The following is a 57,671-nucleotide window of genomic DNA, read 5'->3' as shown; positions in this document are numbered from 1 at the left end:
ATGGGTATAGTTGTCAATACTAATCTGAGTGGATCTGTCGTTTGTAATCCAATTATTTATCTGTCCTGAAAAGCTTTGCAGGTATAAACGATTATTGTTTTTGTTAGAAAGCTTTAACTGACCAAAAGAATCACTGAGGTGTATGTATCTCTGGTCATTATTGTCTGCGAACCCTATGATTTTTTTGCTATCGGAAAGCTCAGGAAAACCAGCAGTTTGATTAACTCTCAATGTTCTTAATTCGCCAGCCTCAGCAAAATGCCATATGTCATCTTCTTGTCCTATAGCTAATGTATAAAAGGCGTTGGCGCGTTTTGCATAGTCGCTTAAGTACATGGCATTAATCGGCTGGCTAAGTACGTATTGGTAAACATCGTGCAGTGCCAGCAAACCTTCATTTTTCTCGCCTGAATAAAAGTGATAATAAATACTGAGCGGTTTTAATCGTTTTGGCTTACTTAAGGCTTCAAATGTATTGATGACATTTCTGTATCCGAAATAGGGACCATTCCATAAATTGGTATAGACGTTCTCATTCATGACAGGAGCATAAATTTGGTAGCCTGTTTTTAATGGCAGTCCGACTGGCCATACACGACTCATCGAAAAGTCATGTTGAAATATTTTTAAGTTGGCGCCATTAACATTTTGAAGACCTAATTGTTGAGTCAATTCAACAGCATCATCAGTTGCAATAGCATCGCCCGACCATAAAAAGACTTTAACCTGTTTATCTTTTGGTGCTAACTGAGTGTTTATAAAGTTTACTGAACCGTTTATTTCACGTTTTAGAGAGGGTGTTGAGTAGCCGGGAACGGGCAAGGTTTGGCCGTAACCTTTGTCTTTATTGGCATTCGGGTTATCAAATATTTCCCAAAAGTAAGGATGACTAAATGAGTGTGAGGCAATTTCAACATTCGGTTGCTGAAAAATTTTACGAGCAGTTGCCATGGCCTGTTTTGAATCCTTTGGGTAAACACCATCTGGACTAATTTCGGCTTCAATAATTGAAACAGTGGTTGGCAATGGGTATTGTTTGATGATTTTGTCGAGAATGATCTGCCCGGCAATCTGTTGGTTACGGAGTGGATTTCTGGAAACGAATCCATCGCCATCTATATGGGCTGTAGCGATTTGCAATCCATTTTCTGTGGTAGTGTCGGGTGCTGGTATAGCTTTCAGTTGTAAACTTTGTGTTAAAAATTCCAGAGGATCAACCAGCCAATAATCTTTATTGCCAAAACCTTTTATCAGTGCATATCCTTTTTGAGCTACACCGCCCCAGTCGCCAATTAATACTGGAGTAAATGATTGTAAAGTTTTATCGGTTAACGTCAGCCAGCTTTGGTTGTTGGGAGACTGTGAGATCAGTAGTTTTGCAGGTCGAGGTTTTAATCTTAACGGTAATTCGTTACCAATATGTTTGTTTTGTTGCGTTATTTTAAGTGTCGCAGGATCAATATCCATTGAACTAACCGATAAATGGCTCAAACATTGAGGATGTTCTGGCAGGTGCTCAAAAACGGCTACTCGAATATTGGCATTGGTATAGGCCTTGTTAATCCAGTGGCAAACACTTTGACTGGCGGGTAAATTTGTACGATCAAACCAGCTGACGATGCCAGCAATGCGATTTCTAAGCGGATAGTCTGGCAAAGAATCTGTCGCCAGATTAATGTATTCGATGTAGTAACCAAGATACTCTGCACTGGAAGCTAGTTTTTGATGTAACGCACTTGGATAGATACCATTGTCCGGATCATAAAAAAGACCGATTAACTTTCGAGGAACTGGTTTTAATGTACTTTGACCAAGTAAGGTTAAGTGACCATTGGTGATCCAGGGGGTGAACCCCAGTTTATCAATTCGCCTGGCCAGTTGGTCGGCCTGTCTAAAACTGGACGCTGGTAAATAATCGATTACCGTAATGGGGAGTCCGTATTGATTTTTAACCTGTTGTAACTGATTAATTAACCATTGTTGATCAGAAGCACTGGTTGACTGGTAGCTGTTTTTGCCTGCCTCATAAGCCGAGAAAAGCGATTCAGCGACAACTTCATTGATGTGTTTTGCGATGACCGGCATTAACTCAAAACCCCGGTTCGCAATAATATAGATATCCGGGTACTGCTGACGAATTGACAGAATAAGTGATTCCAAGCTCTTTCGATAATGTTTTAGTGCTTCTGTATCTTGAGACAGCAGGGTATAACTGTCGAGTGTATCGAAAAACAACCCCTCATAACCTTGTTTCATTAATCTGGGAATATGTTTATTGAGTAAATACTGGTGCCAGACGGGTTGGCTTATATCAATAACGTGGCTTTGCCATTGTTCATTATATTGCTGGAATAATGATTTTGGTATTTGATCGGCGTATTGGGCATTTGAGGCGACTTCACCTAAACTAAGGTATGCGATTGGTCGGGCTTTAATATCAAAAAGCCGGCGCTCCTGATGTGTGTTGATGTGTTCTGGCAGAACAACAATATTGTCGTAAATCGACAACTCTGTTACCGGAACTTGCGATCCATAAAAGAAAGCGGTATCTCCTCGAGTAAACGAGCAGAATAAAATCAGGATAAGGGCGATAATGCTAGTGGGTCGCATAGAGTCAGCTGTACGTTAAAAAACCATAAAAAAGATTGTTTTTATTACTTTCTATTTTACGCTAATGTAGTGCTAATAGAGTAAGTTACGGTGGTTTTTTTGGGATGGTGGGACGTTATCATTGAACAGCATCTCGAATGATTAGGTTTAAAATAAAAACAGTACCAATAGGTAATGCTGTTGATAAAACATCAGTTTTTCGAATTGTATAGAATATCGGCTAATTCACGAGAAATATCCGACAAAAGTGTTTAATTTCCAAATCAGCGGTCTGACCAGTTGTAAAAGTATAGTCCAAATATTTTATTTTTGACGTAATGGGGTAAATTAATTTTATGATATTGCTGTTCACCTATTTGTTTCTGGCTATTGGGGTGTCGTTTATTTGCTCCATTCTGGAAGCGGTGTTGTTGTCCATTAATGACTCCTATATTGCTATGTTAGAGAGTGAAGGACGCCCCCACGGAGCACGCTTAAGGGCGATGAAAGACGATATTGATCGACCTTTGGCCACCATTCTTAGTCTGAATACCATTGCCCATACTGTCGGCGCCGCAGGTGTTGGTGCTCAGGCGCAATTGGTGTTTGGTAACGCTTATGTTGGCCTTACCTCTGCGATATTGACATTCTTGATACTGATTCTGTCTGAAATTATTCCAAAAACCCTGGGGGCCCGATTCTGGCGCTCTCTTGCCAAACCTTGTGTAAGAATTCTGGATATTTTGATGGTGGCATTATTTCCCTTGGTCTGGTTTTGTCAAAAGGTAACCGGTTTGTTGGGGTCCGATTCGCATAATCTTAGTTTTACCCGCGATGAATTCGCCGCCATGGCCGATAGAGGCGCTGAACAGGGGTTATTTGAGGAAGATGAAGTTAAAGCATTTAAAAATATGGTTTATTTTAAGTCGTTAAATGCCAAGGATGTTATGACGCCACGCCCGGTAGTGGTGGTGTTTGAGCAACAAAAAACCGTGTTAGACACATTGGAAGAAATACAGTCGTTAAACTTTTCCAGATTCCCAATATATGGCTCACATAAAGAGGACATCAATGGGTATATCCTAAAGCAGGATGTGTTACTAGAGGCGGCTAAGGGCAATGGCAGCAAACCACTGGCTGAGCTAAAACGTGATCTGCTGGTAATGATTGATACAACACCATTAAAAGCTTTGTTTGAAGAGCTGGTTCAAAGGCATGAGCATATGGCGGCATTGGTGGATGAGTATGGAGGTTTAAGTGGTATCGTTACCATGGAAGATGTGGTTGAAACGCTATTAGGGCTCGAAATTATGGATGAAGTGGACACCATCAAAGATATGCAGGTGTTGGCCCGCCGACAGTGGAAAAAGCGCGCCAAAAGAGTCGGACTGGCAATGCCAGATGATAATTTGACCAATGTCAGGGAGATTGATTAAAAGTTCGCGCTTTTTAGACTTTTACCTATACTGATCAGTATGTTGTATAGCCAATTGTTCATTGCGAGTAATGGCTAATTACATTAATATCTCATTTAGAGTTTGTTGAGTGATGACGCCTTTGATTCATCGTTAATATCATCCGTTATAACGGTGTCATCACTGATACATCGTCCTAAGTCTTAACGAAAGGGCTAGACGTTTGTAAAGTGAGTTAGTGCCTCGATAGTCATGAAGGCAAATGGAATAAGATTAGGTGCCGTATAAAAACATCATTTTTAAAAAAATCATCATCCATTAAACCTAAAGTACTGACAATAGTAGGGCTGCTGTCATTTGTTGGTCTATTACTGGTTGCCGTAGGGTATTTTCAGGCAGAAACCTTAAATGCACTCCGAGCTTATGTACGCGGCGAAAGCAACTGGGCTAAATCTCAAAAAGACGCAGTATTTTATTTACAGCAGTACGCGTTTACAGGCGATCATACGACTTGGCAACGTTATCTAAAAGCGTTGGAAAACCCTAAAGCCAATAACCGAATTCGTCGAATTCTGCAATCCGAAGATCCCGATCTTTCAGAAGCTCGTCAATGGTTTCTGGCTGCCAATAATCATCCTGACGATATCGATGGCATGATTCGATTCTTTTTGCGCTTTGAAAAGTTTCCCTATATGAAGCAGGCCATTAAGAAGTGGGAACAGGGCGATGGGTTGATTTTAAAACTTGAAAAGCTGGGCGAACAATTAAGGCATGCAAAGCAAACTGAAAATTCCGCTCGGTTAATCACTTTGTTGAGCCAGTTAGCAGAATTAAATGCCCAGTTAACACAGGTTGAAAATGAGTTTTCTCATGCTTTAACGGAAGGCGCTTTATGGGTGAAAAAAGTTCTGACCTGGTCTGAAATATTATTATTAATGATTACCCTGATCCCTGCATTCTTTATTGCTTATCGAATTATTATTCAAATATCGACCATTGAAAAGGCGTTGCAAACCAGTGATCAAAGATTTAGGGGCCTGTCTCAATCGAGCATGATGGGTATAATTGGTTGGCGATTCGATGGAACAATATTGGATGCCAATGATGCTTTTTTAGATATGATTGGTTACTCACAACAGGATCTAAAAGAAGGTCGGATAAACTGGCGTAAAACTACCCCTAAGGAGTTTTGGGACGCCGATGATAACGCGCTTGATGAAATTAACAAAGACGGCGTTTGCAAACCCTTTGAAAAAGAATTTATGCATAAAGAAGGTCACCGAGTTCCTGTTCTTATAGGCGCGGTGTCGCTAGATGATAATAATGAATCGGGTATCTGCTTTTTTATTGATTTAACGGATAAAAAGCTAGCAGAAGAACAAATGAGATTATCGGCTACCGTATTTAATGCAACAAATAATGGCATTCTGGTTTGTGATACCAAGAAAAAAATTGTTGCAGTAAACAGTGCGTTTTGCAACATGAGTGGATTTAAAGAAAAGCAAATACTGGGAATGAAAGCTGAAGAGTTTATTGCTGATAAATTATCCTCAAGTCAGAAAACATCAATGGATCAATCGTTAAAGAAAATAGGGCGTTGGAGTATCGATAATAAGTTGATTACAAACAGTGGAGCACATGTTGATATTCAGTTAAGTGTTAATGCGGTTATGAGTGACACGGAAACAATTACCCACTATGCTTTGATTTTTATTGATATTAGTGAACGTATTGAGTCTGAGAAAAAACTGATAAAAGCAGCCCATTATGATTTTCTAACCGGACTGGCCAATAGAATTTTATTTACCGATCGTCATAAGAAAGCATTGCTACGAGCCAAGCGAAATAATCAAAAAGTTGCTTTGTTATTTTTTGATTTGGATAACTTTAAACCCATTAATGATCAGTATGGTCATAATGTAGGGGATGAGTTACTTATTATAATTGGCAGCAGACTTGAAAAAACCATACGTGAAAGTGACACTATCGCTCGTTTAGGTGGTGATGAATTTGCGATTTTACTGGAAGATGTTGTTGAGCTTGATGCAGTGACTTTTGTTGCCCAAAAAGTCATTGATATCGTTAACCAGCCGGTTGAGATTGACGGCGTTACCATGCAGGTGGGGTGTAGCTTAGGTATCAGTGTTTTCCCTGAAGACAGTGATTCAACGGTGCAAATGATCAGTAATGCCGACAGTGCTATGTATGACGCAAAAAATAATGGCCGAAACCGTTATAGTATTTATAAGAAAAGTGATAGCAAAAATAAGCATTAAAATAAACAGGTTGATTTGTTTTAACTCAGAATGCTTTTGTACTGAAAGCTATACTTTGTGCCGATAACTAGTTTGTCTCGATAACTAATTTATTCCGATAACCACTGTTAAAAATAAACCAGTGGTTTTCAGCTGCAGCAAAAAATAAGCATTATTGATTAGGAAGTGAGTTACTTAATCAATCAGACCGTATTTGTTTTTTAAGATATCAATTATTTCAGCTTTAGGATTCTCAGATAGCATCAAGGTTTTTCCTGTGACTTTTTCCGCAATACCTACATAGGTTTTTGAAACTTCCATAAGAACGTCCGTGGGTAATGCGTTATCTCTGGCCAAAGCTTGGCGCTCATCCATACGATCTTTATTGAGTAGAATGTCTGGATCAGGAAAGTGGTTCAGCAATAACTGGCGGAAACTTTCTTTTGAGTTTTCAACGATTTCACCATTTCTATAGGCTGGGCCATCCCAAATTCTTGATGAGTCGGGAGTGCCGACTTCGTCCATATAAATCAGTTTTTCTTCTCCGGCAGCATCGGTGACATAACCAAACTCAAATTTTGTATCGACAAACACCTGATCCAGTTCAGCCAGTGCATCACTGATGACATCGAAACCTTGTTTAAGCAATGTTTCATAACGCTCAACATCACTGCTGGCTCGAAAATTAAATGCTTTAAAATTCTCAATAATATTTTTTCGGGTGATGTTGACATCATCGGCTTCAGGGACACCGGGAATGCCTTTTAAAATGCCTTTGGTGGAAGGCGTCATTAATAATTCTGGTAGTTTTTGATCTTTCTTTAAACCATCGGGTAATTGAATACCACAAAATTCTCGTTCGCCTTTTGCGTAAGCTCGCCACATAGATCCGGTGATGTATTGGCGACAGATTGCTTCGATCATGACCGGCTTGGCTTTTTGTACAATCCAGACAAATGGGTGGGGGATATCCAGTATATGGCTGTCAGCTAGCCCTTGCTTTTTAAACAGCTGAAACCAATGGTTGGAAATGGCGTTCAGAGCTGCGCCTTTGCCTGGTACACCTCTCATACCGCCTTCACCATGCCAGATGCAGTCAAAAGCAGAGATGCGATCGCTGATCAGCATGATGGCAAGAGGCGCATCCTCTGCTACATCATAGCCTTTTTCTTTAATCAGGCGCTTACTGTCCTGCTCGGTTAACCAGTACACCGAACGAACTTTACCATTATGAACAGGCCGATCAGTCCGAATGGGTAGATCATTGTTTACGGCTAATACTTTATCTGCAAGGTTCATGTAACGGTACTCTTTGCTGCATTGGTTTCGACTAAATGGCAGGGCGTTTTGGTCAAGCATGAGTCAGTGTGAACGGTCATATAATATTCAGCTTGATAGGCGGTTTACAACGGCCTGCAGTGGTTTAAATAAAGCGAGGAATATTAGCAGATATTTATCGACTTGGCACCAATCAGTAATAGCTATTAAAGGCTTTTAATAGCTTAGGAACGGCTGGTTTTTAAGTTTGCATAACAAGAATGGCTACGATGATTTTAGTGGCGTTTTAACATTTACAACTAAGCGCCATCGTGAGCCATTATTATTGAATAAATAGTCTATAAACTAATTAAAGAACCAGTTAAGCACCGGACCAAAGGTTCCGGTAAATTTTAGCGGTTCTGTGGTTACTGCAAAACAGATGCAATCACTTTCGGCAATAGGAGCATGTTCGTCCAGCCTGGAGTTGGAGACATAATCCCCACGTCTGTAAGTGCCTTTATCGTCAGAAAATGCACCGGATAACACCAATGTGTATTCCTTATCACGGTGCGTATGCTGAGGGACTTTCATACCTTTCTTAAAATAAATCAACTTGCCATCAAAGCTGTCGTCATTGGTTGGTAAGGGAATTTCAGCAAACCGCTTGGTCCGCCAATGCCAGTTGAGGCCTTTAGAGGTACCTTTAAGTAAAATTTGCTCAAGAATATGAAGATAATCGTTAGCAACAGGAGCATCTGTATCTGATGTTCTCTTAGTTGGGTCATTCGAGTTATTGATTTCGGCTGCCGTGCCAGCAGACGTACTTAATTGAGGCTCTGATTCGATGCGCGACATCAACTGCTCAAAAGCATTCTCTGCCAGCGGCAGTCCTTCGAGTTTATTAAGATATTGTCCGCCAATTCCTTCAAGTTCGGCCACATGATTGGCACAGGAAGGGCAAACGTCACAATGCAGCTTCAACATAACATTGTGTAGGCCGCCAATCGCGCCGGAAGCGTATTTTAGTAGTGTTTCTGCACCTGGGTGATATTGACAGCTCATAATCCACCTCTCATTAACTTATTCAAGTTATTGACGGCACTTCTAATTCGGCCCTTTACGGTGCCCAGGGTAATATTGAGGGTATCGGCCGCTTTTTGGTGGCTGAGTTGCTCAAAATAGACTTTCTTAATCACTTCGTACTGCTCATCAGGTAGTTGCGGTAGAAAAAAGGTGAGCTCTTCTCCAATGCGTGTGGTGTATTGTTCTCCGGGCTCAACGGCGATATCGTCCGAAATTAGCTCGGTGGTGTTAATTTGTCGGTTGGTTTTGCGAAAATAATCGAGTTTCTTGTTCCGTGCTATGGTGTAGATCCAGGTTGAAACCTGACCTTTATTGGATTCAAAATAATTGGCATAACGCCAGACACTGATAAAGGTTTCCTGAACTAATTCTTCTGCAATTTGGGGTGATAAGTGATGGGCAACGTAAAACGATTTCACTTTTGGGCCAAAATGGTTGAATAAGCTTTGAAAAGCAGACTGATCTTGTGTTTTGGCTACTTTTACCAAACACTCTATCCATTTTTGGTTTTGCACCCGTCTATCTTGGTCAACGGTGGTTTGTTCCAATCGCTTTCTCTTCAATTTGTATTGGTTGATTGCAACTACATTAGCCATCTTTAACCGCTTTGTAAATTAAGTTGTTGATAATTGGCTTAAATTCCAAAAGTGCTTTGGAACTTGGCCTCAGTTAAAGAGATATACGACCAAACTGGTCATTAGGAGCAAATAACGTCTAAAATAATCGCATTTTTTTAATCGAAGCTATCTTCATTATGCGGTTCTCGATAAAAAGCGATGATTTTTCATGTCAATTGCGAATCTATTCCATGTAAAGTGCTTTTTAGTATTGAGAGAGTTCTGACTGTTATTAAAGGTGTAAACATTGACGAGTAATTCAAAAACCGTTCAGTCAAACCAGCAAGGGATCCACGAAAATCTGGAAACTCTGGTGAAGCGCCATCTGCTTTCAAATTACCGAAAGCCGATCCAGCGCCATAATCAACAGGCGTTTGAGCACTTTTTAAGCCAAACAGAAACCATAAAACAGCCCAAAATATTGGACTCCTGTTGTGGTACTGGCCAAAGCACTATTGAACTGGCTAAACGCTACCCTGATCATTGGGTTATAGGTATTGATCAATCAGAACACCGGTTATCAAGAGTGGTGGAGCAGCCGAAAAACCTGTTGTTATTACAGACCAATTGTGAAGATTTTTGGCGGTTATGTGTAGAAGCATCGATTCGTTTTGAACATCACTATATTCTTTATCCCAATCCCTGGCCGAAAAAGATTCATTTGAAGCGGCGCTGGCATGGCCACCCGGTTTTTCCTTATCTGGCAAAGTTGAGTGAGGATTTAACCTTGCGTTCAAACTGGTCGATTTATCTGGAAGAATTTGCTGAAAGCTGGTTTTGGTTGACCGGCAAGCGTTACTCGGTGGAATCTTATGAGCCAGAAAATTTTATGACATTATTCGAAAAAAAGTACGCACTCAGTGGACAGGCTTTGTATCAATTAATCATTAATATGTAATGTTAAATAAATTGATGTAAATAAACAGTGAAGTGTTTAATGAAGTGTTTCAAGAGAGCAAGCTAACGGAGCTATCTTGATTTCTAGTAAGACTAGGATGCCATGCCAAACCATTTAAAACCGAACAATTTGTCGGTCAACAAATCGGTATCCAGCTCTATGGCGGTTGATGGCAAACTCTGTAGCACTTCCAGCGGAGCGCCATGTTCATCGGCGGGACTGTCCGATAAGTCGATAATCTTTGATTGTTCCAGATCAATGCCATAGGTGTTTTTAACCAGTGCGACTTTTGGTCTTAGTCGGGCTTTTTCTTTTTGTTCTAATACTATGCCTATTGAGTGATCCGATAGTTCTACCAGGCTGCCGGTAGGGTAGATACCAATGGCCTGAATAAATGTTTCTATCATTTCGCGTTGAAATAATACGCCACGGTTATGGTAGAGATCGGCCACTGCTTCAACAGGTGTTAACGCTTCAATGCCGGGGCGCGGATTAATCATTTGTTCGTAATAATCCGCCAGGCCAGCAATGCGTGCTAAAAAGGGGATTCGGTTGCCAATTAATCCACGTGGGTAACCGGAGCCATTATTTCGCTCGCAGAAGTTACTGATAATAAATTTAATTTGTCCGTTAACGGCACCCATAAACTCGAGCTCTTCGAGCGTTTTTTCAATATGGGCTTTGTATGCTTCTTGCTCATTTTCTTCGAGCTCACCGATATGAAGCTCACGCGGCAACTTTGACTTACCTATGGCGGATAAAATAAGAGCTGCACCCACATCGTTTAAATCTTTACGGGAAAGGCCAAGGTGCCGGGCAAAAACAAGGCCCCAAACCGATGCTCGAATGGCGCTTTCAAACAAATAGGTGTTTTCTTGTCGTATGCGACACATCCAGATAAGTGCATCCGGATTACGAATAACACTATCCACCATTTTACGAATGCTTTTTTCGACATGGTTTATCTGGATGGGTTCGCCATTTTCAATTTGTGACATGGCGTTAGATATGGTGCTGGTGACATTATTGAAGATTTTCTCAGCGGTTTTTAATTCTTTCTTAATCGATGTGGTCACCTGATAATGTTCGACACGGGCTTTCATGCGTGCCTTTTCATTCATCAGCTTCTGTGTTTTGGGATCAACCTTATTTTTACCTGAAGTGGGTAGTTTAGCGTGCTTAATGGCTGACCCATCCATTTTACTCAGAATGGTGTCGATATAAACATGGTTGCAGTACTGCGATAACAGGTTTATTTCATCTTGTTTGGTGATGTAAAAACCTTGAATGGGAAAAGGTGTTTTAACCCATGGAACATCAAGACGAGAAACATACATCCCAACTTCGAGATTTGAAACGGTTATTTGTTGGGTTTTTAAATGCATTCAGTGTCCCGTTTATTGCACCTTTGAATAAAGGGCATACATAGCAACTTTGGTCGTAAAGTAAGCAAGCAGCTTATCCTTCAATTATGAGTAATATAGCGAAATATTCAAGTGATGTAATGACTTAGTTCACGATTTTAAAGTGTATCGTTACTTATAAACACCATTGAGGTCGTTATAATTTGTCGATCAATCGGCTTTATTTGAGCCCTTGGAAAAGTGCTTTGAATGTATGTATTCGCTCCAGCCACCGGCATAGAAGTGTTGTTGATTGTTATTTGCCAGCAGGGCCGAGAGTATATTAACCAGAGCCGTGACTCCGGAACCACAGTAATGACAAGGGGTATTTGTATTTTGCCATCGGCTTCGGTGCCAGTTTACGGGCTTAAATTGACCATCTTCATCAAAGCAGTCGAGCCAGGGCATATTAATTGCGTTTGATATTGCTCCTGCCACGGGATCAATGGGTTCCTGCTTGCCCTGAAATCGCACAGCTTCTCGGGCGTCTATCAGAACCGTTGGTTCTGACAGGGCTTGAGTCAGAGTGTTCAGCTGGATGGGCGGGGCCACAGCGGACAAAGGCAATGTTGAAGATTTTTCACGGTTATATTCAGAGTCAGTTGAAGGTTGATTGGCATTAGATACCTGATTATTGATGGATTGCCACGCCGGTAAGCCTCCGGATAATAGCCGCACACGATGAAAGCCCATTAAATGAAAGGTGAACCAGGCGCGAGCGGCGAAGGCCAGCTTTCCGTCATCGTAGCAGATAATGGTGGTGTCAGAATCCAGTTGATAACGATCAATGAGTTGATTTTGTTGTGCTTTATTAGGTAAGGGATGGCGGCCACTGATATTCGTTATTTGGCCGGATAAGTCTTGTTCCAGATCCAGGTATTCCGAGCCCGGAATATGGGATTCGTCGTAAAACGCTTTGCCTTTTGCCGGTTTATCGCCAACGGCAAGCGAAAATCGGCAGTCGAATATTTTAAGTGGTTTTGCTGATTTTCTAATACGGGTTGACTCTGAAGCATTCGTTGAGTCAGTAGAATCACTGATAAGTTGATTTAACTGAGTTGCCGTAATAAACAGCTCTTGCCATTGCATTGGAGCACCCCCGGAAGAATTTGCAATCTTTCAATACTCGATGAATTAGAGCATATCAGTCTGTTGGGAATTTTGCAGCGGATTTGAAGTTGAGAGCTCGCTGAGAAATGGGGTGAAGCAGTTGTAATTGAGATGCATGTAGCATTAACGAAGGTTCCTTTCCATATGAGCCAAACGGCTTTGGTTTAGGTTGACTGTTAGCGGGCAACCAGAGCGAACGCTGACCGTAAAGTTCACAGCCGATAATGGGGTGGCCGAGTAAATTGGCATGTACCCGAAGCTGGTGCGAGCGTCCGGTTATAGGGTTAAACTCCACAAGGGTCGAGTGTTTAAATAGTGATATGCGTTTGTAACGAGTGGTTGACGGTTTGCCACTGTCAAAACAGAGTTTCTGATAGGGTTTTTGATACCAGTCACTGATAATCGGCAAGCTGATTTCACCTGAGTTTGACGTTAAATGGCCGTCTAACAGCGCATGGTAGCGTTTATCAATCTGGCGGTTTTGAAAAGCAATGCTGAGCTGCCGTTGTGCGATTTTATTACGTGCAAAAAGTATCAGGCCAGAGGTTAAGATATCCAGCCGATGAACCACGTAAATGGGCGGTAACTGATCCAGTAATAAATGATACAGGTTATGAGGGTAATAGGGATTATTTCCTGGAACGGACGGTAAACCGCCCGGTTTGTTGACGACAATAATATCGTCATCAATGTATTCAACCCATTGGTTAATATTGGGCGTCATTGGTTAACCAATTGTCAAAACTGTCACTAATAGTAGAAGCTTCTGGCGATTTAAATAATATATTAAACATCAGCGACTAAAATGGCCCGTTTTGGTGCAGGGTGCCCTTCAATGGTTTTGTTGATATCGTCAGGATCCAGATAATCTTTTAAGGAATGAAAAGTCATCCATTCGGTGGCTCGTTGTTCATCGAGACTGGTTTGATTGATATCAACGGTTTTAACCTGACGAAAACCACAGCGTACTAACCAATGCTCAAGGGTCTTGGTAGAGGGTAAAAACCATACATTTCGCATTTGCGCATAGCGACTAGGTGGAACAAAGGCAGTGTGTAACTCGCCGTCGACCACCAAGGTTTCTAAAATCAGTTGCCCACCGGGTGCGAGCAAGTTTCTTAAATGTTGCAGATGTTCAATGGGTGATTTGCGATGATAGAGAACACCCATCGAGAAGACGGTATCGAATCCTTGCTTACCCATATTGTCCGGCATGTATTCGATACCAACGGGTAACAGGTGAACAGGGCATTCGCCGATGTAGTGCTTCATTACCTGAAATTGCATGAGAAATTTTTGCGAAGGATCAATGCCGATCACTAATCCCGCTTGTTCGCCGAGCATTCGCCAGCAGTGATAACCATTACCACAACCAACATCTAAAACCAGTCGATTTTTTAATGGTTTAATGTGTGGTAACAATCTGTCCCACTTCCAGTCCGAGCGCCATTCGGTATTGATATTTAAGCCAAATAATTCAAATGGGCCTTTGCGCCAGGGATGCAATGGCATCAGCTTTTGCTGCAAACTATTGCGAGTTGCGTCATCGCAATCGTTGTTTTCACCAATTCGAACGGCATCTTTTAACTCGACACTTGAGGGCGTAAGTTTTGGTAAGCTTTGCAGCAACTCGAGCCATTGGTTCAGTTCGCCATGGGTATAATCCTGAAATCTTTGTTCCAGTCCTTTTTTTAATTCATCGGTCCAAAAGTGCAAACGTGTTTTTTGCAAGTCATTGAACAGGCTATCTAATGAAATCATAAAAAATTATCTTTATAAGGCAGTGTGTTATTTAATGGCTAGAATAGAGCAGAAATTAAATTGTTGGTGCCAAACGTCGCTATGTTTAAAGCCTGCTTGTGTTAGTCGGGATTTATGTTGCGAAATGGTTTCAGGGATCAAAACATTTTCTAATGCGTTGCGTTTTTGACTTATTTCGAGTTCGCTGTAGCCATTAGCGCGCTTAAAGTCGTGGTGTAGATCAATTAACCTTTGATCAATTAAATCGTCTTCGGATTTGATTTTTTCTGACAAGACGAGAAGCCCGCCACTATTTAAACCATTGTATATTTTATCGATAATGGATTGACGCAAAGCCATAGGAATAAACTGAAGCGTAAAATTTAATACCACCATAGAGGCATTATTGATGGTGATTTCAGCGATATCTCCCAGTATCGCTTTAATTGGCGTCGCGTGATGATAGGATTCAACAAATAACCGGCAACGTTCGATCATGGCACTGGAATTATCCACGGCAATCACTTCACAACCCGAAGTTTTAATGCCCTGACTCATGGCCAGGCTTGCCGCACCCAGGCTGCAACCCATATCGTAACAATTCGTGTTGTTTTGAACGTGTTTTGTTGCTAATTGTTGGATGCCATTGATAATCTGTTCGTATCCGGGGACCGAACGCTGGATCATATCGGGAAATACCGCGGCTACTTTTTCATCAAATCGAAAAGGTGAGGGCATCTGGCGATTCTGGTAAATGTTGTCTCGTGGTGGTTGTTTCATGTGACTTATCATTGCGGCATTAAACGCCTCGCATTATAGCAGAAAGCTGTGCTTGAAACCTATTCTCAGTGACTTTCAACAAGTCACTGCTATCAGCAAGTCTCCGCTATCAACAAGTGACTATTAACAAGTAATAGCCTTCAACCTTGTCAGTGCTTGAGTTAATTTTTGCAAGGGTTAAAATACGGGTCCTTTGAATAACCCATTATTTGGTGTTTATGAAATTTTTAATTGTTGATGATTTTTCCACTATGCGGCGCATTATTAAAAACCTGCTGCGGGATATTGGTTACGATAATGTGGTAGAGGCGGAAGACGGCAAGCAGGCATTAAGTATTATTAAGGGCGGTGGTATCGACTTTGTGATCACCGACTGGAATATGCCTAATATGACCGGCATAGAACTGTTACAGGAGATTAGAAAGTTATCTGGGTTTTCTGGGCTTCCGGTACTTATGGTGACGGCCGAGTCCCGAAAAGAACAAATTGTGCAAGCGGCACAAGCGGGTGTAAATGGCTATATTGTTAAACCCTTTAATGCGGCTACTCTTAAAGCCAAACTGGATAAAGTGATGGAGCGTTTCAAATAAAAAACGGGTCGCTGAATATTTACCTGGAGCAACCCGTTTAATTTTCTATCTGTGTAATATGCTAGCTTTTTTAGCTGTTTTATCTGTTATCTATTTAATCGGTTAATAAATGCTTGAGCTGTTCACTGTCGTTGCTCAGTTCAGATTTTCCTTTGGCATCAAACTGATAAACTGTTTTGTCTCCCACCAAAGATGCCTGTTCATTGGTTATTTGCAAACCGCTACCTTCTGGTAAACCTAATACGGTCGCATCGGGGTTTACTGTTAAAAACTCATTTAAGCGTTGCTCACGGGTTTCTCCATTAAACCCTGGAGGGTGCTGGTCAAGGTAGTGGGGATTGATTTGAAAAGACACCAGCTGTAAGGCATGAAACGACGGCGGTTGAATAATCGGCATATCGTTGGTTGTCATTATGCTCGGTGAGGCAATATTCGATCCGGCACTCCAACCTATATAGGGCACGCCATTCATCACTCGTTCGCGGATTAAGCCAATAAGATCAAATTGATACAATTGATGCAGTAGGTGGAATGTATTGCCACCACCGATAATGATGGCCGATGCTTTTTTAATTGCTATGGCCGGGTCATCGGCAGTATGGATGGATGACAGTTGCACATTGATGGAACTGAGCGCCTTTTTGACAGTTTCATAATAATCATCAAAGCCGATGGTAACGCCTGCGAATGGAATAAACAGCGCATTGTCGAACGCATTTGGTGAAACATTGCCTAAAAACTGTTCGATAATGGGTTGTGCGTGCTCGAGATAACCGGAGCTACCTTCTCGTGAGCTGCTGAGTAATAACAAGTTTCTCATGTGTAACGTGCCCTTACAGACCAATTGTTTTCAATGGGTTAATTCTATCGTAACGGCAAAAGATACTCGACAGTGAATGAGTTCTTTTGCTCAATATGTTAAATTGCTCGCGTTTTTATCCATAACATGTAGAAAGGCTATGACTGTATACCAAAACACATTAGAAATGATTGGCAACACACCCATGGTTAAAGTAAATCATCTGGATACTGGGTGTTGTGATCTTTACGTTAAACTGGAGTTACAAAATCCTGGAAACTCGATAAAAGATCGAATTGCCCTGAGCATGATCAATGAAGCCGAAAAACAAGGCGCCATTAAGCCTGGTGATACATTGGTTGAAGCAACCGCAGGTAATACAGGACTTGGCTTGGCGTTAGTGGCCGCACAAAAAGGCTACAAGTTATTGATCGTTATGCCCGATAAAATGAGCATGGAAAAAGAATACAACGTCAGAGCCATGGGCGCTAAAGTGATCCGTACCCGCTCTGATGTCATGAAAGGTCATCCGGAATATTATCAGGAAGTGGCTGCCCGAATTGCAGAAGAAGAGGGTGGCTTTTTCATCAATCAGTTTTCCAATGAAGCCAACTGGAAAGCCCATTACCAGACCACCGGACCAGAAATTTGGCGTGATTTAAACGGCAAGGTGGATGCGTTTGTATGCGGTGTAGGTTCGGGTGGAACCTTAACGGGTGTCGGACGTTATCTGAAAGAGCAACGTCAAAATGTAGAGATGGTATTAGCCGATCCTGATGGCTCAATTTTAACTCATTACCATAAAACCGGTGAAATGATAGAAGCGGGGAGCTGGGTTGTTGAAGGCATTGGTGAAGATTTTATTCCCGATATTTGCGATATGAGTCTGGTGGATAAAGCCTACTCGGTAAGCGATAAGGAAGCGTTAGGCGCCGCACGAGAATTATTATTGAAAGAAGGCATTATGTCGGGGTCATCCAGTGGCACTTTATTAGGTGCGGCACTGAAATATTGCCGCGAACAAACCAGTCCAAAAACAGTCGTTACCTTAGCCTGCGATACTGGTAATCGCTATTTATCAAAAATGTACAATGACGACTGGATGCAACAAAACGACTACTTGTAAGTCTGTGTCATTATCATCGTATATTAATTTTTATTGAGAGACTTTCTAATGCAAGACACCAAAAACTTAAAATTTGATACCCGAGTAATTCATGCCGGCCAGGCACCTGATCCAACTACCGGTGCTGTTATGCCTGCCATATATCAAACATCCACCTATGTGCAATCCAGCCCGGGTGAGCATTCTGGGTTTGAGTATTCGCGCAGTCAAAATCCTACCCGGTTTGCTTATGAGCGTTGTGTGGCTGATTTGGAAGGCGGAACACAGGGTTTTGCTTTTGCTTCGGGTATGGCAGCAACGGCTACTATTCTTGAGTTATTGGACGCAGGCGATCATGTGATTGCGATGGATGATTTATACGGTGGTACCTTTCGCCTGTTTGATAAAGTACGTCAACGCACGGCAAACCTTCAGTTTTCATACGTCGACTTGAGCAATCTTGATAATTTAAAAGCGGCATTAAAACCAAACACCAAAATGATTTGGATAGAAACGCCAACCAATCCAATGCTAAAAGTGGTGGATTTGAAAAAAATTGCCGCCTTCGCGAAAGAGCATAATTTAATTGCAGTAGCTGATAACACCTTTGCCACGCCTTTTAATCAAAAGCCGTTAGAGCTAGGGTTTGATTTAGTGATGCACTCGGCCACCAAATACATCAATGGTCATTCCGATATGGTTGGCGGATTAGCAATTGTTGGTGATAATCAGGACGTTCGTGAGCAAATGGCTTTTTTGCAAAACTCAGCAGGCGCTATTGCTGGTCCTTTCGACAGTTATCTGGCACTGCGGGGTGTTAAAACATTAGCACTGCGCATGCAGCGGCATAATGAAAGCGGATTGAAAATTGCTCAATGGTTAGAGTTACACCCAATGATTGAGCGTGTTTATTATCCGGGTCTTGTGTCTCATCCTCAACATGAGCTGGCTACCGAACAAATGAGTGGCTTCGGCGGAATGATTTCTATTGTGGTTAAGGGTGGGTTGGAGAAAACCAAACGATTTATGGAAAACTTAAATGTTTTCACATTGGCAGAAAGCTTGGGTGGTGTTGAAAGTCTGGTGAACCATCCTGCCATTATGACCCATGCTTCTGTACCCGAAGATATTCGAGCTGAACTGGGTATCACTGATAGTCTGGTTCGATTGTCAGTGGGGATCGAAGATGCCGATGATTTGATGCAAGATATTGATCAGGCCTTGCAAGATTAATATTTTTGATTGGTTAATATCAGAAAAAAAGCCGGTTATCCGGCTTTTTTTATATCGCTTTGTTCAGTCATTTTTAAGTAGATTCACCGGTGCGTACTGATCAGTAAGAATCTCACTGTTTTCGTCCCAGTCTTTTTCCGGTGTAAAACGATGATAGATCCAGTCACTGTCGACACCAAATACGTCAAACGCTGTTTGCCATTTTTCGGCATTTTGTTTGATAACCGGTAACGGTTTAAGGCTTTTATTATTGGTAGCCAAAACAATACGATTGCCGGTATTTCGACGTTTTACATTATAAAAGTCACCAAACACCGATTGATAGGTAGCTGACTCATAGGCGTAAAGCTTACTTTCGCTGAAGGTATTGGCGGTAACAATACCATCATCGGTTAACACCTGTTTTACTTCCTGCAGAAACTCCTGTGTCATTAAATGTTCAGGAATATAGTCGCCATTAAAGGCATCCAATATAATCCAGTCATACTGTTTATTGTTTAACGCGGCGCGCTTTATAAACAATCGGCCATCCTGAGTAACCGTGTCAATTCGATCATCTTCCTGATAGTCAAAGTACTGCCGGGCAATTTTAGTCACTGAAGGATCAATTTCAACGGAAGTGATTTTTGCCTCGGGCAATAACTCTTTTAAGGTCATGGGCAAAGTGCCGCCGCCCAGTCCAATCACCAGTATATGATCCGCTTCGGGCTTATACAGCAATCCTGATAACACCAGTTTGGTGTAGGAAAACACCAGGCGTTTTTTGTCAGTTTCATCAACGCAGGTTTGATAGGGAGGATTATCTTTTCGTGTTTCAAACACCAGGCAAAGCAGAGAATCTTCTTTAACCACACTGATGTTTCGATACAAAGATTTTTCGGTGTGAATAATGTCTTTAGCTTGTAAGGTAGAGCAAACACCGAGCAGCAAACAAATTCGAATCATTAAATTAAACATGTTTCGGATCCAGATAAAGATGTCTCAATATGGCAGATGAACCACAAGCGATAAAGGTTGCAAAGATTACCCATAAAATAACATTGATTTCAAACCAGAGTACCAGATAGAAGGACGTTAAAATGGTTCCCAATGCGCTACCTATGGTTGATACAAAATACAGGAACCCCGCAGTTTGGCCGCTGTGCTCTGCTGAAATGACCAGCAGTCTGACAGAGTATGGAGCAATCATCCCCATGACCAATGTGGGTAATAAAAATAACCCACTGGCACCGAGTAATGAGCCGTATCTTGGATCCTCGAATCGCTCAAAAATCCATTGCATGATGTTTTCACCAAACAGGATCATCGGTAGAAGTAACAGGCCGGAAATAATAAACAGGCTGCCGTATTTAAGGTTGTTTGGTGACTTAATTGACCAGCGCCCGCCCATTAGATAACCAAATGATAACGCCAGCATAAAGATAGTAATGATGCTTCCCCAGACATAGATACTACCGCCAAAGTAGGGCGCCATGATGCGTCCGCCCAATAGTTCAACGGTCATAATTGAAAAGCCGGAGCAAAACGCGAGAAAAAGAATGTGCAGTCGATACATAGTATTTTTATATAAATTAGCGATGGTGCAATCTAGCCTTTCACGCCAACAATCGCAACAACTCACGCCGTGTTTTATTAAGTAGACGGATAAAATGTCTACTCTGTGTTTATTATTTGTTCGATTTGCTGACGATACACAGCTCGTAAATCGGACCAGTAATAGTTTTTTAATAATAAATTATTTTGCTTATAGCCATTCAGATAGATGTTTTTAATAAAATTGGTCAGGTTCTCGGCTTCGAGTTGTTGATTATCGGCAACGCCAGTGTATTGCAAAGACATTGGTATATATTCTGGGTAGGCCACTCTGTCAGGGCAAATTGGAATACAGCCTTCTCGAATGGCTTCTTGAACAGCAAGGCCTTGAAAGTCGTGCAGTGAAGTTGAAATCACAAGATCGCATTCACGAAGAGACGCCCTGTACTGCTCTGGTGGCTGAAAGCCCCAACGGTTAATTTCCCGTTTAAACTCCTGTTGAGCCGATGCAAAAATTCCTGGCGACTGCCGGAACGATTGGCCAATGATGTTTAAATGAAAAGGCACGGCCTGTTGTTTTAATAAACGCAGCGCCAAAAAGAATACATCCGGGTTTTTATCGTATTCCCAGCGGTGATTCCATAGAATCGTTAAAGGTGAATGAGCGATGATGGTTTTACTGGGATTGGCTTTGCCTGTTAAAGGTACCGGTACAACAGCAGAGTTTTGCTCTATCTGCTCGATAAGTTTATCGGGTTTGTGATCCGGCAGTTTTTTTAGCAGCTGCCTGGCGCCTTTTATAAAGGTGGTTAAATTATATTGCGAGTTAAACAGTATTTTGTCGGCACAGGCTGCGTTGTACAGGGATAATAATTTGATGTGAACATCTTCTGATTGATGTTCCGAGATTGGATAGTCGAACTGGTTTTCATGGAAATAAACAATCAAAGGGGTAGTTGCGAGGTTGGCCCTAAATCCTCTAAGAGCGGTAATGTCCACCATAGAGGTTGCTATTATCAGATCATAGTGATCATTCAGCTCCGGATAATCTCCTTTGCCCCAGGTTAAACTATTACCTCTGATCCGCCAGGCGAAATATCTGGGCGGTAAGCTGCACAGTGTCCAGTTATAGTCGGGCAATTGTTGTATCAGGCCATTGGCCCAATAGTCATGACTGGGTGTATTGTAGGCGGATAAAAGTAATATTTTTTTCAAAAGTTTCTCATGCAAAATAGTGGCAAACCAGCTGATGGTACTCGTTGCTCAGGATAAAACAAAGGTGCTATTTATCATCAAACCTATGGAACGTAAGTATATGTCTTATTAGCGTGTAAGAGATCTCTTACACTGTCGTGCGATATTCTAACTAATCGCTATCAGCAATGCGGATGCTGGTTAATTTGTAATGCTGTAACTTCATGATATTTATAGTAAAATAATCCTCGTGTGAAGTGGTTCAAGTTTTATTCGGTAATAATTACACGTTACAGGCGTTGTTTATAATTCTGGTTCCAGTAACATTTCGGGTGTGGACAGGGAATGGATTAAGCCATGAGGCAGTTCCGTTTATGCGGAATGACAAGTTCACAAGGATACTGTCAGGAGACAGTTTTAGGGAATCAGGGCATGGACGATTCAGCGCTTGATGATCAGGAAATGTTAGGGATAGCCATAGGAACTCGACGGATTTGAGTAATGGATTAAAAATGGACGAGATTAACGTCTCATAAAAGGCAGCTTCGGCTGCCTTTTTTAATGCCCGAAATTTATCGTTCAATTAAGATTGCCAATATCTGTAGGGTTTTGCTTTTCTATTTCAAATCTTTCTCTGTTTAAATATCCATTCTGTTTCGATCGATTTAATTTCAATACCTATTGCAAAGCATTAATAAACAGCTTCCATGACATGAATTAACACAGTTCGGCTCACACTGACACATTTATTTGTGGAAAGATTAAGGTGAAACATTCTTAAGATAAAGAGGTGCAGTATGAGTAATTTAAAAAAACTTTTATTGGTTGGTCTTTTTGCCACGTCAGCTGTTTATGCCGAAAATCGCTACGTAATTAACGGACTTTATCAAATACCAGTGCAAACTGCTCTGGCCCTTCAACAAATTAAATACGATTTATTTGAAGGTAGAGACTGGAATGCTGAAGCAATTTTAACCATGAAGAATACGTTGGCAGATATTGAGAAAGGTCAGGTTGCTGCTGAAATTGACGTGGCTGGTACATCGGGTCAATTAATGAATAGCTTTGAGGTTACAATTAAGTCTCAATCGGAATGAGTGAGTGCTGTAGATAACTGTTTAACTTTTGCTAATCGTGCGGATGGATGCTTTTTGAGTTCCTTTATCAGAAAACGAGCCGGATGAACCGCTTGTACCAGCCGATTGGTTAGTGAAAACTCGGCACCACTTAAATACTCCGTGATTAGCGAAGCAGAAAGAAAGCTACTGGTAATGCCCCGTGCACCATGAGCAATATTGATGTACAAGCCAGGCCAATATTCAGAAGTCGAAAACCTGTGCTCAGGCGCACCTTTCCATAATTGCCGATAATTGTTTAGATATTCAAAGGCATTGGGTACCGGCCCAACCATAGGAAGTCTGTCTACTGAGCAATAACGAAAACCCACTCGACCATTTAATGCTTTATCCGATTTGGTTTTGATGCCACTTAGCGCTTCAAACTGGCTTAATAAATTTTGTTGGCTCTTCTGTAATAACTTTTCCTCTGCGCTGTCCTGTTCAAAAGTTGCGCCTAAATATAAACGTTTTTTATTTTTCGAGTGTTTTTTTTGCGTGTTTTTATTATGAAAATATTCGTTTTCTAAAAACATATAAATATGATCGCAGATGACAGAGTCATTTAATTCGACTAATTCTCGAAAACTAGTTTTATCCTCGTTTTCAATATCACTTTCACTTAAGTAGCTTGTTTGCCCACGGACCTTAATTGCGGGTAAAAAACTATCCGGTAACAGTGCGTCTGCATCGAAACTATTACAAAGAATAATAGCATCGAATGATAATTGCTTTTCTGTTGTGACTTCAGAAGAATAGTCGTTGACAGCACATTGCCATTGCTCTCTTAACCGCTTTAATTGAATAACTTTATGGTTTAATTTTAAAGTGATATTTTTATGGTTCAGCAGTTGTGTGCAAATGGATTGTGGCGATAAATAGCCCGACTTAGGAAATAATACGCCCCAACGCTCAGTATTTTTTTCGCTACTTTTAAACGTTGCTTTTTCGATAGTAAACCAACGGTTTGCATCTTGAGTAGTCGACGTTGGCATATCGTTAGATGATGCAACATCCGTTAATGGTGGTTTTTCCGAATAAGCATTTATCAAGTCTTCCGCCTGATGTTTACTTTCACACAGCTTTAACACACCCACTGAATGGCTATATTGATTTAAATCATAGTAGCCAAGATCATGAAGCAGACGATGATAGGCGTTTAAGAAAAATTGTGTGGTTAAGTTAATGTCTTTCGATAAAAAGGGGTAATAAATACCCGAGCTATTGCCTGAAGCGCCATTTGCAATGGTACTGGCTTGATCAAAAACAGTAACAGTAAACCCCGCTTCAGCCAATTTTTGTGCAGTGGTTGCTCCTGCGATGCCTGAACCAATCACGGCGATACTGTTAATGGTTTTTTTTAGTGTTGGCGGTTGATACCAGGCGGGAATTTTTTTATTAAGTGTTGGCTTTTGTTGTGATGTGTTTCGCCGATCTTCACTGGCGTTATCGGGAGTAGCTATTTTTCCAATCAGCATTTCTCGTTTCTGACCAAAACCTTTTCGTTTTTCAATATTAAACCCAGCTTCCATTAAACCTCGACGAACGAATCCGGCTGCGGTAAATGTTGCCAAAGTTGCTTCTGGGTATGAGCTCATTGACAAGGTATTAAAAGCCGCTTGTTGCCATATATCTTTATTTTTTGCTGGTGCAAAACCATCTAGATACCAGGCATCAGCTTTGATGTTGTTGGAGTGAATATGATGGAGGGCGTCTTGAACATCCATCCACATTAAATGCAGTTCAGCACCGAGTTCCGGAAAAGCTATCTTCCAGATCCCTTGTAGCGGTAGTGGATAATGTTCAATTAACGGCGGGGCTAAAGTATTAAACATGGGCCATAATTGTATGGCTTTTGTTAAATCCTGATGAGTTAAAGGAAACTTTTCAATACTTCGATATATCAGTTTTGTATTGTCTGGCCGAAATTGTTGCCAATGCCATAAGGTTGATAAAAAATTAAGGCCCGTACCAAAACCAAGCTCTATGACCGAGAAACAGGATTTATTGTAGTTTTTCCATCGTTCTATACATTGATTACCATCAATGAAGGTATAGCGTGTTTCTTCGAAGCCGTCCTGGCGAGAAAAGTAAATATCGTCAAAATCAACTGAATAGGGAACGTCGTTGCGCCATTCAATATTTGCAGGTGTTAGGCGAGCTTGCATCATTTTTGAGTGATGCAAGCTTGAATCATACAAGCCTGAGTCATGATACTTTTAATAATGATCATGAGCACACGTCAGCGTTAACTTCTTACCAGGTTTAAAAACTCGGTGCGTGTTGCTTGAGATTTTCTAAACTGACCCAGCATAACAGAGGTGGTCATTACCGAGTTTTGTTTTTCAACGCCGCGCATCATCATACACATGTGTTTGGCATCAATAATAACCGCCACGCCAGCAGCCTGAGTAACTTCCATTACGGCATCGGCAATTTGTTTGGTCAAGTTTTCCTGAATTTGTAAGCGCCGGGCAAACATATCAACAATTCGAGCAATTTTGGATAAACCAATGACTTTACCGGTAGGAATGTAGGCCACCTGACATTTACCAATAAAGGGCAGCAGGTGATGCTCGCATAATGAATAAAGCTCAATGTCCTTAACAATGACCATTTCATCATTGTCACTTTCGAAGATGGCATTGTTGACCACTTCATCAAGACTTTGTGTGTAACCGCGTGTTAAAAACTTCATGGCCTTGGCTGCGCGCATGGGGGTGTCTTTCAGCCCATCGCGAGTAAGATCTTCACCCAGTCCGGTTAATATTTCTTTATAATGTTCTGCTAATTGCTCGGTCATAATTAAGTTTTTCGTCAGTTTTAAGCGGTTAATTTCAAATTTTGCGCTATTTTATCGAATATAGAGCCTGCTTGAACAGGTAAATTGTTCTTTTTTAACCAGAATACAAAGAGAGTTAATGAGTTCTTGCTATAAAATTACCGTGGATAAAGCCATTCCATTTGCTGAACAGTTGTTTGGAGAGCTGGGTGAGGTGACATTAGTCCCGGCTGACTCCATCTGCAATGCAGGCCTTAAACAGACCGATGCACTGATTATCCGATCGGTCACACAGGTTGATGAAAGTTTATTGAAAAACACGCCCGTGTCATTTGTTGGGTCGGCCACCATAGGTACCGAGCACTTGGACAAAGACTGGCTTGAGTCGCAGTCCATCCATTGGTGTGCATCACCGGGCTGCAATGCTGTCGCTGTTGTACAGTATGTAATGAGTGCTATCAGTTATTGGCTAAACGCTCGTCAGCTTACATTGGATGATATTTGTGTCGGTATTGTTGGCTATGGGGCAATTGGCTCTCGATTGGCGAAACTCTTGTCATATTTAGGGATAGAAAGTTTACTCTGTGATCCACCCAAACAAGCAACTGGCGAGTTGGTGAATAGTCATTCGTTAGAACAGTTAACCGAGCAGTGTAACGTTATCAGTTTCCATACGCCTTTAACCAAATCCGGACCCCATGCAACTTATCAGTTTATTAATCATGAATTTTTCAACCGGGTTGATTGCCAAATCCCTAAACTGATTATCAATGCTGCCAGAGGCAACATTCTTGATAATGAAGCAGCCATAAAATGGTGTGATAAGGGAGGGGATTTAATGTTGGATGTATGGCCTAATGAACCGGCGATCGATGACTCTTTGCTATCAAAGGTGATGTTAGGTACTTCACACATTGCTGGTTACAGTCTAGAAGGAAAGTTTAATGCCAGTTATCAAATTTATCGACAACTGGCACAAGTTCTTGGTAAGACAAATATTGTTAGTCTAGAAAAGCTGGAGAGGGAATTGTTACCTGAACCTTCATTAGTAACATTGGGTTCTGGAACATCATTAACATCACTTTTTTTGTCCAGCTACGACATTATTAGCGATTACCAAATATTAAAAGAAGTTTATCAGCAGAAGGGAGCATCGGGCTTTAAGTTTGCCAGGGAGTTTTATAACTTTGGGCGGGAATTCAAAGGTCAACAATGGAGTGGTAAAAGCGCATTTACTGAATTAAAATCTTTTTTGGATAATCTTTAATCACTGTAATTAAGTGGGTGATTTTGATACCACTGGTTAAGGCATTGAATTCTTTCAAACTTTCTTGATTCTGAACGGCTTAATTCAGCAATATTTACAATTTAATGGCTGATTCTGTGAGAACTTATTCATATTTTTTTCTCTAACATACTATAATGTATATGACGTTTGAGACATTGTGCGTTTATCAAAAATGCTCGTTGTACATTACTTCATTAGCGAGTTGTATGATTCAGCTCGATCAATCAAAGTGAGCAATTTATGACTGATGTTAAAGATCAAGAAGTTGAGTGGACCAGTGTTGCGGTTGAAAGACGCGGTAACGATCGTCGCTCAGGTGGTGATCGGCGTCAGTTCAAGGGGCGTTCCATAACCGTGCCCGATATGCGCTCAGGTATTGATCGACGACAAAGTGACGACCGACGCAAAATTGTTCGGCTGACCATCACTGGCAGAGCAATGGATGTTTAAAGCGGTTGTTGTTATTTGATTAATGTTTCCTGCATTAATCCCAGAAACAGTTTTGCTGCGTTTGATAGCGGGCGTTTTTTATGATGGATCAGCCCTAATGTACGCGGCAAACTAAACTGCTCCGGTAGCAGTCGGATTAATTGCTTATTTTCCAGTATGGTGGGCAAAACACTCCAGCCCAGCCCACATTCCACCAACACCTTAATCGTTTCCAGGTAATCTCCTGTTCTAATATTCGAAAAATGCACATTCTGGTGTTTGAAGTGTTCGACGATGGCCTGACGGGTAAAGGTGTGTTTTTCTGGCAAAATAACCGTGTGTTCTGCTAAATCCTCCAGTTTAAGGTTGTTTGCATTACTCAGTGGGCTATTGCTTGAGCAATAGATGGCCATATCGTCCTGCCATAAGGGATATTGATGTAACTCAGGGGCTGATTGTTCGGGTAAGGTAACCACAGCACACTCCATATTGCCTTCTATCACGCGTTCGTAAGCCAGTTCTGAATCCATAAAGTGGATTTGCAGTTCAATTTTTGGGTGATGCTGACTGATGGCTTTCCAAACAGGCGGTAGACGATGCAATCCAATATGGTGGCCGGTGGCAATTTGCAGCGGACCCACTGCTTCACCAGAGAGGTTACGCAGCTGTTGACGGGCAAATTCCATATTTTGCAGCAAGTTTTGGGCATGTTGCTTTAACACTTTTCCGCTTGCCGTTAGCTGGATGTTATGGCCAATTCGATCAAATAGACGGCAATCCAGTTGGCTTTCTAACCCGGCTATGCGTTTACTGACGGCGGGCTGTGTCAGGTAAAGCGATTCAGCAGCCCGTGTAAAGGACTCGGCATCGGCCACTGCCAGAAATATTTTAAGTGACTGTTGATCCATTGGATCCGCTCCCTTTGGATTATCTTTTATATCGAATAGATAGAACGAGTGTATTTAGAATAAATACAATGATAACAAAAAGGAATGGAATATATGAAAATAATGAATTGGAGTTATTTTTAGGGCTGCATTAGCCTAGAGTCATATTTGATAGACAGGGGAACAATCCATGACTCAGGCAATGACTCTTTACGACAAGCTTTGGCAGCAACATCTTGTGTGTCAGCTACAGGATGGCAGTTCACTGTTGTACATTGATCGTCAGTTACTGCATGAAGTGACGTCGCCACAGGCATTTGAGGGGTTACGGCTGGCGAATAGACAGGTGTTCCGTCAATCAGCAAATCTTGCGGTACCGGATCATAATGTACCCACTGTAAACAGGGCGCAGGGCATAGCCGATCCTATTTCTCGCATTCAGGTAGAAACTCTCGACAGCAACTGCAACGACTTTTCCATCACCCAGTTTTCCATGGATGATATACGCCAGGGCATAGTGCATGTTGTGGGGCCTGAGCAGGGCGCAACATTGCCCGGAATGACCATTGTATGCGGTGATTCCCATACTGCGACACACGGTGCCTTTGGCGCGCTGGCATTTGGTATTGGAACATCAGAAGTTGAGCATGTACTGGCAACACAGTGTTTGCGTCAGCATAAAGCAAAAAATATGCGGGTGGTGATTGACGGTGAACTGGGTTTTGGGGTTACTGCTAAAGATATGGTTCTGGCGGTCATTGGTATTATTGGTTCCTCCGGAGGTGCTGGCTATGCCATCGAATTTGCCGGTTCGGCGATTGAGCGGTTATCAATGGAAGCGCGTATGACAGTCTGTAATATGGCGATAGAAGCTGGCGCCCGTATCGGGTTAATTGCAGTGGATAGCACGACCATTAATTACGTCGAAGGACGGGCATTTGCACCAAAAGGTGAGCAGTGGCAACAGGCGGTGGATTATTGGCAAGGTTTAAAAAGCGATAGCGAAGCGGTATTCGATAAGGAAGTTGTGGTGGATGCGTCTTCAATATCGCCACAGATTACCTGGGGAACATCGCCGGATATGGTGGTTGGCATTGAACAGCTGGTTCCCGATCCTGCCGATGTTAATGATTCAACAACTCAGCAGGGTATGCAGTCAGCACTGGATTATATGGGGTTGCATGCTCATCAGTCTTGGTCCGATATTGCCATCGACAAAGTATTTATTGGTTCCTGTACCAACTCGCGAATAGAAGATTTGCGAGCCGCTGCCGGAGTTGTTGTGGGCCGACAGGTTGCAGACTCTATAAAGCTTGCGATGGTGGTTCCCGGTTCGGGTCTGGTAAAGCAACAAGCGGAACAGGAAGGATTGGACAAGGTGTTTAAGCAGGCTGGCTTTGAATGGCGTGAGCCTGGCTGTTCCATGTGTCTGGCAATGAATGCCGACAGACTTAATCCTCAAGAGCGATGTGCCTCTACCTCAAACCGTAATTTCGAAGGTCGTCAGGGACAGGGTGGACGTACTCATCTGGTCAGCCCGCAAATGGCTGCGGCGGCGGCTATTAAAGGTCAATTTGTGGATATTCGTCAATGGACAGAACTATCAAAGCAACCAAAGCAGTCATTAAGCGGGGTGGCGTAATGGATAAGTTTAAAACCTTCTCGTCGGTCATGGCACCGCTCGATCGAGCCAACATTGATACGGATGCCATTATTCCCAAACAGTTTTTGAAATCGATCAAAAAAACCGGATTTGGCGTTAATTTATTTGATGAGTGGCGTTATCTCGATAAAGGAGAGCCCGGTCAGGATTGTCGTCATCGTCCGGTAAACCCAGACTTTATCTTAAATCAAAAACCTTTTAACTCGGCTCAAATATTACTGACCAGAGATAACTTTGGCTGTGGCTCGAGCAGGGAACATGCGCCCTGGGCATTAAAAGACTTTGGTATCAAAGTGATTATTGCACCGAGTTTTGCCGATATCTTTTACAGTAATTGTTTTAAGAATGGGTTATTGCCGATTCAACTTTCTTCAGAACAGGTTGATGAATTATTCAAACGCGCAGAAGTTGAGCGTTTAAAAGCGAGTGCGCTCCATTTAACAGTGGATCTACAGAGGCAGTGTCTTTTGCAAATGGTGTCTGATACCTCCAGTGAATCCAAAGATGAATCGACTGACTTGTTATCGTTCCCGTTTTCCCTTGATGCCGGCCGCAAGCAAAATTTACTCGAAGGATTGGATGATATTGGTGAAACGCTGAAATTAAAAAGTGATATTTTGCGTTTTGAACAACAGCATCAACAACAGTATCCCTGGGTATTCAGTCAGCCAACAGGAGTTTCGGGAGCATGAGTAACAATAACGCGCAGGATAAGCCCTTTAACATTTTACTGCTGCCCGGTGACGGCATAGGTCCTGAAATCATAGAGCAGGCCCGCTTGTTGTTAATACAGTTATCCGATCAGGAAAATGTTTCGATGCAGCTTAGCGCAGCTGATGTTGGCGGTGCTGCCTATGACAAGGTAGGTCAGCCATTACCTGATGACACTTTAGAAAAAGCCAAACAGGCGGATGCAATATTACTGGGTGCAGTTGGTGGGCCAAAATGGGAGCCACTGGATATATCGGTACGTCCAGAAAAAGCACTTCTAGGCTTACGCTCACAGCTCGAGCTGTTTGCCAATTTAAGACCGGCTCAACTGTTTCCTCAACTGGCTGAAGCATCCAGCTTAAAGAACGAGCGTGTTGCGGATCTGGATTTACTCATTATCCGGGAGCTAACCGGAGGCATATACTTTGGCCAACCACGAGGGGTGGAAGGTGAAGCAGGGCAACGGGTCGGGCGCAATACTTATATCTACCATGAGGATGAAATTAGACGAATAGCTCATGTGGCGTTTAAAGCTGCACAAAAGCGCAATAACATGCTGTGCTCGGTCGATAAGGCTAATGTACTGGAAGTGACCGAGTTATGGCGTGAGGTAGTCACCGATGTGGCGCGTGACTACCCGGATGTCCGTTTAACACACATGTATGTGGATAATGCCGCCATGCAGTTGGTGCGTGATCCGAAACAATTTGACGTTATGGTCACCGGTAATATGTTCGGTGATATTTTATCGGATATTGCCGCAATGCTGACCGGGTCCATTGGCATGTTGCCATCGGCAAGTCTGGATGCCAATGGTAAGGGCATGTATGAACCTGTACACGGCTCTGCGCCCGATATTGCCGGACAAAATAAGGCGAATCCATTGGCTACGTTTTTATCCGTAGCAATGATGTTGCGTTACTCGTTTGATCGAGAGGATCTGGCTGCTCAAATTGAACAGGCTGTGGCAGCAGTATTGAGTCAGGGTTTTAGAACAAAGGACATTGCGGCTAATGGCGCCATTAACGGTGATGAAAAGCTTGTTTCCACATCAGAGATGGGGCAGTTGGTCCGTCAGGCTGTTTCTTCAAAAGGCGTCAATAAACTTGCGGTTTAATAGGGCTAGTCAATCGTTTTCAGCAACGCAGGTTTTGTTTCGACCGGTCCGTTTTGCTTGGTAAAGAGCTTGATCGGCACGGTGCAGCCAGTGCTCTCCAGTCTCACCTGACTGATATTCTGCTACACCCAGTGAGATGGTTAACTTGAATTTTGACAGTTGAGGTGACGATTCAATCATGGTTCTTAATTGCTCACTCAACTCCCTGGCTTCATTGATACTGGCACCTACCGGCATAATGACAAACTCTTCTCCACCAATTCGATACAAATCATCGGTGGTTCTGATGCGCTGAGAAATAAGCTCTGCCACTTTGACCAGTAATTGATCGCCGATTTTATGGCCGTGAGAATCATTGATCTCTTTAAAGTGATCGATATCTAACAGGATTAATGACGTTACCTCCTGATTGCGTTGATATTGAGAAATAACTTTTTGCAGCGCTTCATCCAGTGCGCGCCGGTTTCGAGTGTTGGTCAGGGGATCTTTAATAGATAGATCCGTGAGTAACTGGTTTTGTTTAAGCGTTTGAAAAGAAAATATATAGGCCAGTAAGTTGGTTAAAACGATGGTCACCAGCGTAGCTATCATAATAGTGTCGCTGAGCTTATCTCGCAGTAAGAGAAACAACAAAATGGTAGCAACAGCGTTGATACTAATAGCGTGTTTGGGTTGAAGCAGGTAATACACCAGAATCATGGCGGGATAGCACCAGATAACCTGCTCGGCACCTTGTAAATAAACGGTGACCAGCATGCCCAGTATGCCTATCCAGGAGAGTAAAACACTGGCAAAAATTGTGTTACCGGTTTTATAGACACTAATGGTGAGACTCAGCATACCAGCCGATATAAATGCATCCAATAAGGCTACGGCGTAGTCTCCTGAGAAAAATCGTAGGAATATAAATGGGGTAATCAGTGCAAATCCCGTCAGACCCATAAGAATGAATATTTTTTCTTTTGTACTGCGTCTGGGGAGCATTCAAACTTCCTTATTCTTACAGGAATGCGTATGTTGACTGATTTAGAGTGCGTTTATTCTTTTATAGTACTGTGTCTAGCATTAGGGGTTAAACCTTACACTCTCTAGTTAAAGATAGCTCAAATTGCGTTAAGAGCGAATTTTTCCACCTATTGGCTATTTCTCGATTTTAATTTGTTCTTGTTTTTAGTTGTTTTCTGTTTTCATGAGAACTTAGTCTTAATTGGACTCATAATTCTAGAACATTTACTCCAAAATTTAGCAGGGCAAGGTTAACCGATATCAACGGAAGACCAATAAGCGCGGAAGGATCTTTAGTCTCTATAGATTGAAACAGGCTAATACCTAATCCTTCGCATTTAAAACTCCCTGCACAATGGTAAGGCTGCTCCTTATCAAGATACTGCTCTATTTCGAGCCGTGACAAGTTACGAAATGTCACACGGGTAATATCGGTGTACTGGTAAGGCGTTTGATGCTTCATAGAATAGACACATAAAGCGGTGTAAAAACAGACTTGTTGACCTGACATTTTACTCAGCTGGATTACCGCATTAGCGTGGGTTAATGGCTTGCCGAGCTGCTCATCGTTGAGGCAGGCCACCTGATCTGATCCTATAATAATGTCCGGTGTTGAGCCGTCAGAGTTTAATATCGGTTGACTGGCATCCGCTCGAAGCGACAGTACAGCCTTTGCTTTTTGTTTCGCCAGACGAGCAGCGGTCGCTTCTGCTGATTCGTTAGATAGCATGGTTTCGTCTATATTTGCCGGAATAATCTCCGGGTTTATCCCTAACTGTTTTAATTGAGCGGCTCGGTAAGGGCTGGATGAGGCAAGAATTATACTCATAAGTTACTTTAGTTTATTCCCGTATCTAATTGAATTTAATAGCTAAAAAATAGTTTGCTACTTAACTTTATAGACGACACAAAATCAGTTCGGTTAAAGCCTGACAAATACTAAGATTTCTTTGACCTTTCAAGAGTTTATCTATAAAATTGCGCGCCTATGAAAAAAGCCGATGTTCTCTGGTCAATTAATCCATTTAAGCTTGCTGAAAATGCCGCTAGCACCGAACGCACCATTGCTGTGTCACAGCTTGAGCGTTTTGTGAAATCACTGGCAAATGATAATGGCAGTATTCAGGCTGTTGTAACAGGCTTAATTGATGAAGATCGACGAAAGCTTTTAAAGTGCCGCTTAACGGGTGAGGTCAATATGACCTGCCAGACAAGTTTTAAAGTGTTGCCTGTTACCATAGAGCGAGAAGTAACTTTCTGCCCTGTGATGTCAGAAGAAGCAATTGCTGCGGTACCTGATGAATATGAAGCATTCTTGTACGATACTGAAGAGCTTGATTTGGTCAACTTGATTGAAGATGAGTTAATTTTATCGTTGCCATTGGCGGTGTATTCGCCAGATAGCCCTGAACAACTTAGGTTTGGGCCTGAGATTGTGGAGCAAGAAGAGAAAAAGCCCAATCCGTTTGCTGTATTGGCACAACTGAAACAGAATTCTGAAGAATAGTAGCACAATTAGGAGATACCATAATGGCTGTACAAAAGAATCGAAAGACTCGCTCTAAGCGTGATATGCGTCGTTCTCATGATGCGTTAAGTGGTCCAACTTTGTCAGAAGATAGCACTACTGGCGAAATGCACCATCGTCATCACATGACGCAAGACGGGTACTACAAAGGTCGTAAAGTTTTATAACTTATGATTGCCTCGTGTTAACGAGGCCGCGTCAATTATAAAACATTGAAAACGATCACACTCGCAATAGATTGTATGGGGGGGGACTTTGGTCCCCCCGTTTCTGTTGCGGCCTCTGAAATTGTGCTCAAAAATCATCCGAACCTGCATTTGCAGTTGTTTGGAGATGAACAGCAAATTAATCCTCTGATCAATTCTTTTTCCGATGATTTAAAGTCTCGCGTTCAGATTAAAGCAACCTCTGAAGTTGTCTTGATGGACGATAAGCCTTCCACTGCGCTTCGAAATAAAAAAGACTCATCTATGAGGCGTGCACTCTTGTCGGTTCGAGATGGCGATACTCAGGCCTGTGTCAGTGCGGGTAATACCGGTGCTTTAATGGCTTTGGCACGATTTACCCTAAAAATGATATCAGGGATCGATCGGCCAGCGATTATCACAGCCATTCCTACGTCAAACGGTCATACTTATATGCTTGATTTAGGCGCAAATGTTGATTGTGATGCGGATGTCTTATTTCAATTTGGAATAATGGGCTCGGTATTATCGTCGGCCACCGATAACTTGAAACAGCCTAAAGTAGGCTTATTAAATATTGGTGAAGAAGAAATAAAAGGTAATGAGCCAGTAAAACAAGCCGCTCAGCGGTTGTCTGAATGCCAACATATCAATTATATTGGGTTTATAGAGGGCAACGATATATTCTCGGGTAAGTGCGATGTCGTTGTCACCGATGGTTTTACTGGTAACAATGTTTTGAAAGCCAGCGAAGGCATTGTACGCTTATTGGCTGAAAAGCTTCGGTCGGTGTTTGAGCGTAACTGGTTAAACAAGTTAGTGGGTTTATTAATAAAGCCTATTCTTAAATCATTTAAGCAAGAAATTGACCCTGATCAGTACAATGGTGCCACATTGGTTGGTCTAAAGGGTATCGTGGTTAAAAGTCATGGTGGCGCTTCTGTTAAAGCCACCGTGCACGCCATCGAAGAAGCCATTATAGAAGTTGAAAAAAACGTACCACAACGTATCGCGAAAGAAGTTGAACAGTTCGTCAATAGCAGGACATAAGCTCATGTATAGCAGAATCTCTGGAACCGGCAGTTACCTCCCTGAAAACATTCGTACCAATAAAGATCTGGAAAAGATGGTTGAAACCAGTGATCAATGGATTGTCGAGCGTACGGGAATTAAACAACGGCACATCGCTGCAGACTCTGATACGGCCTCAATCATTGCGTCAAAAGCTGCCGTTAAAGCGATAGAAGCCGCCGGACTCGATAAGTCTGATATTGATATGGTGATTTGCGCAACGGCAACACCAGACCGATTATTTCCAAGTACCGCGTGCTTTGTAACACGACATCTGGGGCTAGAAGGTGTTGCTGCGTTTGATGTTACAGCCGCTTGTGCTGGTTTTGTTTACGGTATGAGTATTGCCGATCAATACATTAAAACCGGACATAAGAAAAATATTTTGGTGATTGGAACAGAAGTTTTGTCACGAATTGTTGACTGGAGTGATCGAACCACTTGTGTGTTATTTGGCGACGGAGCCGGTGCAGTGGTGTTATCGGCTTCTGAAGAGCCCGGATTACTGTCAACACACGTCCATGCAGACGGTAAGTACGTTGATTTATTGTATTCTCCAAACGCTATTCGTGGTCAGGAAGAAGGTTGCACTCAACCGAAAGTCTTTATGAGTGGCAATGAAGTATTCAAAGTAGCAGTAAAAACATTAAGCAGTATTGTCGACGAAACTCTGGCGGCGAATCAACTGGCAAAAACTGATATTGACTGGTTAGTGCCGCATCAGGCGAATATACGAATTATTCAAGCCACGGCGAAAAAACTGCAAATGCCAATGGATCAAGTGGTAGTGACCGTTGATAAGCACGGTAATACTTCAAGTGCATCGATTCCTTTAGCGCTTGATGAAGCGGTAAGAGATGGACGAATTAAACAGGGACAGACTGTGTTGCTTGAAACGTTTGGTGGCGGCTTTGCCTGGGCATCGGCATTGATTAAGTATTAATAGTTAGAGGTTATTCAATTTATGTCATTAGCGTTTATCTTTCCCGGACAGGGCTCTCAATCAGTTGGCATGTTAGCAAGCTTTGCTGATAACCCGACCGTTCAAAGTACCTTTCAGGAAGCCTCTTCGGCTCTGGGTTATGATTTATGGGATCTTTGTCAAAACGGTCCTGCAGAAGAACTGAATAAAACCGAGAAGACTCAGCCTGCGCTGTTAACGGCGAGTGTCGCTTTATGGCGATTGTGGTGCGAAAAAAACGGCAATAAGCCTGAATTTTTTGCGGGTCACAGTTTAGGTGAGTATTCTGCGCTGGTGTGTTCCGATGTGCTCTCTTTAACTGACGCTGTAAGACTGGTCGAGGCACGAGGTCAATTTATGCAGCAGGCGGTTCCTGCCGGGACCGGAAAAATGGCTGCAATCATTGGTCTGGATGATGAGTTGATCCAGCAGGCCTGTGAAGAATCGGCTGAAGGAGAGGTTGTATCTCCAGTAAACTATAATTCCCCCGGGCAGGTGGTGATAGCCGGTTCTGCCAGTGCCGTTGAACGTGCTATGTCTGCCTGTAAGGACAAAGGTGCTAAACGCGCACTGCCTTTACCAGTAAGTGTCCCGTCACATTGCGCATTGATGGAGCCTGCAGCCGAGCAGTTAGCGGCAAAATTAAATGGCTTATCGTTAAATGAGCCTCAGGTATCGGTCATTAATAATGTTGATGTGAGCGTTGAGACTAATTCAGATGCCATTAAACAGGCATTAATTCGTCAATTGCATAACCCTGTTCGTTGGACTGAAACCATTGAAAAGTTAAAGCAGGCCGGTGTTACTGATCTGGTTGAATGTGGTTCAGGAAATGTACTGTCAGGATTGAATAAACGCATTTCTCGTGAGTTAACTAGCCATGGGATTAATGATATTGATAAGCTTTCTGAAACCATAGAAAAGTTATAAAAACAAAATCACAAATTGTCAGGATATAGATTATGTCTAATGATTCAAAATTGGCTCTGGTAACAGGCGCCAGTCGAGGAATAGGAAAAGCCATTGCGTGTGCGCTTGGAGCAGCAGGGCACACGGTAGTGGGTACAGCAACTTCTGATGCCGGTGCGGATAAAATATCGAGCTATTTTAAAGAAGAAGGTATTAACGGGCAGGGCATGGTTGTTAATGTGTCTGACGCCGAGTCTATTGATTCCTTACTGTCTCAAATAAAAGAAAAGTTCGGCAAAACACCAGAGATATTGATTAATAATGCCGGCATTACCCGTGATAATCTTTTAATGCGCATGAAAGATGATGAGTGGGAAGACATTCTGCAAACTAATTTAACCTCTATTTATCGTTTATCCAAGGCTTGCTTACGCGGTATGTCGAAAGCACGATGGGGACGCATAGTCAGTGTTGGCTCTGTGGTCGGTACAACGGGTAATCCCGGGCAGACAAATTATTCGGCAGCAAAAGCCGCTGTCATAGGTTTTTCAAAGTCTCTGGCAAAAGAAATTGGCAGTCGTGGGATCACCGTTAATGTGGTTGCCCCTGGCTTTATCGACACCGATATGACTCAGGCGCTCTCGGATGAGCAGCGCAATGAATTACAGCAGCAAATTGCGCTGGGCCGATTAGGTTCACCCGGTGATATTGCTGCTGCAGTGGCCTTTTTAGCGTCAGATTCAGCCGCATACATTACAGGTGAGACACTGCATGTAAACGGCGGGATGAATATGGCTTAAGCCAATCAGCGGTTACTAAACTAAATAACCGCTTGATTTTATAGGGCTAAAGCCATGATAATAATGCCACTATGTGGTCTGACCAAAAACTAATTATCAATTGCGACTTGCAAGTTGCTTACGAATCAATAAACTAGCAGCGCATTAATGCCTGTGAATTTGGAGGAAATACTTAGTCATGAGTACTATTGAAGAGCGCGTTAAGAAAATTGTTGTTGAACAATTGGGCGTAAAAGAAGAAGAAGTAACTGCAGAATCATCGTTCGTTGACGACTTGGGAGCTGACTCTCTTGACACTGTAGAGCTTGTAATGGCTTTAGAAGAAGAATTTGATACAGAGATTCCTGACGAAGAAGCTGAAAAAATTAGTACTGTTAAGGCCGCTGTTGACTACATCAAAGCGAATGTAGAAGGCGCATAAGCCAAACCGGCGGTTTAATCCGCACAGGTTATCTAAAAACCGCACTGGAAGTTATCTTTCACTGCGGTTTTTTTTCAGATATCCAAATGTCATTTTACATCGTACTTTGGTTAGTCCATGCATTTGGGTAGTGCATAACGATAGATAATAGTTAATAGACGAGTGATCCACCTTGTGGAACAGGAGAGATAAAAGTGAATGGTCGGCGAGTTGTTGTAACAGGTTTAGGAATGCTGTCTCCGTTGGGTCTCAATGTTGAAGATACCTGGAGTAATCTAGTTGCCGGTAAAAGTGGCGTTGGGCCTATTGAGTCGTTTGATGCCAGTGAGTTTAATACCCGGTTCAGTGCTTCTGTAAAAGGCTTTGATGCAACAGAATATATGTCGCCGAAAGACGCACGAAAATTCGATCCTTTTATACAATACGGTATCGCTGCCAGTGTGCAGGCACTGAAAGACTCAGGTGTTGAAATAAATGAATCAAACGCTGACCGTATTGGTGTTTGCGTGGGCTCCGGTATTGGTGGATTGTCTGCGACAGAGAATAATATTTTAAAACTGCACAACTCAGGCCCTCGTAAAGTCTCACCATTTTATGTGCCGGGCTCGATAATCAATATGATTTCTGGCCAACTTTCCATTATGTATGGTTTAAAAGGGCCCAATATATCCATAGTTACCGCCTGTACCACAGGTGTTCATTCCATTGGCCATGCTGCCCGCATGATTGCCTATGGTGATGCGGATGTAATGGTCGCTGGCGGTGCCGAAATGGCCACCTGTCCAATAGGAGTAGCAGGCTTTTCTGCCGCTAAAGCCTTATCGACCAATAACGATGCGCCACAACAAGCCAGTCGTCCCTGGGATAAAGACCGAGACGGTTTTGTGCTAGGTGATGGTGCGGGTGTTGTGGTGCTAGAAGATTACGATAGCGCAAAAGCTCGTAATGCAAATATTTACGCAGAACTTACCGGATTCGGTATGAGCGGTGATGCCCATCATATGACGGCGCCACCAGAAGATGGTGCTGGCGCTGCCTCGGCAATGACCAATGCATTAAATGATGCCAAACTAAACGCTGATCAGGTGGGGTATATTAATGCGCACGGTACATCCACCAAAGTCGGTGATCTGGCGGAGTGTCTGGCGATTAAATCTGTGATGAAACAGCATGCAGATTCGGTAATGGTCAGTTCTACCAAATCAGCCATCGGTCATTTGTTAGGAGCGGCAGGCAGTGTAGAGGCTATATTCAGTATTTTGGCGCTGAGGGATCAGGTTGCACCGCCTACAATTAATCTTGATCAGCCAGATGAAGGCTGTGACTTAGACTTTGTACCTCATGAGGCAAAACAGGCGTCACTGAATCATGTGTTATGCAACAGCTTCGGTTTTGGTGGTACCAATGGCTCGTTATTGTTCAGTAAATTATCCTGATTTTTTCTGAATGATTAACTTTGAGTCATTACCCTTGAATCAACTACTTTCAAGTTAATGAGTCCTAGTGGAATTTATTACCGAGCAAAACAATATCAGTTTAAGCCCACAGGATCGTGGGCTTCTTTATGGTGATGGATTTTTTACAACGGTTCGAATTGCAAACCATCAGCCCGTTTTCTGGCCATTGCATCAGCAACGATTGGTGAACAGTGCCAAACGTCTGGGGTTTAGTGATTTTGATGTAACGCTATTGGATTCAAAGCTTGATGATCTTCCTGTTCAAGGTATCTTAAAAATTATTGTGACCCGTGGAGAAGGGAAGCGTGGATATGCCATACCAGCCACAAGTCTGTATAAATGTATCATTCAGGTAACGGACTTACCTGACAATAGAAACATTTTAACCACCGCGTTAAACTTGAACATCAGCAATGTGCCCGCCAGTAAAAATCAGCTTTTAGCTGGCATTAAGCACCTTAATCGCCTGGATAATGTATTGGCTCGTACTGCTGCGTTAAACGCGGGATTTGATGATGGGCTAATGATGTGTGATGGAAATGTTATTTCTGCGACTCAGGCGAATGTTTTTTTTGTAACGGACGGTAAAGTGGAAACGCCAAGACTCACTAGTGCAGGCGTTGAAGGGGTAATGAAAAAACAAGTCATTGATTGGCTTTCTGAAAAAGCAATAGTAGTCAATGAAACTGACATATCGGAACAATGTTTAGGCAAATACGATGAAGTGTTTATCACAAATTGTGTGATGGGTGTTTCTAGTGTGAATCGAGTCAATCAATTTGATTTTACTAACCATATTGTTACGGATTACTTACACTCTAAATTTCAGTCGATAATACAATGATAAAATTTCGATCGCTTATAGGTTTATTATTATTACTGTCATTGATGGTAATGAGCTGGTTTTATTTTTCTTACCAGCAATTTATTCAAGCACCAATAAATATTGAACAGCCCGTTATTATGGATGCTGACAAAGGCGTGGGTGCCTATGCTTTGTCCAATCAATTATTAAATAAAAATATTTTACAGCAGCCTTATTATATTAAGCTTCATTTATGGCTGAATCAGGATCAGTACGTCATTAAAGCAGGACGCTATAAAATTTTGCCGGGCATGAATATTAAAGATGTTTTTTTGCTGTTTACTGAAGGCAAGCAGGTAGAGTATTCGATTGCACTCATTGAAGGTCATACTTTTGAACAGGCTAGAGAAATTATTAGTGCTAATCCTTATTTAAAACATGATACCCAGCAGATGACCGATGCCGAATTATTAAAGGCGATGGGTGCCGATGAAACTTTTCCTGAAGGATTATTATTTGCAGATACCTATTCTTTTCCCTATCAGTACAGCGAACTTGCGATTTATAAGCGAGCTTACGGTCGACTTAAATCTGTATTAAACAAGGCATGGCAAGAACGTGTTGAAGATTTGCCTTACGAGTCTCCTTATGATGCATTAATTATGGCATCCATCATTGAAAAGGAAACCGCTCTGGAGTCCGAGCGAGCAAAAATTGCCGGTGTGTTTGTTCGCCGGTTAAATAAGAATATGCGATTGCAAACTGATCCCACCGTTATTTACGGTATAGGCAAAGCCTACACAGGTAATATAAAACGCATTCATTTAAAAACCGACACGCCTTACAATACTTATACAAGACATGGCTTACCTCCAACGCCTATTTCATTAGTAGGGCGTGAAGCTATTGTTGCTGCGCTTAATCCTGAGCCGGGTAATGCTCTCTATTTTGTGGCAAAAGGTGATGGCAGTCATTACTTTAGTGATACACTGCAACAACATAATAAAGCCGTACGAAAATATCAGTTAAGGCAGTAATGCAAGCTCAATTTTTAACCATTGAAGGTGGTGAAGGCGTCGGTAAAACCACCAATATTCAGTTTGTTCAGTCGATACTTGAACAGCATAACATTCCTTTTATTCAGACTCGTGAGCCGGGTGGTACGCCGCTGGCTGAAGAATTGCGTGAATTATTATTAGCAAAACGTGATGAACCTTTTGATCCCGTTGCTGAACTGCTTTTAATGTTTGCTGCACGTGCACAGCATGTCAGTCAGGTTATTAAACCGGCACTAGCATCGGGCAAATGGGTGATCTGTGATCGCTTCACCGATGCAACTTTTGCTTATCAGGGTGGTGGTCGACAACTTGACTGGCAAGTTATTACTCAGCTCGAACAAAGTGCTCTGAATAACTTTAAGCCTGATAAAACTTTATTGCTGGACGTAGCTCCCGAAATTGGTATGAAACGAGCCGCGGCTAGAAGTGATTTTGATCGGTTTGAAAGCGAACAGATGGCTTTTTTTAAACGCGTAAGAGATGCTTATCTAAAACGAAAAAACGATGATCCTGAACGTTTTTTAATGATCGATGCTTCTAAGGATTTAGCCACCGTGCAATCATCAATCAAACAATCTCTTGAACGATTTATCAAGCAGGTTAAACATGGCTAGTATTTTTCCATGGCAAAACCTTGCTTACAAACAGTTGCAACAGTCGTATGAGCAACAACGCCTACCTCATGGAGTGTTATTAACGGCTCAATCAGGCAGTGGTGTAGAATTATTTGCGCGCAACTGGGGGCAGTTTTTGCTCTGCCAAAATCAAACATCAAGCGAGCACTGTGGCCGTTGTAAGTCATGTCTATTGTTTGAAGCCGGAACTCACCCAGATTTTCACTGGATTGAGCGACATGAAGATAAAAAGCAAATCTCGATTGATCAAATCAGAGCATTAACGTCACAATTGCACGAAACGTCGAGTCTTTCAGGCTGGCGAATTGCTGTCATATACCAAACTGAAAAGTTGAATGCCAATGGTTATAACGCGTTACTAAAAACACTGGAAGAGCCCGGCAGTAATACTCAGTTATTATTGCTAGCAGAGCAAAGAAGTGCCATACCGGCGACTATAATCAGTCGCTGTCAGCAGTATAATTTGCAAGCCACCGATAACCAGCAAGTCCTTAACTGGCTGAAACAGCAGTCAACCGATCACAATGATGAGTCGATCTCTTTTGCACTTCAGGTGAGTCATGGCGCGCCGTTAGACGCACTACAGTGGTTGCAAAACAATGAACAAGACAGCTTTAGCCAGTTTCTGGAATTGCTCAGTGATGTTTATTATGGTCGTCAAACGCTATTGTCCCTGTCAGACTGTAAGTTGGTAGAGCCCTATCAGTTGCTGAAGTGGTGGGAGTTTACCGTGTCCATGATGATTAAAAGTCGCCATATTCGCTTTACGTCAGAAAATAAATCGTTACAGCGAGCGGCTGAACTTGCAGAAAACGCCGATGAACGGCTATTATTTAGGTTAAGAGATAATATTCTGTTTCAACTCAAAGAGTTGCGAGAAGGCATTGCATTGAATATGCCGATGCAGCTGGATGATTTAGCCACTCAATGGAGTAAAATCCGACAAGCATAATCGAAAATATTATGTGGCTTTAGCGAGCTTGAAACAGAACGAATGTAGGATTAAGCAATGTCATCACAGCCAAAAGCGGCACCCAGACATGGTATTTTATCTTTAACGATAAAAGATAAAGCAGTGCTATACGCTGCTTACATGCCCTTTGTAAAAAATGGCGGGCTATTTATTCCTACGCACAAGCAATACAATCTGGGTGATGAAGTCTTTATGCTGTTATCGCTAATGGATGAGAAAGAAAAAATTCCCGTTGCCGGTAAAATCATCTGGATCACACCCAAAGGCGCCCAGGGTAATAAAGCCGCAGGCATTGGCGTTCAATTTTCCAACCAGGACAATGGTCAGGCTCGCAATAAAATTGAAACCTATCTGGCAGGTGCATTAAATTCAGAGCGTTCCACGCACACCATGTAACCTTTTTCACTTTCGGATTCTTTAATGTTAGTTGACTCACACTGCCATCTGGATCGCATCGATCTGTCCAGTCACAACGATGATCTTGGAAATGCACTCGACTTTGCAAAAAGTCACGGTGTGGATCAGTTTTTATGTATAGCTACCGACAAAGCTAATTTTTCTCAAATTAAAACCATCGCTGAACAACACAAAGCGGTTCACTGTACTGTCGGTGTACATCCTCTAGCGGATGACTTATCGACCGAGGGTACTTTTGACTTCCTGGTTCAACAGGCGGCTCATGACAAAGTGGTAGGTATCGGCGAAACCGGTCTCGATGGTTTTTATGCGAAAGAGACTATTGAGCAACAGTTAGCGTCATTTGAAGTGCATTTTGAAGCGGCCAAGCAATTGAAGTTGCCACTGGTGATCCACACTCGAGAAGCGAAGCAGCAAACCCTGGATTTGATATTAACCGATCGCCGTGACAATCCAGGTGTTCTGCATTGTTTTACCGAAGACTGGGATATGGCAAAACAGGCCATTGATAATGGCTATTATGTTTCCATATCCGGAATTGTGACCTTTAAACAAGCTGAAAATGTACGCGAAGTCGCAAAAAAAATTCCTCTGGATCGGTTATTGGTCGAAACCGACTCGCCTTATCTGGCTCCAGTGCCACATCGTGGCAAACCTTGTCAGCCTGCATATACGCGAAACACCGCTGAGTTTCTCGCTGAATTAAGAGGTGAAGAACTGTCCTTATTGGCGGAGCAAACCACCGCAAATTACTTTAAGTTATTCGGTAAAGCGAATCGGGTATGATTCGACTGGCTCTTGAGTGCGATGACCGACTGGGCGTCACTCAGGAGGTGTTGTCTATTCTGGTGGACAATGCAATAAATCTTCGAGGAATTGAGCTGGCAGAGCAGCTTTTGTATCTTAAACTTAACGCGAGTGAGTCGGCTGCAATTGACAAGGTATTACTGCAGTTGCACCAGATTCAAGGGATACACTCGGTCAAGCGGATTGATTTATTACCGGGCGAGCGTGAACACCAGGAGCTGACAACCTTATTGGCTTGCTATCCCGAATCGCTGGTGTCGGTCGCCAAAAACGGCGATATTCTGGCTGCCAGTGAATCTTTCTACGATGCTTTTCAACTCTCAGGCATACCTAATCTATCCATTGTTGATCGTGTTCTGACAGAGCAACAGTTAAATTCTATATTCGAGTCTCTGGAGCAAGATGGTTTTACCCAGTTGAGCATTGTGATTGCGGATAAGCCACTTCTGATAGAAGCCTTTCCCATATATCAGAACGATGGGCGTCAGTTAAAAAACGACTGTAAAGCCGCGGTATTATTGTTTAAAGCTCCGTCACAAGTTGCTGAGCAATTAGAGCGCTGGCAACGCTCTAAAGACTTGTCCTTTGATCAGATTGTCGCCCAGTCTGAAACCATGAAAATGTTGCTGCAAGAAGCTGAACAAACCGCACTTCTGGATGCTCCCTTATTAATAGAAGGTGAAACGGGAACTGGAAAAGAGCTGGTTGCCCGTGCCACTCATTTAAAACGAACACCGGGTAAGCCATTTTTGGCAATTAACTGTGCTTCTTTACCCGATAGTTCTGCTGAGCATGAGTTATTTGGTTATTCGGGCAATGCCTTTGAAGGAGCTTCTAAAGCCGGCAAACCCGGATTGCTGGAGCTGGCAGATGGCGGCACATTGTATTTTGATGAAATTGATGAGATGTCGCCTTACCTCCAGGTTAAATTACTTCGGTTTTTAGAAGAAGGGGCCTTTCGTCGTGTGGGCACGGATGACGAAGTGCGAGTTAATGTTAAGGTTATTGCCTCAACACAGTCGGATTTGCGCCAACTTTGTGAGAATAATCAATTCAGGCAAGATCTGTATTATCGTTTACATGTTCTTAACTTAAAAATACCGGCCTTAAGACAAAGAGTTGAGGATATACAGCCATTGGCGGAATATTTTTTGGCTCATGGTTGTCAGAGAATGGGGCGATCGGCTTGTCAGTTAACACAGCGTGCATTACTAACCTTAACGCGATACAACTGGCCAGGGAATGTAAGAGAGTTAGAGAATATTATCTTCAGAGCCTTATCCTTAACCACTTCAACCAGCATTTCCAATCGACACTTGAATATGCCGATGCTTAAAGTAACCTCTGCTGAATTTGTATCCGATGCTGATGCAGCCAGCCATCGACAACTTATGCAGACGTTCGAAAAAGAACTGTTTCAATTCCTTTACCCATCCTTTCCTAGCAGCCGAAAACTGGCAAAACGTCTCGGCTTATCCCATACAGCGGTAGCCAATAAGTTAAAGCAATATAAATTATCGGAATAATCCATCATCGATTCATTGGTTGTAAACTATAGTTTACAGTATGGGTGATGCGCTTAGTCATTGAATTTTCGTGGCTTCTTATGTTTAAAGGATTGCTGTAAACAATAGTTTACATGTTGGCCGCTGTTAATGCTTGCGAAGTAAACTAACGTATTGAATTCTTTGTTGTTTAATGTCCCGCTTTTAAGGTTATAATAGTGCTTTAATTGAATGGCTTTGGTCATTGTGTGGCTTTTAACACAGACATAGAAGTTAATATTAATGCGCTTTTAAATGCGCGCTTACGAGGTAATTGATATGACAACTGATACAACGATTAATCCATTGGGTACCGATGGTTTTGAGTTTGTTGAGTTTTCAGCACCGGATGCCGAAGGCATTGAGAAGCTCAATGAGTTATTTAAGTTACTGGGCTTTACAGCGGTTGCTAAACATAAAGCTAAAGATGTAACGCTTTATCGTCAGGGCGATGTCAATTTTCTGATAAATGCCGATCAGGGTACTTATTTTCATGAGTTTTCCAAAGCTCACGGCCCTTGTGCCTGTGCCATGGCATTTAGAGTAAAAGATGCGAAAAAAGCACAGGAATACGCCATCTCTAAAGGCGCAAAAGAGTTTGATAAGTCAAACTGGGCTGAAGGCGAAACACAAATTCCGGCAATTTATGGTATTGGCGACTCGGTTCTATACTTTGTTGATCAGTATGGCGATAACGCGATTTACGATCATGATTTTGAATATTTTGACGGCGTTGATAAGCACCCGGAAGGCGTTGGTCTTTATGAGCTTGATCATCTGACCCATAATGTAATGCGTGGCAATATGCAAAAGTGGGGTGGTTTTTACGAAGATATTGGTAATTTCCGTGAAATTCGATACTTTGATATTGAAGGTAAGTTAACTGGTCTGGTTAGCCGTGCTATGACAGCGCCATGTGGAAAAATTCGTATACCCATTAATGAATCTTCAGATGATAAGTCTCAAATTGAAGAGTATTTGAATGAATACAAGGGTGAAGGCATTCAACACATCGCTTTGACCACGGATAATATTTATCAGACCGTCCGTAACCTGCGTGAAATCGGCATGGAGTTTATGTCGACGCCAGATACTTACTATGAAAAAATTGATGAGCGCGTTAAAGGCCATGAAGAAAACGTTAAGGACTTGGCTGATTTACGCATTTTGATTGACGGTGCACCGGTTGAAGGTGATGGTATTTTGCTGCAAATTTTCACCAAAACAGTCATTGGTCCAATTTTCTTTGAAATTATTCAACGAAAAGGCAATCAGGGATTTGGTGAAGGCAACTTCAAAGCTCTGTTTGAATCAATCGAAGAAGATCAAATTCGTCGTGGTGTTATTACTGCGGAATAATTGAGCAGTGTCTATTAACCAAAACTTTATAACTGGAGTGGCTCAATGAGAAAGTGGATATCGTTTCCTCATAAAGAAGGCGTAGTATCTCGTCAGGCGCATGCCGACTTTCCAGAGCAAGGTATTTATGAAAGAGAAGCTGGCCGAAGTGGATTCTTCGGTCCGGCTGCCCATTTCCATCATCAACGCCCACCAACGAGTTGGGACAGTTGGGAAGGTCCGTTGCGACCTCGGGCTTTTAATCTAAATAATCTTGAAACCAATGTTCATTCACCGTTTTCATCACCAGTGGTTTTACAAAATAAGTTTTGTAAATATCGTTTCTGGCGTTGTGAGCACAAAATGGACTTTCTGGTAAGAAATGCAGACGGTGATGACTTGCTGTTTGTGCACGAAGGGGAAGGTGAGTTATTTTGCGATTACGGACATTTAACGGTTCGTGATGGTGATTATATTGTCATTCCTCGAAGCACCATGTGGCGCCTAGAGCCGAGCAAACCTATGTCATTGCTGATCATTGAAGCAACCAATGATTCTTACCAGTTGCCTGAAAAAGGCTTAGTCGGTCCTCATGCGATTTTTGACCCCGCGATGTTGGATATTCCGGCAATTGACGATGCGTTTAAAGCTCAGCAGGTTGAAGGTAAGTGGATTGTTGAAATTAAACGTAATGATGACATTTCGAAAGTCCATTATTCTTACAGTCCTTTGGATGCCATTGGCTGGCATGGTGACTTGTCAGTGGTGCGCATTAACTGGCGTGATATCAGACCGTTAATGTCTCATCGATATCATTTACCGCCGTCAGCACACACTACCTTTGTGGCCAGTCGCTTTGTTGTCTGTACTTTTGTACCGCGTCCCATTGAATCGGATCCGGGTGCATTAAAAGTTCCGTTTTATCATAATAATGATGATTTTGATGAAGTCATTTTTTATCACGCAGGTGACTTTTTCAGTCGAGACAATATCGACGCAGGCATGGTGACTTTTCATCCATGTGGCTTTACGCACGGGCCGCATCCTAAAGCTTTTGAAGCAGGCCGAAAACATGCGAAAAAAGAGACGGATGAAGTTGCGGTTATGTTAGACACCAGAGATCCATTAGAAATAGGGGCTTCAGCATTCAGCGTTGAAGACGAGTCCTATTCCGAAAGCTGGAAAGTTAAAAAATAAGGGTTTATTGAATGAAATTTGCAACGTTAAAGAACAATACACGAGATGGCCAACTGGTTTTGGTCAGTCGCGATTTGACCAAAGCGGTCGCTATTCCTCAAATTGCAGGTACATTACAAGCATTATTGGATAACTGGAATGAGCTTGCACCAAAAGCAGAGGCTGTCTATCAGGATCTGTTAGACGGTAAAATCAGTGAAGCGTTTGATTTTGATGAGTCAAAGTGTGAGTCGCCACTGCCTCGCGCTTACCAATGGGCTGATGGCAGTGCTTATGTCAATCACGTTGAGCTGGTTCGCAAAGCGCGTGGTGCTGAAATGCCAGAAACGTTCTGGACCGACCCATTAATGTACCAGGGCGGTAGCGATACCTTTTTAGGGCCTCGAGATAACATTGAAATGGCTTCAGAAGAGTATGGCATTGATATGGAATCGGAAGTTGCGGTTATTGTTGATGACTTACCCATGGCGGCAACAAAAGATGAAGCGCGAGACGCCATTCGTTTGTTTATGCTGGTTAACGATGTCTCATTACGTAATTTGATTCCGGGTGAACTTGGAAAAGGCTTTGGCTTTTTTCAAAGTAAACCGTCCAGTGCTTTCTCACCCGTTGCGGTGACACCTGACGAGTTAGGCGATGCCTGGGACGGCGACAAAGTAAAACTACCTTTGGTCACTCATTTAAATGACGAGTTATTTGGTAAGCCAGATTGTGGCGTTGACATGACTTTTGATTTTCCGACTATAGTTGCTCATGCCGCTAAAACACGTCCTTTAGGCGCCGGTGCCATTATTGGTTCTGGTACCATTTCAAACTATGATCGCAGCGCAGGCTCAAGTTGTTTGGCTGAAAAGCGTATGCTAGAAATCATTGCTGATGGTAAACCGAGTACCGAGTTTATGAAATTCAATGATAAAGTTCGTATCGAAATGTTTGATAAACAAGACAATAATATTTTTGGTACTATTGAACAAACGGTAACCGAGTATAAAAAGTAAGATAAGTTTATTATCTTCACTGCAAAGCCCGGTATATCCGGGCTTTTGTCTATTTATACAATAATTATAAGGGTGATCAGAATGTTAAAATTATTTGGCTATTGGCGTTCCACCGCTGCATACCGGGTGCGAATAGCACTTAATGTAAAACAGGTATCTTATAACAGCGTGTCTGTTCACCTGGTTAAAGAAGGCGGTGAGCAACATAAAGCCGAGTATCGGGCGCTTAATCCTCAAGGCCTGGTGCCTCTGTTAGTGGATGGTAAGATCTCTATCAATCAGTCAACGGCAATTTTGGAGTATCTGGAAGAACGATATCCTACACCTGCTTTGTTGCCAGAAGATTTATACGCTAAAGCTGAAGTTCGTTCAATTTGCCAGATGGTTGCCTGTGATATTCATCCACTTAATAACTTAAGAGTATTGCAATACCTTACTGGTGAGTTGGATATAACAGAGGAAAGAAAGGGCCAATGGTATCATCACTGGATCCATAAAGGGTTTGAAGCGCTCGAAACGAAGTTGCTTAGCCACAAAAGCAAGGGCCCTTATTGTATGGGAAGTGATTTAACCATGGCTGATATTTACTTGGTGTCTCAAGTTTATAATGCCAATCGTTTTAATGTGGATTTGAATGCTTACCCACGAATTTGTGCAATTAATGAGCACTGCATGACGTTAAGCGCATTTTCAGACGCTGCGCCGGAAAATCAACAAGACGCAGTCTCAAGCAAATAAAAGGGTCTATTCAAAAGGACTATTAAAAGGAACTATTAAAAGGAACTATGCGAATAGCCGCTTGTCCTATAACCGATCTGGTATATACTAGCTCGCCTTGAATGGTGTTAACCCATAAATAAACCGTGTTTACAGGTAGTTTAATGTTTAAGTTCAAAACAATACCCGCAACTGCACTAATTGCTTTAGGCATTGCATCATCCGTATCAGCAAAAAACCTACCGACTTCATACGAAGTTATTGACTTGGGGGCTTTGCCCGTTGTTGAAACCGATCCAAAACAATCTAGTGGGTTTGCATTAAATGACAGTGGTGACTTAGTTGGAACATCAAGAGGTGAGTTTAGCTACACTGTAGAAGTAAATGGTGTTGAAACAATTCAGCGTGCAAATGTGTTTAATGCTGTCCGCTTCTTTGAAGATAATATAAATCCTCAAAATATTATTCCGGAAAGTCAAAAGCCGATTATTGAAGCAGCTCTACGAGGTGCATTCGCTTCTTCAGTTAGCAGTGATGGTGTTGTTGTAGGCTATCGTTCAGTTGCGCAAACAGTTAAAACCTACAGTCAGAATAGTGAAGGTGCATGTGTAGAAGGGAGTCAGGAAGTTTTACTTTCCAAAGCATTTTATGACAACGGTAACTTTAATGAAATCCAACCTTTTGAACGGGATGGTGAGGCGCTAGATGAAATGATAGTTGAATATCGCCAGACACGGGCACTGGATATTGCAAATTCACAAATAGTGGGAGAAGCAAACGTAATAATAGAAAAAAATGAATGCAATGGATTTTCTGCAGATTCATTACGAGGAATGAAATTCGATATTCTAAATGAAAGTGCCTCTTTTATTGAGCCACTTGATGAAACCCACAACCGCACTGCACTAACAGGAATTAATTCAAGTGGTACCTTTGTTGGGCATAGCGGAATTTTTAATAACAGAGATAATTTTTATATCGTGGCACAGGCATTTATTTCTAATGATACCCAAGCATTAACTCCAATAACAGGACTAGTGGAAGACTCTAGAGATACGTTGTGGGATATTAATGAAAGCGGAATATATGCTGTTGGTTCTTCAAATTCCCAAGCTTTTTATTATGATATTTCAACTGAAACTGCTCACGCTATAGGATTTTTGGATGACCGCTTTAAGTTTTCTCAGGCTTTATCAGTTAACGACCATGGTTTGGTAGTTGGCATCTCTCAGCAGACATCTACTCCTTTATCATTCTCGCCTTTTATTTACGATATTGACTATGAAAACGAAGTTCCTGTTGATTTAAATACATTAATTGATTGTGACAGTGGTTGGAATCTTTCTGAGGCAAGAGAGATAAATAACCAAGGTTGGATTATTGGATCAGGAACCGTTTCAGTTGAGCAAATTGATGGGACTCTTGAAGGTGAAATACGGGCGTTTCTTTTAAAACCAAGAGCAGCAGAGGCGAATCAAAGTTGTGAAACTACAGAAGCCGTTGAGACAGGTGGAAGCATCAACGGGATTGGACTATTGTTTTTAACAATATTTGTTGTATATCGTCGTTATCCAAATTATTCATGAATTAAAAAATTTGAACTATTAAAAAAGGCGACTTATAAGTCGCCTTTTTTAATAGAAATCAGAAAGTGTTAAGCAAGCATTTCAGAGATAAAATTCATCCCCATTTTCTTATAAAAAGATGTTTCAGTTAAAACTAGCTGTGCAAATGGAGCTAGATCATCTTGATTGAGTTCTTCAGGATGTTTCATCGGGTTATCCAGGTTAGCTGGATTATTGTGATTGTTATTTGAGGCTGCCATGATTGTCTCCAATTACTATACAAACATCATAGTGAATTAAATGCTAGAAAAATGGGATATTGTTCACATAAGGGAGGAATTCACCTATTTCACTGAAAGAAAGCCAGTACTAAGATGAATGCTTGACTCTGGGAGTCAAAAAGGTTTTGGTCAGAGCAAAGAAAGGAATTGGAGCTGGGGATCACCGTGTAATGATTTGGTAATGCCTAGCTCCATAATACAATATTTAGCGTAATAAATTTATTGAAATATTATAAAAATATCGTGTAACAGTTACATATTAGGGTAGTTTGGGCCGCCAGCGCCCTCAGGACAAACCCAGTTAATGTTTTGTTTAGGATCTTTTATATCACAGGTTTTGCAGTGTACGCAGTTTTGAGCGTTGATTTGCAGTCGTGGATTACTACCATCATCGTCCCGAATAATTTCATAAACCCCGGCAGGGCAGTAGCGTTGGGCGGGTTCATCGTATAGCGCAAGGTTGTGATCGACCGGAATAGATTCATCACTAAGTTTTAAGTGCACCGGCTGGTCTTCTTCGTGGTTTGTATTCGAAATAAACACAGAAGACAGCTTATCAAACGATAGCTTACCATCTGGTTTAGGGTAGTTGATTTTGGACGATTCGGCAGCTGGTTTGAGCGTATTATGATCGGCAACAGGATCGCTCAGTGTCCAGGGGAGTTTTCCATTGAATATATTTATATCAATGAATGCGTAAGCCGAGCCTATCAGATTGCCCCATTTATGCTGCGCTGGGCCAAAATTACGTTGAGTGTAAAGTTCTTTATAAGCCCAGGAGTTTTTATAGGCTTCGGTGTATTCTTCAAGCACATCATTCTTGCGGTCGGCTTTTAATGCGTCGGCAATTGACTGAGCTGCAATCATGCCAGATTTCATTGCTGTGTGAGAGCCTTTTATTTTTGCAAAATTAAGTGTTCCTGCATTGTCACCAATGAGTAGACCTCCAGCAAAATGCATGGTTGGTTGAGACTGGATACCACCTTTTACTAGGGCTCTGGCGCCATAGGAGACGCGTTCACCATTATCGAGATACTGTTTAATGGTTGGATGATGTTTATAGCGCTGAAACTCATCGAAAGGGCTTACGTGGGGATTTGAATAGGAAAGATCAGTAATTAAACCGACAACTACCTGATTGTCTTCTATATGGTATAGAAATCCGCCTCCTGAACTTTTACTTTCACTCAAGGGCCAACCTGCAGTATGAACCACAAGTCCTTGCTGGTGCTGCTCTTCCGGTATGGTCCAAAGCTCTTTGATGCCAATGCCGTAATGTTGAGGCTCTTTGCCTTTATCGAGTTCAAACTTCTGAATCAGTTGCTTTCCAAGACTGCCACGGCAACCTTCTGCAAACAGGGTGTATTTGGCATGAAGCTCCATACCACGCATAAATCCATCTTTTTGAGAGCCGTCTTCAGCAATGCCCATATCGCCTGTGGCCACGCCTTTGACGCTGCCATCGTCGTTATATAACACTTCGGTAGCGGCAAATCCGGGAAAAATTTCTATCCCCATGGCTTCGGCCTGTTCACCGAGCCAGCGGCATAAATTTCCTAAGCTGATGATGTAGTTACCATGATTATGCATGGTTTTTGGGGCGAAAAGAGAAGGGATCTTTTGGGCTTTTTGGTCGGATGTCATTAAGTAAATATCATCACCAGAAACCTCTGTATTCAGCGGTGCGTTCTTTTCTCGCCAGTCTGGAATAAGTTCATTCAATGCGGTTGGCTCAAAAACAGCGCCAGATAAGATATGCGCACCGACTTCGGAGCCTTTTTCGACGACAACGACGGATATTGGGTTATCATTCTCCTGGCCTTGTTTAGCGAGCTCAATTGCCGCTGATAGTCCTGCTGGACCTGCGCCAACGATAACTACATCAAACTCCATAGATTCGCGTTCTGTCATGTAATTTATTCCTCCAAAATTGGTGCTATTTTCTTTATCTTATAAGCGGAAAATAAGTGGCAAAGGTTGATCTTTCACTAGGATCCCGTCAAAATCTGGCCTTAATTTTTACATTGCACTGCAATAACGTTTATTACCGTTATTATAAACAACTCAGTACAGGACAATCCATGAAAATTCTGGTAGCCGTAAAACGCGTCATCGATTACAACGTTAAAGTACGCGTAAAAGCTGATAACACTGGCGTTGAAACCGCTAATGTTAAAATGTCTATGAATCCATTTTGTGAAATCGCTGTTGAAGAAGCGGTTCGCCTTAAAGAGCAGGGCGTTGCCTCGGAAATCATCGTGGCATCTATTGGGCCTCAGCAAAGTCAGGAAACATTAAGAACCGCATTGGCACTGGGTGCTGACAGAGCGATTCTTGTGAAAACCGATGAAGAGGTTCAACCACTTGCTGTTTCAAAAATATTAAAAGAACTGGTTAATAAAGAATCACCCGATATGGTTATTTTAGGTAAGCAAACCATTGACGGCGATAACAATCAGACCGGTCAAATGCTTTCAGCTCTGCTTGATTGGCCTCAAGGTACTTTTGCCTCTAAAGTGGTGGTTGAAGACGGTAAGGTTAATGTGACGCGTGAAATCGATGGTGGTTTAGAAACCGTTGCACTTCAATTGCCCGCTGTTGTAACAACCGATCTGCGATTGAATGAGCCTCGATTTGCTTCATTGCCCAATATTATGAAAGCGAAGAAAAAAACATTAGATGAGACCACGCCAGATGAATTAGGTGTTGATATTTCTCCGCGAGTGAAAACATTAAAAGTAGAGTCTCCTCCTGCACGTGAAGCAGGTATCAAAGTTGAGTCGGTAGACGAGTTGGTAGAAAAGTTAAAAAATGAAGCGAAGGTGATCTAATGACAACTCTAGTTATAGCAGAACATACCAATTCGGAACTGTTGCCATCTACTTTAAACACAGTAGCTGCTGCAAAGTTTCTTGGAAATGATATTCATGTGCTTGTCGCTGGTCATAATGCCGATTCTGTGGCTGAAGCGGCCGCTAAAGTTGAAGGCGTTGCTAAAGTCATCGCTGTTAATGATGAAAAGCTTGAGCATGCTCTTGCCGAAAATGTGGCTAATTTAACGGTAGAGTTAGCAGAAGGCTATTCACACATATTGGCACCAGCTACAACATTCGGGAAAAACTTTATGCCACGAGTTGCAGCAAAGCTCGATGTTCAGATGATTTCCGACATTGTTTCAGTTGAGTCAGACGATACATTCAAGCGTCCAGTTTACGCCGGTAATGCCATTGCGACGGTTCAGAGTGCAGACAATGTAAAAGTGGTAACGGTTCGAGCCACTGCATTTGATGCGGTAGCTGCCGAGGGTGGTTCCGCTGATGTAGATTCTAAAACTTTAAGTTCTGGATTTGAAAAGTCATCTTTTGTTGGTCAGGAACTGACAGAGTCAGAACGTCCTGAGTTAACGGGTGCTAAAGTCATTATTTCTGGTGGCCGTGGTATGCAAAGCGGTGAAAACTTCCATATGCTGGAAGAGATTGCAGATAAATTAGGTGCTGCTGTTGGCGCATCTCGTGCTGCAGTGGATGCTGGCTTTGTACCGAACGACTATCAGGTTGGTCAAACAGGTAAAATCGTTGCGCCAGAACTCTATATTGCAGTTGGTATTTCTGGAGCAATTCAGCATTTAGCCGGTATGAAAGACAGTAAGGTTATAGTGGCCATCAATAAAGATGAAGAAGCTCCTATATTTCAAGTTGCGGACTATGGACTGGTTGCTGACTTATTTAAAGTATTACCTGAGTTAAAAGAAGCGCTGTAATTTTTGCTGCTTAATTGAGCGAGTAAGAACTTATCTGTTTTTACTCGCTTTCCAACTCTATTTTGCAATATCTATTTTTAAAAATAGCTTTATTTGAATATTCTCCCTGCACTTTTCCTTAAATAAAAAAACTTTCCTTCGAATGAAAAAATCATATTAAATAGTTAAACTAAATTATTGTAGGAATAGGGATTAATCTAAAAATAAATCGGGGTAAAGCGGTTTGCTCGCGTCTACTGCGTATTGCTCAAAATTATCGACACCATACTGTCTAAGAATATCTTCATCGAGTAACAACTGACCAGTAATAGTGTTTTTTTCGGTCAATAATAATTGATAGGCAGCATCCGCCATAATTTTGGGCGTGCGACAATGGGTCAGTGTTTCTTTATTGCCAACGGCAAACTCAATTGCTGCGGTAGCAATCATCGTTTTTGGCCATAATGAGTTAACTGAAATTCCAGCGGACTTTAACTCTTCGGCTAGTCCTAGCGTTAACATGGACATTCCGTACTTTGAAAGCGTGTAGGGTGCGTAATCTTTTAGCCACTTAAGGTTTAAATTAATGGGTGGTGATAAGTTTATGATATGAGGATTGGCTGATTTTTTTAAATAAGGAATACCATAATGAGCCAGGCAATAAACGGCACGGTGGTTTACTGTTTGCATCAGGTCGTACCGTTTGGGGCTGGTTTTCTCAACGGATGTTAAACTGATTGCCCCTGCATTGTTTATTATGGCATCGATAGAGCCAAAGGTTTCAAATGCAGCAGTCATTAACTTTTTTACAGAAAGCTCCTTTCGAACATCGAGTTGAAAAGCCAGTGCATTTCCGCCAGCTTTATTGACTTCCTCGGCTACCGTGTGAATAGTCCCCTCAAGCTTCGGATGTGGTTCTGATGACTTTGCTGCAATTACAATATTGGCACCGTCTTGAGCAAATCGAAGGGCCATTCCGCGACCAATACCACGACTAGCGCCTGTGATGATTATGGTTTTATTGTTTAAACTCATAGTAGCTCATTAGATTATTTTTTAAACGGTTTCTTATTTAACCCTGGGTATTGATCAATAGTGGGGAGGAAGTTCGTGACCTGCCGGATCGGATCCTTGTTGCTCTCGTAAACTAACCATTTGCGCTTGTAGTTTTTGTAAGTGATGCATTAATTCATCAATTTGTTTTTGTTGAGCAATAACAGTGTCGTTTAATATATTGATAGTATCGTCCTGAAAGGCGAGTTTACACTCCAGATCCATCAGTTTTTGATTTTGACTCATAACAGGCCTGTTAAACTAACTTTGCAACAGTTTTTTCGATGGCTTCCGGCTTATCTTTTGGCGCAAAACGCTTTACTACATTTCCTTCGGTATCGACTAAAAACTTAGTAAAATTCCATTTGATTGATTGACTGCCAAGAATACCCGGAGCCTGTCTCTTTAAATGATCAAATAAGGGGTGGGCATTTTCTCCATTGACATCCACTTTTTCGAATAATGGAAATGACACTGAAAAACGGGTGCTGCAAAAGCTTGCAATCTCGTCGCTTGAACCTGGCTCCTGCTTGCCGAATTGATTGCAAGGAAATCCAAGTACTGAAAAGCCTTTGTCCTTGTATTGCTGATACAGTGATTCCAACCCTTCA

Annotated in this window: 58 protein-coding genes (2 of these 58 running past the window's edge); 35 read left to right on the top strand and 23 right to left on the bottom strand. The window is 42.1% G+C overall.

Annotated features, from left to right (window positions below):
- Positions 1-2,610 carry the 5' portion of a bifunctional glycoside hydrolase/polysaccharide deacetylase family protein gene (locus C8D97_RS12425; RefSeq protein ID WP_109764102.1) on the bottom strand. The gene continues 144 nt to the left of window position 1, outside the view, so only the first 2,610 of its 2,754 coding nucleotides appear in the window; its start codon is at positions 2,608-2,610; its stop codon lies off the left edge, out of view.
- 335 nt (positions 2,611-2,945) lie between these two features.
- Here C8D97_RS12425 and C8D97_RS12420 point away from each other — a divergent pair, with 335 nt between their 5' ends.
- A complete protein-coding gene (locus C8D97_RS12420; RefSeq protein WP_109764101.1) occupies positions 2,946-4,025 on the top strand; it encodes a CNNM domain-containing protein in 1,080 nt (359 codons plus the stop codon).
- Between the two features lie 512 nt (positions 4,026-4,537).
- Positions 4,538-6,280 (top strand): sensor domain-containing diguanylate cyclase, encoded by a 1,743-nt coding sequence (locus C8D97_RS12415; RefSeq protein ID WP_109764100.1) that lies wholly within the window; start codon positions 4,538-4,540, stop codon positions 6,278-6,280.
- A gap of 174 nt (positions 6,281-6,454) precedes the next feature.
- Here C8D97_RS12415 and C8D97_RS12410 read toward each other — a convergent pair whose 3' ends face one another.
- From C8D97_RS12410 to C8D97_RS12400, 3 genes are all read right to left on the bottom strand, one after another.
- Complete coding sequence (locus C8D97_RS12410) at positions 6,455-7,558, bottom strand: phosphoribosylaminoimidazolesuccinocarboxamide synthase (protein WP_109764099.1); 1,104 nt, start codon at positions 7,556-7,558, stop codon at positions 6,455-6,457.
- A 324-nt stretch (positions 7,559-7,882) separates the two neighbouring features.
- Positions 7,883-8,581 carry a ChrR family anti-sigma-E factor gene (locus C8D97_RS12405; RefSeq protein ID WP_109764098.1) on the bottom strand — a complete coding sequence of 233 codons (699 nt, stop codon included), beginning with the start codon at positions 8,579-8,581 and terminating at the stop codon, positions 7,883-7,885.
- The gene (locus C8D97_RS12400) at positions 8,578-9,150 is read right to left on the bottom strand and encodes a sigma-70 family RNA polymerase sigma factor (protein ID WP_170115241.1); all 573 of its coding nucleotides are present in this window, start codon (positions 9,148-9,150) and stop codon (positions 8,578-8,580) included. Before C8D97_RS12400 ends, C8D97_RS12405 begins: the two co-directional genes overlap by 4 nt.
- Before the next feature lie 316 nt (positions 9,151-9,466).
- On the opposite strand from C8D97_RS12400, the gene trmB reads away from it, so the two are divergent.
- Positions 9,467-10,117 carry a tRNA (guanine(46)-N(7))-methyltransferase TrmB gene (gene trmB, locus C8D97_RS12395; protein ID WP_109764096.1) on the top strand — a complete coding sequence of 217 codons (651 nt, stop codon included), beginning with the start codon at positions 9,467-9,469 and terminating at the stop codon, positions 10,115-10,117.
- Between the two features lie 92 nt (positions 10,118-10,209).
- Here the strand turns inward: trmB and C8D97_RS12390 are convergent, their stop codons facing one another.
- From C8D97_RS12390 to cmoA, 5 genes are all read right to left on the bottom strand, one after another.
- Positions 10,210-11,502: a cyclic di-GMP phosphodiesterase gene (locus C8D97_RS12390; protein ID WP_109764095.1), complete on the bottom strand. Its 1,293-nt coding sequence runs from the start codon at positions 11,500-11,502 to the stop codon at positions 10,210-10,212.
- Between the two features lie 189 nt (positions 11,503-11,691).
- Positions 11,692-12,609 carry a sulfurtransferase gene (locus C8D97_RS12385; protein WP_109764094.1) on the bottom strand — a complete coding sequence of 306 codons (918 nt, stop codon included), beginning with the start codon at positions 12,607-12,609 and terminating at the stop codon, positions 11,692-11,694.
- Between the two features lie 55 nt (positions 12,610-12,664).
- Positions 12,665-13,354: an RluA family pseudouridine synthase gene (locus C8D97_RS12380; RefSeq protein WP_109764093.1), complete on the bottom strand. Its 690-nt coding sequence runs from the start codon at positions 13,352-13,354 to the stop codon at positions 12,665-12,667.
- A gap of 62 nt (positions 13,355-13,416) precedes the next feature.
- The gene (gene cmoB / locus C8D97_RS12375) at positions 13,417-14,391 is read right to left on the bottom strand and encodes a tRNA 5-methoxyuridine(34)/uridine 5-oxyacetic acid(34) synthase CmoB (RefSeq protein WP_109764092.1); all 975 of its coding nucleotides are present in this window, start codon (positions 14,389-14,391) and stop codon (positions 13,417-13,419) included.
- A 27-nt stretch (positions 14,392-14,418) separates the two neighbouring features.
- Positions 14,419-15,150 (bottom strand): carboxy-S-adenosyl-L-methionine synthase CmoA, encoded by a 732-nt coding sequence (cmoA, locus tag C8D97_RS12370; protein ID WP_146196143.1) that lies wholly within the window; start codon positions 15,148-15,150, stop codon positions 14,419-14,421.
- Between the two features lie 218 nt (positions 15,151-15,368).
- On the opposite strand from cmoA, the gene C8D97_RS12365 reads away from it, so the two are divergent.
- On the top strand, positions 15,369-15,740 hold the full coding sequence (locus C8D97_RS12365; protein ID WP_109764091.1) for a chemotaxis response regulator CheY: 372 nt from the start codon (positions 15,369-15,371) through the stop codon (positions 15,738-15,740).
- A 94-nt stretch (positions 15,741-15,834) separates the two neighbouring features.
- On the opposite strand, the gene pepE is transcribed toward C8D97_RS12365, so the two are convergent.
- Positions 15,835-16,560: a dipeptidase PepE gene (pepE, locus tag C8D97_RS12360; protein ID WP_109764090.1), complete on the bottom strand. Its 726-nt coding sequence runs from the start codon at positions 16,558-16,560 to the stop codon at positions 15,835-15,837.
- A 139-nt stretch (positions 16,561-16,699) separates the two neighbouring features.
- On the opposite strand from pepE, the gene C8D97_RS12355 reads away from it, so the two are divergent.
- Both C8D97_RS12355 and C8D97_RS12350 read left to right on the top strand, forming a co-directional pair.
- Entirely contained in the window at positions 16,700-17,665 is a 966-nt protein-coding gene (locus tag C8D97_RS12355; RefSeq protein ID WP_109764089.1) for a cysteine synthase A, read from the top strand.
- A gap of 48 nt (positions 17,666-17,713) precedes the next feature.
- The gene (locus C8D97_RS12350) at positions 17,714-18,877 is read left to right on the top strand and encodes a cystathionine gamma-synthase (RefSeq protein WP_109764088.1); all 1,164 of its coding nucleotides are present in this window, start codon (positions 17,714-17,716) and stop codon (positions 18,875-18,877) included.
- 63 nt (positions 18,878-18,940) lie between these two features.
- On the opposite strand, the gene C8D97_RS12345 is transcribed toward C8D97_RS12350, so the two are convergent.
- From C8D97_RS12345 to C8D97_RS12335, 3 genes are all read right to left on the bottom strand, one after another.
- Positions 18,941-19,834 (bottom strand): spermidine synthase, encoded by an 894-nt coding sequence (locus C8D97_RS12345; RefSeq protein WP_109764087.1) that lies wholly within the window; start codon positions 19,832-19,834, stop codon positions 18,941-18,943.
- A complete protein-coding gene (locus C8D97_RS12340; RefSeq protein WP_210204934.1) occupies positions 19,827-20,381 on the bottom strand; it encodes a fused MFS/spermidine synthase in 555 nt (184 codons plus the stop codon). Before C8D97_RS12340 ends, C8D97_RS12345 begins: the two co-directional genes overlap by 8 nt.
- Positions 20,382-20,530: 149 nt before the next feature.
- Positions 20,531-21,625, bottom strand: coding sequence for a tRNA-queuosine alpha-mannosyltransferase domain-containing protein (locus C8D97_RS12335; RefSeq protein ID WP_146196142.1), 1,095 nt, complete (start codon positions 21,623-21,625; stop codon positions 20,531-20,533).
- 336 nt (positions 21,626-21,961) lie between these two features.
- On the opposite strand from C8D97_RS12335, the gene C8D97_RS18185 reads away from it, so the two are divergent.
- Together C8D97_RS18185 and C8D97_RS12330 are read left to right on the top strand one after the other, a co-directional pair.
- Positions 21,962-22,102, top strand: a complete 141-nt coding sequence (locus C8D97_RS18185) for a hypothetical protein (RefSeq protein WP_170115240.1) — start codon at positions 21,962-21,964, stop codon at positions 22,100-22,102.
- A gap of 299 nt (positions 22,103-22,401) precedes the next feature.
- Positions 22,402-22,701: a hypothetical protein gene (locus tag C8D97_RS12330; RefSeq protein WP_109764084.1), complete on the top strand. Its 300-nt coding sequence runs from the start codon at positions 22,402-22,404 to the stop codon at positions 22,699-22,701.
- Here C8D97_RS12330 and mnmC1 read toward each other — a convergent pair.
- Positions 22,689-24,920 carry an FAD-dependent 5-carboxymethylaminomethyl-2-thiouridine(34) oxidoreductase MnmC1 gene (gene mnmC1, locus C8D97_RS12325; RefSeq protein ID WP_146196141.1) on the bottom strand — a complete coding sequence of 744 codons (2,232 nt, stop codon included), beginning with the start codon at positions 24,918-24,920 and terminating at the stop codon, positions 22,689-22,691. The genes C8D97_RS12330 and mnmC1 overlap by 13 nt on opposite strands.
- A gap of 47 nt (positions 24,921-24,967) precedes the next feature.
- Positions 24,968-25,522 carry a GTP cyclohydrolase I FolE gene (gene folE, locus C8D97_RS12320; protein WP_109764082.1) on the bottom strand — a complete coding sequence of 185 codons (555 nt, stop codon included), beginning with the start codon at positions 25,520-25,522 and terminating at the stop codon, positions 24,968-24,970.
- Positions 25,523-25,640: 118 nt separating this feature from the next.
- Between folE and C8D97_RS12315 the strand changes: the two genes are divergently transcribed.
- Both C8D97_RS12315 and C8D97_RS12310 read left to right on the top strand, forming a co-directional pair.
- Complete coding sequence (locus C8D97_RS12315; RefSeq protein WP_109764081.1) at positions 25,641-26,768, top strand: 4-phosphoerythronate dehydrogenase; 1,128 nt, start codon at positions 25,641-25,643, stop codon at positions 26,766-26,768.
- 261 nt (positions 26,769-27,029) lie between these two features.
- Complete coding sequence (locus tag C8D97_RS12310; protein ID WP_109764080.1) at positions 27,030-27,239, top strand: hypothetical protein; 210 nt, start codon at positions 27,030-27,032, stop codon at positions 27,237-27,239.
- Positions 27,240-27,250: 11 nt separating this feature from the next.
- Here the strand turns inward: C8D97_RS12310 and C8D97_RS12305 are convergent, their stop codons facing one another.
- The gene (locus C8D97_RS12305; RefSeq protein ID WP_109764079.1) at positions 27,251-28,126 is read right to left on the bottom strand and encodes a LysR family transcriptional regulator; all 876 of its coding nucleotides are present in this window, start codon (positions 28,124-28,126) and stop codon (positions 27,251-27,253) included.
- Between the two features lie 169 nt (positions 28,127-28,295).
- On the opposite strand from C8D97_RS12305, the gene leuC reads away from it, so the two are divergent.
- Genes leuC through leuB form a run of 3 tightly spaced genes read left to right on the top strand, consistent with a single transcriptional unit; the run spans position 28,296 to position 31,596 of the window.
- On the top strand, positions 28,296-29,747 hold the full coding sequence (gene leuC, locus C8D97_RS12300; protein ID WP_245411443.1) for a 3-isopropylmalate dehydratase large subunit: 1,452 nt from the start codon (positions 28,296-28,298) through the stop codon (positions 29,745-29,747).
- Entirely contained in the window at positions 29,747-30,460 is a 714-nt protein-coding gene (gene leuD, locus C8D97_RS12295; protein ID WP_109764078.1) for a 3-isopropylmalate dehydratase small subunit, read from the top strand. Before leuC ends, leuD begins: the two co-directional genes overlap by 1 nt.
- Complete coding sequence (leuB, locus tag C8D97_RS12290) at positions 30,457-31,596, top strand: 3-isopropylmalate dehydrogenase (protein WP_109764077.1); 1,140 nt, start codon at positions 30,457-30,459, stop codon at positions 31,594-31,596. Before leuD ends, leuB begins: the two co-directional genes overlap by 4 nt.
- 9 nt (positions 31,597-31,605) lie before the next feature.
- Here leuB and C8D97_RS12285 read toward each other — a convergent pair whose 3' ends face one another.
- Positions 31,606-32,580 (bottom strand): GGDEF domain-containing protein, encoded by a 975-nt coding sequence (locus C8D97_RS12285; protein ID WP_109764076.1) that lies wholly within the window; start codon positions 32,578-32,580, stop codon positions 31,606-31,608.
- A 229-nt stretch (positions 32,581-32,809) separates the two neighbouring features.
- Positions 32,810-33,430 carry a Maf family protein gene (locus tag C8D97_RS12280; protein WP_109764075.1) on the bottom strand — a complete coding sequence of 207 codons (621 nt, stop codon included), beginning with the start codon at positions 33,428-33,430 and terminating at the stop codon, positions 32,810-32,812.
- A gap of 159 nt (positions 33,431-33,589) precedes the next feature.
- Between C8D97_RS12280 and C8D97_RS12275 the strand changes: the two genes are divergently transcribed.
- From C8D97_RS12275 to C8D97_RS12180, 20 genes are all read left to right on the top strand, one after another.
- Positions 33,590-34,108: a YceD family protein gene (locus C8D97_RS12275; protein WP_109764074.1), complete on the top strand. Its 519-nt coding sequence runs from the start codon at positions 33,590-33,592 to the stop codon at positions 34,106-34,108.
- Between the two features lie 23 nt (positions 34,109-34,131).
- Positions 34,132-34,296: a 50S ribosomal protein L32 gene (gene rpmF / locus C8D97_RS12270; RefSeq protein WP_109764073.1), complete on the top strand. Its 165-nt coding sequence runs from the start codon at positions 34,132-34,134 to the stop codon at positions 34,294-34,296.
- A 45-nt stretch (positions 34,297-34,341) separates the two neighbouring features.
- Positions 34,342-35,364, top strand: a complete 1,023-nt coding sequence (plsX, locus tag C8D97_RS12265) for a phosphate acyltransferase PlsX (protein WP_210204933.1) — start codon at positions 34,342-34,344, stop codon at positions 35,362-35,364.
- Positions 35,365-35,368: 4 nt separating this feature from the next.
- Positions 35,369-36,328, top strand: a complete 960-nt coding sequence (locus C8D97_RS12260; RefSeq protein WP_109764071.1) for a beta-ketoacyl-ACP synthase III — start codon at positions 35,369-35,371, stop codon at positions 36,326-36,328.
- A 21-nt stretch (positions 36,329-36,349) separates the two neighbouring features.
- Positions 36,350-37,276 carry an ACP S-malonyltransferase gene (gene fabD, locus C8D97_RS12255; RefSeq protein ID WP_109764070.1) on the top strand — a complete coding sequence of 309 codons (927 nt, stop codon included), beginning with the start codon at positions 36,350-36,352 and terminating at the stop codon, positions 37,274-37,276.
- 32 nt (positions 37,277-37,308) lie between these two features.
- Entirely contained in the window at positions 37,309-38,055 is a 747-nt protein-coding gene (fabG, locus tag C8D97_RS12250; protein WP_109764069.1) for a 3-oxoacyl-ACP reductase FabG, read from the top strand.
- 178 nt (positions 38,056-38,233) lie between these two features.
- Positions 38,234-38,476 (top strand): acyl carrier protein, encoded by a 243-nt coding sequence (gene acpP, locus C8D97_RS12245; protein ID WP_109764068.1) that lies wholly within the window; start codon positions 38,234-38,236, stop codon positions 38,474-38,476.
- A 194-nt stretch (positions 38,477-38,670) separates the two neighbouring features.
- Complete coding sequence (gene fabF, locus C8D97_RS12240) at positions 38,671-39,912, top strand: beta-ketoacyl-ACP synthase II (RefSeq protein WP_109764067.1); 1,242 nt, start codon at positions 38,671-38,673, stop codon at positions 39,910-39,912.
- A 67-nt stretch (positions 39,913-39,979) separates the two neighbouring features.
- Positions 39,980-40,777: an aminodeoxychorismate lyase gene (gene pabC / locus C8D97_RS12235; protein ID WP_109764066.1), complete on the top strand. Its 798-nt coding sequence runs from the start codon at positions 39,980-39,982 to the stop codon at positions 40,775-40,777.
- Positions 40,774-41,775, top strand: a complete 1,002-nt coding sequence (gene mltG, locus C8D97_RS12230) for an endolytic transglycosylase MltG (protein ID WP_109764065.1) — start codon at positions 40,774-40,776, stop codon at positions 41,773-41,775. The genes pabC and mltG overlap by 4 nt, the downstream gene beginning before the upstream one ends.
- Positions 41,775-42,410 (top strand): dTMP kinase, encoded by a 636-nt coding sequence (tmk, locus tag C8D97_RS12225; RefSeq protein ID WP_109764064.1) that lies wholly within the window; start codon positions 41,775-41,777, stop codon positions 42,408-42,410. The genes mltG and tmk overlap by 1 nt, the downstream gene beginning before the upstream one ends.
- Positions 42,403-43,383 (top strand): DNA polymerase III subunit delta', encoded by a 981-nt coding sequence (holB, locus tag C8D97_RS12220; protein ID WP_109764063.1) that lies wholly within the window; start codon positions 42,403-42,405, stop codon positions 43,381-43,383. The genes tmk and holB overlap by 8 nt, the downstream gene beginning before the upstream one ends.
- Before the next feature lie 57 nt (positions 43,384-43,440).
- Positions 43,441-43,800, top strand: a complete 360-nt coding sequence (locus C8D97_RS12215) for a PilZ domain-containing protein (RefSeq protein ID WP_109764062.1) — start codon at positions 43,441-43,443, stop codon at positions 43,798-43,800.
- Between the two features lie 24 nt (positions 43,801-43,824).
- On the top strand, positions 43,825-44,607 hold the full coding sequence (locus C8D97_RS12210; protein ID WP_109764061.1) for a TatD family hydrolase: 783 nt from the start codon (positions 43,825-43,827) through the stop codon (positions 44,605-44,607).
- A complete protein-coding gene (locus tag C8D97_RS12205) occupies positions 44,604-46,154 on the top strand; it encodes a sigma 54-interacting transcriptional regulator (protein ID WP_109764060.1) in 1,551 nt (516 codons plus the stop codon). Before C8D97_RS12210 ends, C8D97_RS12205 begins: the two co-directional genes overlap by 4 nt.
- Before the next feature lie 297 nt (positions 46,155-46,451).
- On the top strand, positions 46,452-47,531 hold the full coding sequence (hppD, locus tag C8D97_RS12200) for a 4-hydroxyphenylpyruvate dioxygenase (protein ID WP_109764126.1): 1,080 nt from the start codon (positions 46,452-46,454) through the stop codon (positions 47,529-47,531).
- 45 nt (positions 47,532-47,576) lie between these two features.
- Positions 47,577-48,707 carry a homogentisate 1,2-dioxygenase gene (locus C8D97_RS12195; protein ID WP_109764059.1) on the top strand — a complete coding sequence of 377 codons (1,131 nt, stop codon included), beginning with the start codon at positions 47,577-47,579 and terminating at the stop codon, positions 48,705-48,707.
- An 11-nt stretch (positions 48,708-48,718) separates the two neighbouring features.
- Entirely contained in the window at positions 48,719-49,705 is a 987-nt protein-coding gene (locus C8D97_RS12190; protein WP_109764058.1) for a fumarylacetoacetate hydrolase family protein, read from the top strand.
- Positions 49,706-49,786: 81 nt separating this feature from the next.
- Entirely contained in the window at positions 49,787-50,443 is a 657-nt protein-coding gene (maiA, locus tag C8D97_RS12185; RefSeq protein ID WP_109764057.1) for a maleylacetoacetate isomerase, read from the top strand.
- A gap of 143 nt (positions 50,444-50,586) precedes the next feature.
- A complete protein-coding gene (locus C8D97_RS12180; RefSeq protein ID WP_109764056.1) occupies positions 50,587-52,008 on the top strand; it encodes a DUF3466 family protein in 1,422 nt (473 codons plus the stop codon).
- Positions 52,009-52,076: 68 nt separating this feature from the next.
- On the opposite strand, the gene C8D97_RS18180 is transcribed toward C8D97_RS12180, so the two are convergent.
- Positions 52,077-52,247: a hypothetical protein gene (locus C8D97_RS18180; protein ID WP_170115239.1), complete on the bottom strand. Its 171-nt coding sequence runs from the start codon at positions 52,245-52,247 to the stop codon at positions 52,077-52,079.
- A gap of 273 nt (positions 52,248-52,520) precedes the next feature.
- Entirely contained in the window at positions 52,521-54,179 is a 1,659-nt protein-coding gene (locus tag C8D97_RS12175; protein ID WP_210204932.1) for an electron transfer flavoprotein-ubiquinone oxidoreductase, read from the bottom strand.
- Positions 54,180-54,349: 170 nt separating this feature from the next.
- Here C8D97_RS12175 and C8D97_RS12170 point away from each other — a divergent pair, with 170 nt between their 5' ends.
- Positions 54,350-55,099, top strand: coding sequence for an electron transfer flavoprotein subunit beta/FixA family protein (locus C8D97_RS12170; protein WP_109764124.1), 750 nt, complete (start codon positions 54,350-54,352; stop codon positions 55,097-55,099).
- Positions 55,099-56,028 carry an electron transfer flavoprotein subunit alpha/FixB family protein gene (locus C8D97_RS12165; protein ID WP_109764055.1) on the top strand — a complete coding sequence of 310 codons (930 nt, stop codon included), beginning with the start codon at positions 55,099-55,101 and terminating at the stop codon, positions 56,026-56,028. Before C8D97_RS12170 ends, C8D97_RS12165 begins: the two co-directional genes overlap by 1 nt.
- 192 nt (positions 56,029-56,220) lie before the next feature.
- Here the strand turns inward: C8D97_RS12165 and C8D97_RS12160 are convergent, their stop codons facing one another.
- The 3 genes in view from C8D97_RS12160 to C8D97_RS12150 are tightly spaced (at most 54 nt apart) and all read right to left on the bottom strand, a layout consistent with a single transcriptional unit that may run on beyond the window.
- On the bottom strand, positions 56,221-57,042 hold the full coding sequence (locus tag C8D97_RS12160) for an SDR family oxidoreductase (protein ID WP_109764054.1): 822 nt from the start codon (positions 57,040-57,042) through the stop codon (positions 56,221-56,223).
- 54 nt (positions 57,043-57,096) lie between these two features.
- Entirely contained in the window at positions 57,097-57,306 is a 210-nt protein-coding gene (locus C8D97_RS12155; RefSeq protein WP_109764053.1) for a SlyX family protein, read from the bottom strand.
- A gap of 10 nt (positions 57,307-57,316) precedes the next feature.
- A protein-coding gene (locus C8D97_RS12150; protein WP_109764052.1) for a glutathione peroxidase crosses the window boundary here: on the bottom strand, positions 57,317-57,671 show its 3' portion. 128 nt of this gene lie beyond the right edge of the window; only the last 355 of its 483 coding nucleotides appear in the window; its start codon lies off the right edge, out of view; its stop codon occupies positions 57,317-57,319.

It is taken from the genome of Pleionea mediterranea (assembly GCF_003148745.1).
Classification (GTDB): Bacteria; Pseudomonadota; Gammaproteobacteria; order Enterobacterales; family Kangiellaceae; genus Pleionea; species Pleionea mediterranea.
Note: the sequence above shows the minus strand (reverse complement) of the source record. Positions and strands in the feature narration are given on the sequence as shown.

What these genes read in the sequence shown, in the direction of transcription:
- C8D97_RS12275 (WP_109764074.1), top strand. Translation starts at nt 33,590, where the DNA reads ATGAAAAAAGCCGATGTTCTCTGGTCAATTAATCCATTTAAGCTTGCT.
- C8D97_RS12280 (WP_109764075.1), bottom strand. Translation starts at nt 33,430, where the DNA reads ATGAGTATAATTCTTGCCTCATCCAGCCCTTACCGAGCCGCTCAATTA.
- maiA (WP_109764057.1), top strand. Translation starts at nt 49,787, where the DNA reads ATGTTAAAATTATTTGGCTATTGGCGTTCCACCGCTGCATACCGGGTG.
- C8D97_RS12405 (WP_109764098.1), bottom strand. Translation starts at nt 8,581, where the DNA reads ATGAGCTGTCAATATCACCCAGGTGCAGAAACACTACTAAAATACGCT.
- C8D97_RS12260 (WP_109764071.1), top strand. Translation starts at nt 35,369, where the DNA reads ATGTATAGCAGAATCTCTGGAACCGGCAGTTACCTCCCTGAAAACATT.
- C8D97_RS12315 (WP_109764081.1), top strand. Translation starts at nt 25,641, where the DNA reads ATGAGTTCTTGCTATAAAATTACCGTGGATAAAGCCATTCCATTTGCT.
- C8D97_RS12160 (WP_109764054.1), bottom strand. Translation starts at nt 57,042, where the DNA reads ATGAGTTTAAACAATAAAACCATAATCATCACAGGCGCTAGTCGTGGT.
- C8D97_RS12420 (WP_109764101.1), top strand. Translation starts at nt 2,946, where the DNA reads ATGATATTGCTGTTCACCTATTTGTTTCTGGCTATTGGGGTGTCGTTT.
- C8D97_RS12205 (WP_109764060.1), top strand. Translation starts at nt 44,604, where the DNA reads ATGATTCGACTGGCTCTTGAGTGCGATGACCGACTGGGCGTCACTCAG.
- C8D97_RS12345 (WP_109764087.1), bottom strand. Translation starts at nt 19,834, where the DNA reads ATGTTTAATTTAATGATTCGAATTTGTTTGCTGCTCGGTGTTTGCTCT.
- cmoB (WP_109764092.1), bottom strand. Translation starts at nt 14,391, where the DNA reads ATGATTTCATTAGATAGCCTGTTCAATGACTTGCAAAAAACACGTTTG.
- C8D97_RS12355 (WP_109764089.1), top strand. Translation starts at nt 16,700, where the DNA reads ATGACTGTATACCAAAACACATTAGAAATGATTGGCAACACACCCATG.
- C8D97_RS12285 (WP_109764076.1), bottom strand. Translation starts at nt 32,580, where the DNA reads ATGCTCCCCAGACGCAGTACAAAAGAAAAAATATTCATTCTTATGGGT.
- tmk (WP_109764064.1), top strand. Translation starts at nt 41,775, where the DNA reads ATGCAAGCTCAATTTTTAACCATTGAAGGTGGTGAAGGCGTCGGTAAA.
- C8D97_RS12155 (WP_109764053.1), bottom strand. Translation starts at nt 57,306, where the DNA reads ATGAGTCAAAATCAAAAACTGATGGATCTGGAGTGTAAACTCGCCTTT.
- C8D97_RS12215 (WP_109764062.1), top strand. Translation starts at nt 43,441, where the DNA reads ATGTCATCACAGCCAAAAGCGGCACCCAGACATGGTATTTTATCTTTA.
- acpP (WP_109764068.1), top strand. Translation starts at nt 38,234, where the DNA reads ATGAGTACTATTGAAGAGCGCGTTAAGAAAATTGTTGTTGAACAATTG.
- cmoA (WP_146196143.1), bottom strand. Translation starts at nt 15,150, where the DNA reads ATGAAACAACCACCACGAGACAACATTTACCAGAATCGCCAGATGCCC.
- C8D97_RS12190 (WP_109764058.1), top strand. Translation starts at nt 48,719, where the DNA reads ATGAAATTTGCAACGTTAAAGAACAATACACGAGATGGCCAACTGGTT.
- leuD (WP_109764078.1), top strand. Translation starts at nt 29,747, where the DNA reads ATGGATAAGTTTAAAACCTTCTCGTCGGTCATGGCACCGCTCGATCGA.
- C8D97_RS12210 (WP_109764061.1), top strand. Translation starts at nt 43,825, where the DNA reads ATGTTAGTTGACTCACACTGCCATCTGGATCGCATCGATCTGTCCAGT.
- hppD (WP_109764126.1), top strand. Translation starts at nt 46,452, where the DNA reads ATGACAACTGATACAACGATTAATCCATTGGGTACCGATGGTTTTGAG.
- C8D97_RS12170 (WP_109764124.1), top strand. Translation starts at nt 54,350, where the DNA reads ATGAAAATTCTGGTAGCCGTAAAACGCGTCATCGATTACAACGTTAAA.
- mltG (WP_109764065.1), top strand. Translation starts at nt 40,774, where the DNA reads ATGATAAAATTTCGATCGCTTATAGGTTTATTATTATTACTGTCATTG.
- C8D97_RS18180 (WP_170115239.1), bottom strand. Translation starts at nt 52,247, where the DNA reads ATGGCAGCCTCAAATAACAATCACAATAATCCAGCTAACCTGGATAAC.
- fabD (WP_109764070.1), top strand. Translation starts at nt 36,350, where the DNA reads ATGTCATTAGCGTTTATCTTTCCCGGACAGGGCTCTCAATCAGTTGGC.
- C8D97_RS12340 (WP_210204934.1), bottom strand. Translation starts at nt 20,381, where the DNA reads ATGACCGTTGAACTATTGGGCGGACGCATCATGGCGCCCTACTTTGGC.
- C8D97_RS18185 (WP_170115240.1), top strand. Translation starts at nt 21,962, where the DNA reads ATGAGGCAGTTCCGTTTATGCGGAATGACAAGTTCACAAGGATACTGT.
- C8D97_RS12180 (WP_109764056.1), top strand. Translation starts at nt 50,587, where the DNA reads ATGTTTAAGTTCAAAACAATACCCGCAACTGCACTAATTGCTTTAGGC.
- C8D97_RS12195 (WP_109764059.1), top strand. Translation starts at nt 47,577, where the DNA reads ATGAGAAAGTGGATATCGTTTCCTCATAAAGAAGGCGTAGTATCTCGT.
- C8D97_RS12410 (WP_109764099.1), bottom strand. Translation starts at nt 7,558, where the DNA reads ATGAACCTTGCAGATAAAGTATTAGCCGTAAACAATGATCTACCCATT.
- rpmF (WP_109764073.1), top strand. Translation starts at nt 34,132, where the DNA reads ATGGCTGTACAAAAGAATCGAAAGACTCGCTCTAAGCGTGATATGCGT.
- C8D97_RS12165 (WP_109764055.1), top strand. Translation starts at nt 55,099, where the DNA reads ATGACAACTCTAGTTATAGCAGAACATACCAATTCGGAACTGTTGCCA.
- C8D97_RS12305 (WP_109764079.1), bottom strand. Translation starts at nt 28,126, where the DNA reads ATGGATCAACAGTCACTTAAAATATTTCTGGCAGTGGCCGATGCCGAG.
- C8D97_RS12350 (WP_109764088.1), top strand. Translation starts at nt 17,714, where the DNA reads ATGCAAGACACCAAAAACTTAAAATTTGATACCCGAGTAATTCATGCC.
- C8D97_RS12365 (WP_109764091.1), top strand. Translation starts at nt 15,369, where the DNA reads ATGAAATTTTTAATTGTTGATGATTTTTCCACTATGCGGCGCATTATT.
- folE (WP_109764082.1), bottom strand. Translation starts at nt 25,522, where the DNA reads ATGACCGAGCAATTAGCAGAACATTATAAAGAAATATTAACCGGACTG.
- leuC (WP_245411443.1), top strand. Translation starts at nt 28,296, where the DNA reads ATGACTCAGGCAATGACTCTTTACGACAAGCTTTGGCAGCAACATCTT.
- C8D97_RS12175 (WP_210204932.1), bottom strand. Translation starts at nt 54,179, where the DNA reads ATGACAGAACGCGAATCTATGGAGTTTGATGTAGTTATCGTTGGCGCA.
- pepE (WP_109764090.1), bottom strand. Translation starts at nt 16,560, where the DNA reads ATGAGAAACTTGTTATTACTCAGCAGCTCACGAGAAGGTAGCTCCGGT.
- C8D97_RS12390 (WP_109764095.1), bottom strand. Translation starts at nt 11,502, where the DNA reads ATGCATTTAAAAACCCAACAAATAACCGTTTCAAATCTCGAAGTTGGG.
- C8D97_RS12310 (WP_109764080.1), top strand. Translation starts at nt 27,030, where the DNA reads ATGACTGATGTTAAAGATCAAGAAGTTGAGTGGACCAGTGTTGCGGTT.
- C8D97_RS12385 (WP_109764094.1), bottom strand. Translation starts at nt 12,609, where the DNA reads ATGCAATGGCAAGAGCTGTTTATTACGGCAACTCAGTTAAATCAACTT.
- C8D97_RS12380 (WP_109764093.1), bottom strand. Translation starts at nt 13,354, where the DNA reads ATGACGCCCAATATTAACCAATGGGTTGAATACATTGATGACGATATT.
- holB (WP_109764063.1), top strand. Translation starts at nt 42,403, where the DNA reads ATGGCTAGTATTTTTCCATGGCAAAACCTTGCTTACAAACAGTTGCAA.
- C8D97_RS12330 (WP_109764084.1), top strand. Translation starts at nt 22,402, where the DNA reads ATGAGTAATTTAAAAAAACTTTTATTGGTTGGTCTTTTTGCCACGTCA.
- fabG (WP_109764069.1), top strand. Translation starts at nt 37,309, where the DNA reads ATGTCTAATGATTCAAAATTGGCTCTGGTAACAGGCGCCAGTCGAGGA.
- leuB (WP_109764077.1), top strand. Translation starts at nt 30,457, where the DNA reads ATGAGTAACAATAACGCGCAGGATAAGCCCTTTAACATTTTACTGCTG.